The organism is Dehalobacter sp. TeCB1 (assembly GCF_001707455.1).
Lineage (GTDB): Bacteria > Bacillota > Desulfitobacteriia > Desulfitobacteriales > Syntrophobotulaceae > Dehalobacter > Dehalobacter restrictus.
The window spans coordinates 1-57,327 of record NZ_MCHF01000056.1 but is presented as its reverse complement, the minus strand read 5'-3'; the positions used below and the strand labels follow the sequence as shown (position 1 = coordinate 57,327).

Genomic DNA, 57,327 nt, shown 5'->3' with positions numbered 1-57,327 from the left:
TGTGGGTATGAAGTATACCTTTGGCATGATACAGAGCATCCCCCAGGATAATCGGAGCTGAAAGCAGGAAGGTAAACTTGGCAATACTTTCGCGGGTCATCCCTAAAAGGCGGCCGGCCGTCATCGTAATACCCGAACGGGATACGCCGGGAATAACGGCAAAAACCTGGGCCAGACCAATAAGAACGCTTCGCTTGATTCCTGTTTCCTTAATATCGATCTTATTGGGACTATATTTGTCCGCAGTATATAAAATAATTCCCATAATAATCAGCATTACGCCGATTAAAGCCGCATTCCTGAAATCCTGCATATATTTATCCAATATTACTCCGAACAAGGCTCCGGGAACTGTTGCCAGCACGATAAGCCAAAACAGCCTTCCATCCTGTGATTTAGGTTTGGTCAAGCCTGCTTTGATAAGCCTGAGCCAGTCTTTAATAAAAAATAAGATAACGGCGGCCGCAGTCCCCAGATGCAATGCCACATCGAACACAAGACCTGGGTCCTGCCAGTTAAAAAGCCAAGGGACAAGCACCAAATGCGCTGTGCTTGATATCGGCAAAAATTCCCCGATTCCCTGAACAATCCCGTAAATAATCGCTTGCAAAATACTCATTAATATTCCTCATTCTTTCTTTATGTATGTTAATCAGTATTATTATTTTAATTGCTTTGATTAATTAGCTTTTAATCTGAGGCTTTAGTTTCTGTTTCATAAAAGCAATAATCCCCGGCAATAAGGAAATGATAATGATGGCGAAAATCACAAAAGTAAAGTTTCTTTTAATGGCTGGCAGATTGCCGAAATAGTAGCCTAATAAGGTAAAGGCCCCTACCCAGGAAACACCGCCGATTATATTGTACAAAGTAAATTTAGGGAAATTCATATTTCCTATACCCGCCACAAAAGGGGCAAATGTTCTTATGATGGGAATAAACCTAGTGATGATAATGGTTTTGCCCCCGTGCTTCTCATAGAAAGCATGGGCTTCATCCAAATACTGCTTTTTAATGAATCTGATTTTTTTCTGTTCATAAATCTTAGTGCCAATACTCCTGCCTATGAAGTAGTTTGTCGTATTGCCAAGAACAGCCGCTAATGCCAATAAAGCAAAAAGCAACACGGGGTGGAAAGCTCCGATGGCCGCAAATGCGCCTGCCGCAAAGATTAATGAATCTCCGGGAAGAAACGGTGTCACAACCAGTCCTGTTTCAATAAAAATAATGACAAACAGCAGCGAGTAGGACCAAAAGCCGAAATTCTGAATAATATAGCTCATATACTTATCTATATGCAAAATGATGCCGACAGCATGGTTCAAAAAATCAATCAATTGTCTGCCTCCTGTTTTTCAATTTTATCGCCGCAGCGTACACAGTAGATATCCTGCTTGGTTACAATTGCCCCGCACTTTTCACAGGACTCATTAATTTTAGTCCCGCAGCAGCTGCAGAACGTATTGTTTTTATTCTGCGAAACGCCGCACTTGTAGCAAGTCTGGTTATTTTGTTTGTAAATAGCGTAGACAATAAAACCCACGAGATTTGTGATTAAAAGCAGCAACCCCCATAACGGCGCGTTTAATCTCCTCCTGCCGGCATCCTTGTAAACCCATAAGGCCAGAAGCAGCCAATAAACGCCGAATATCAACATTAATAGTCCGGCTGAAATCTCGAGAAAACGCTCAGCATTAGGCACCGGCTTGATATCATTGATGATATAAACCTTCATCCCGTTTGCACTGTCGGTAAAATAGTTCAGAAAATATATTTTTTTGGAATTGAAGTTGGACTCATAGAAAAAGTCGCCATTATAGTCTCTTCTGAAGTCTTTGGAATCCCGGTAAAAATCTTCTGTAAAAAGAAGGTTTTCCACCCCTGTCACTTTAAAATACGTATCTGGGATACTGACGTCCTGAAAAAAATCTTTCTTATCATTAATTTTGGTTAATGTCAGTTTTCCTTCTTTGCTCAGGTCGGAATTTTGGGCGCTGTAAATGATTTTATTATCCTTATCCAACAGGAAAACGTCTTTGATGTCATCGGAGGAATTGGCAAAAGTTCCGAGCCGCCCCTCAATAGACGGGTCAAGCCCCTGATGGTCTACCTGGTTTTCGATCTTGTAGTAATTTACGGTAAAGGCAATTTTATCTTTAAATTCATAGGCTCCGCCAGCTAGAACGGCAATAATCACAAGCAAAGAGACGATAATATACCATTTTGTCACTTTCTTGAAATTAATGCCGCCCACCAGCTTATCCAATTTTTTGAATATCATGTTGTCCTCCGTTCATATTCATAACCATGGGAATCAATAAGACAAGGGATAAACATTGGAAAATAACGATATAAACCAGCATCTTCATAAACGGCAACCCAATAAAAGCATGAAGAGCAAATATGCCTGCCGTTGCAATGCATCCCAGAAAGAACAGCCTCATAAGCAACGCGTTATTGCTTTTTTCCTTTAGCTCCAGACACTTTTTCTCTATTTCACTATCCAAGACGTTTAACAGTCTTTCTGTTTGCATACGGTCAAAATTCTCTGTCACTCAAATCACCCCTTGTCTTTAACAATTCCTTCAGCTTGACCATGCCGTTGTGGATCCTGCTCTTAACCGTTTTAGGCTCCACATTAAGCATTTCCCCAATTTCCTTAAGTGTTAAACCTTCAATGTATTTAAGCTTTATCGCCATTTTCTGCTCTTCGGTCAGTTTTTCTATTTGATCCATGATATCCGTACTGTAAATCTTATTCACGACGGAATCTTCAAAACCGGGAACACTTTTATCATTGATAAAATCGTATTCCAGCGGATCTATCGGGATCGACCTCTTTTCTTTTCTCAGATAGTCAATGTAGATGTTCTTAGACATGGTGATAATGTAAGTAGAGAACCTGGCCTTCCCTGCAATCTCAAATTTGTCAATGCTGCGAATTACCTTAATGAATATATCCTGAGTCAAATCTTCCGCCAGTTGATCATTGCCCGTAAGTTTTACCAGAAATTTAAACACGTAGGGATGGTATTTGCTGATCAGTTCCTGGAAAGCAGCCTTTTCCCCATGCTGGCATCTACGTATGAGTTCTCTATCCTCCATAAGTTACCGCCTTAAAATTACTGCACTGTATTCAGCTGATCATTCTCTATCTCCTCGCCGTTTTTTTATTACACGTGAGTAAAGAATTTAGGTTGCAGATTTATATTTCACAAAATAATGATAAAATTGCAACTTAATATCCTATCCGGCGTGTAATAAATAAACATAGGACATGGAGCCGTAAGGGTATGAAAAACGCTCTATATGACAAGTTCATAAAACTTGATAATATTCTGCTTGAAGCATGCTCCATCAAGATGAAAAACTCCATCTTGGACAAGGTCATGCCTAAAATCACCCGTACCAATAATTACGGACAGGTTTATGTAGTGACTGCTGTTATCCTCTGGAGAAACAACCTGACAAATTTATTGAATATCCTTCTGGCCTTGAGTTTAGGTTTGCTCTGGGGCGAGGGATTAATCAAGTACTTGGTAAAACGGGAACGGCCGCCGGCAGTGTCGGAGAATTATAGCTATTTAATCAAGTTTCCGCATTCCTTTTCTTTTCCTTCCGGACATACAACGTCTTCCTTTGCAGTATTAGGCGTAAGCTGGTCGCTGAACCTGCCGTATAAATACTTGATTTTGGCCTTAGCAGTCGTCATTTCTTTTTCCAGAGTCTATCTCCATGTGCATTATCCTTCCGATATCATCGGCGGCGTCATCCTCGGCTTTTTATGCGCTGTTATTGCGCTGAAAATACCTGAGTTGCATTCATTAGTTTTGAATACCCTGGCAGACTTCAACCACTCCATTAACCTTAAGCTTTTGCCAGGCAATCCATACGGATTATTGCTTACGTCCGGATCAGGGTAAGCTATCCGTAAAACTTGTCTTTCCATTACAGTCAGACCCCGTATTACCGTCAAGACAAGCAATACGGGGTTTTTGCTGCAGGGATTAAATTTGAAAATCAACGTTACGCCCCAGTGTCCCTGAATGTGATGGTTTAGCAGCATTATTAGAATTAGTTTGCCCCGTAGACTGAGCCAGTTCCGCAATTCGCTCCGCCGGGCTTTCTGCAGCTTCCTCCCCTTGGCTAACTTTTCTTAGAGCCGCTGTCTGATTTTGATAAGGAATAGCTTGCGGCTGCATAAGCGTCCCGCTTATTGATGCTATCATCATATTCACCTCCTTTTTTGTCTATCTTAGACATACGAATATTAAAATTAGATTATAAAATGCAATTATTAATCTTATATAATACAATTTAACAGGAAGTAATTATTGAGAAAGCTGGGGATAGAAACGGAAAGGAAAAAAGTTTTTTCTAACATTGTCTTAATCGGTCTTGTCAGTTTTTTTGTGGACATGAGTACCGAAATGGTGTATCCGCTCATTCCGCTTTTTTTGACAGCCACGCTTGGCGCTACGCCCGCCATTGTTGGACTCATTGAAGGGATTGCGGAAAGCATCGCTTCCCTGCTTAAGGTGTTCAGCGGCTATATCGGGGATGTTTATCACAATAAAAAGAAGCTGGCTTTTACCGGGTATTCCGCTTCCGTTATTTATAAGGTGTTCCTTCTTCTATCCGCTTCCTGGATTGGTGTTTTAGCGGCGAGAGTGGTCGACCGTACGGGCAAAGGCATCCGTACAGCGCCGCGTGACGCGCTGGTCGCCCAGTCAAGCGAACAGAAAAAGCTGGGAGGTTCTTTCGGCTTGCATAAAATGCTGGATATGGCGGGTTCGTCGCTTGGCGCGCTGCTGGCATTTATATTTTTCGCAACCGGTTTCGGCTTTCAGAAAGCTTTCCTTTTCTCTATTATCCCGGCTGTTATCGGCATTCTTATTATCCCTTCAATCCGGGAAAAAAAAGGCGCTAAACCTTCAGGCGAGAAGCTTTCCCTGAAAGGAGTTAAGCTGGATAGTAGACTAAAGCTGTATCTGGCTGTTATGTTCATGTTTTGCCTCGGCAATTCATCCAACACTTTTTTGCTGCTGAAAGCCCAGGAGCGCGGCTTTTCAGCTTCGCACGTAATTTTGCTCTATTTAATATTCAACGTTGCCACATCCATACTGGCTATTCCGTCCGGCAAAATGTCCGATAAGTTCGGCAGGAGCAGAGTCCTTGTACCTGGGTATCTTATTTACGGTTTTGTCTACCTCGGGTTTGCTTTGCTTACAGCAAGAGCGGGCATAATCGTTTTGTTTATTGCTTACGGCGCTTATACCGCGTTTATTAGCGGCGCGGAACGAGCCTTTATAGCAGAAAATGCACCGCCAGGCTACAAAGGAACCGTTCTGGGGATTTACGGCATGCTCCAAGGTATCGGCCTTCTCCTCTCATCAATTATTGCTGGGTTAATGTGGGACCGGATAAATTCCGACGCCCCGTTCTGGTTTGGCGGCATGATAGGACTTGTTGCAGCGGTTATGATCGGATTGATATTGGGCAAGAATACTATTAGCAAATGTAACGGGAGTACAACTGATGAATAAAAAAAAAGTAAGTCTAAGAGAAATTTTTCATATTAGCTTTGAAATTGGCTTGCTCCTGAAAGGCCTGGACAGCTTGTTGGAAATTATCGGCGGTATCTTTCTGATATTTCTGACTCCGGACAGGCTTAACTGGCTGATACGCCTGCTGACCCAGCACGAATTGTCTGAAGACCCGCAGGACAAGTTTTCTAATTTATTGGTGACTTTAGGCCACAGTTTTTCCATCAGCACCCAAGATTTTGGAGTGTTTTATTTGGTTTCTCATGGAATCATCAAAAGCGTTCTTATCCTTTTGTTATGGCGCAAAAAATTATGGGCCTACCCGCTTGCCGTACTCTCTTTGGTCTTGTTCATCGCCTATCAAATATACCGCTACACCTTCAGTCCATCGGTGTTTCTTATCTTGCTCACGGGACTTGATATTATCATGATTTTCTTAACCATTATGGAATATAAAAGAGTCAAAATGCAGTTAAACTCAGCCGAGCATGCGTAAATTGCTATGTTGTCCTCATTTTCGACTACATAAAAAGTATCTGCAAATCATATATTCATACTGTTAACTTCCGATTGAAGCAAGGTGAAGATCTATGGGACAACGACCTTTACCGAAACTGACACAGACTCATTTGATGATTATTGCAATCGTTTTAGTCCTAATCGCAATTTTCCGGACAAACTCTACCGGCATACTGCCGCCTTCGTTCCCCTCTCTTAAATGGAAAACCCAGGTTACGGATGCAACAAAAAACGGCAACATCTTACTGTCGCTCTATTTGCTGGATACAAGCAACGCCTCTGAACCGGTAAGCCCATAAGTAAATGACGTTTCATCCAGACCGGCAAATTACTTTGGGAAATACCTGAAGCTTTCCGGCACTGTTAAATCAGTACAAACCGAGCCGATACAAAATAGTTTGCTTAATCTGATTATTGGGACTAAGGCCTCTGAACAGATGATGTTAGGAAGTGACGGTACGACGACAGTAGATTGCCTGCTTGTCAACACAGGAACAAATTTCGGCACTGGCGGCAATATAACGATTTTTGGATATACTCCTGGCTTAAGGTATGTCCAAAATTCTCAGGGCGTCACAACTTCTGAACTTGTAATTGTCGGCCAGCCTGGCTAGCCTAAATTCAAATAGTGTCTCAGACTTAAATCGGTTTACTAAGTTCTATTACAATTCGTTTATATTTCATTTATCCATAATAAATAAAGGATAAAACATATAAAATTCCACTTACATTGACAAATGAACATAATGAAGGTTTTACAACATTTCCACTGGACATGAAAAACCGTTTTCAAGTAAAACCACTTGAAACGGTTTTTTCTAAAATAGAGGTTTACTCTTTATGTCTATTTCAACTTAATCGGTTCGCTTAAGATCTTCTTTGCTCGAGACCCGCTGATTACACCGTTGCCAACCATGCTCTGGACGACGATATTTTGCCGTTGTCGAGCAAGTACCATATTTTTATAGGGATCATAATCATTGGGGGCATTCGGAATTCCGGCAAGCATTGTTTGTTCGCCCGCGTTTAACGCTGACGGGATTTTGCCAAAGTATATTTCTGCCGCTTGATACAAACCGTAAGCCCCATGTCCGAAGTAAATAACATTGGCATAGAGCACAAAGATTTCTTGTTTGCTCATCGTATCATATAATCCAATGGCATAAATACCTTCAAGAAATTTCCAAGTTATTGATTTCACCGTACGGCTCAGAATTGTGTTGTGAACCAGCTGCTGAGTGATTGAGGAGCCGCCTTGAAGCGGCTGTTTACTGCGAATATCTACAATAACCGCCCGCAAAGTTCCATCGGGATCAATACCTTTGTTTGTAAAAAAACTGCTGTCTTCAGTTGCGATTACGGCATTTCGATATGTCTCCGGAATTTCATCATAAGTTATAAATTGACTATTATGTTTTTTTACCGAGGTTAACGCTTCACTGCGAACGGTATCAGCAACACTGTTGATATGAGTAAAATAAAATTTTAACCCAAACCAGCAAATGCCTAATACAATAAACAATAATATTAATAATTTTAGCAATCCTTTTACGAAGCGCATAATTCCTCCGTTTGGAAAAGGCTTATTAGCTGTATCTATTATTATTTGTTTTTAACACATCAATTCTAAAATAAAAAGAAAATTACCATAAAAAAAATGTAAGGTTTTAAAATTATAATCCAATATTCAAATAATTTTCTAAGTATATTCGTCCTTATCTAAACATAAATAATTTTGATTGACTTAATTCAAAGAATACCGGAAGAAGAGAGAACCTGCGTATGAGGAAAATACCGCAAATCACACTGCTTTTTTGGATAATGAAAATCTTTGCAACAACATTGGGCGAAACCGGCGGCGATCTTATTGCCCAAACTTTGAATGTAGGATACGCTGCAAGCGCACTAATTTTCATTCGTTTTTTTGCAGTTCTTGTCATATTACAACTTTTCAGCAGAAAATACCATCCATGGCTTTATTGGTCAGTCATACTTGCAACAAGTACATCAGGAACTGTTATGTCGGATTTTATGGATAGAACCTTAGGCCTTGGCTATGCAGTTGGTTCTTTTATATTGATTTCAATTTTAGTAATAATTTTTATAGTCTGGCGTTTAAGCGGGATTCCCCTTTCAGTAAATAAAATAAATACAAAAACATCTGAAATCTTGTTTTGGACTGCGATTTTATTTTCTAATACGCTTGGTACTGCGCTTGGGGATTTTATATCCGATAACTCCGGTCTTGGATTTTTTGGAGGCACGCTTCTCATCAGTGGTTTATTAGCATTAATAGTATTGGCAAAGTATCTTTCAAAAATTTCGCGGGTATTTCTATTCTGGGCCGCATTCGTTTTAACCCGCCCGTTTGGCGCAACAATGGGAGATTTTCTTTGGAAATCTCATGAGAAAGGCGGCCTTGGACTCGGTTCCGCTGGAACATCCATAGTCCTTGCAGCAGGACTAATTATTTTAGTGATTTATGCTACAATCAAAGAAAGAAATAATCATAGGAATATTCTCTATCCTGCATGGTCTAACATCAAAAAATAATAGATTATAAATAATTCCTATTTTTGCAGCCAGTTGTTGAATCTCGCTCAGAATATGGGTTGGATATAAGGATGATTATAAAGTGACTTAACTCCTTTCCCTTACCGCAATCAAAATGAAGCATTGAAGCCCTTCTTTGCCGCTCCGCAAAAGCCCCTCTAATCGAGTTTTTCCTTTGCTTTGTTTCTGGTCTTTAAATTTGAAATATTCACAAAAGCTTCCTGAACAGCGTCTTGAGCCAAATATTCATCTTTCAAAATCCTATTTATCACTTTATACGCCAAAGAAGCATATTCTTTATACAAGGTTTCCAGCTTGCTTCGGTTTTCTTTATTTATTTTATTTTTTTACCTTTTTTGCATTTTTTGCTTTTTTTTAGTAAAATAACAACAAGTGTATAAAATGTAAATTATTACAAGATATTACCCCGATTATAGTACATAATCCATATTGTTGCTTTGTCCCTTGTTTTTTCGTTTATTTGTATGAAAGGTAAAAATGAACCAGGGATTGACCGTCGAATAGAAAAGTATTTGCTTGGGATAAACCGTCCTCATAAAAATTAAATGAATTATCAATGATAAGGGCAAACCTGTCAAAAGGCAGGGACGCAAAGCCTTGGGTCTAAAGTGCATATAAGCACTATGACAGCCAGGCTACCATGGAGACTCATTGTCTAAACCTGCCCTTAAACGGCAGGTTTTCGCGTTTTGTTGCTACAGGGGAGTTCATAAATCCCATAAAAAATACCACTGCCTTCCAGTTGGTTGAAACACAATGGTTCTAGGTTATCCGGTTTTTACGCTACTTAGTATCCAGCAGAGCTTTTACGGTGGCTGTTGCGATCTTAAGATCACGCTCATCACACAGTCGAAGTAACCGGGTAAGTTGCTCTAGTTCAGTATTCATAACTTTATTTTCCGGAAAGAAAATTGTATCCGCTGATATGCCTAACTCCCTGATAAGATGGAAAAGGAGATTGTAACTCGGTTTATGATTTTCGTTTTCAATAGCCATAAGGTAGCGGGAAGTTATACCTACTCTTTCAGCTAATTGATCTCGTGTAAGGTTCTTGTTTTTTCGGGCGGCTTTAATAATGTCACCCAATTTGTCCAAATCATTATGCACCATTAGTTCACCTCACATAACAGTCTATAGTTCCTAAAAGGAAAATAAAACGCTGCTACATATCTATATATAGAGGAACTGATGGAACGCATTTGAAAATTATATAAGTTGTTTTCGGCTCAGCCAAAAAAAAAACAAGTTTGGCGGGCCCATTTTTGATGTCCTTTACAACAAATACCCCTCCAAATTTGCAGATTTGGGGGGATATTTGTGTTTAACAATAATACTATAAAAAGCAAGCAGCCGCTATTTTTAATAAGCGGGCTGGCGTAGAAGCAACTTTCTTTAACGTTTACTTTATCCCCCTAAATCTTGACTTGTTAAAAAAAGCGTATATTTTTCAACGGATAAGTGTTGCTATTATGTAGAACTCTTGGAACTAGAAAACAGGATATATAAATTCCTAAATGCTTGTTTGGATTTTCTCCGGATGAGTATTTATTGCTATATAAATAAAAATTCCATCGGTTGCCGTTCCCCACCCTCTGTTTTGGTTTTTACAAAAAAATCAAAACGGAGGTCTGAAAATGAAAAGGATCAATTTGCGGGATTATTACCCGTTCTATCAATCTGACTTTTTTGTTGAAGTTTCGGATGAAATCGCTTCATCCCTGAAGTGCTTCAAGCTGCGTGAGAATGCTTACAAATTACGCACATACAGACACAAAGCCTATTACTCTCTCGAGCGTGGTGACGGTATTGAGCAGGAAATTGTTTTCATTTCCTTGTCTCCTCAAGAGATTTATGAGAGGAGAGTGACCAATCATGAGTTGTATACTGCCATCAACAGTTTGCCGGAAAAACAGGCAAAACGTGTTTATGCTCATTTCTTTTTAGGTATAAGCAAAGCCGCCATTGCTAAAGCAGATGGCATTAGTGAAAGCGCAGTTAGGGAATCCATCGAACGCGGACTAAAAAATATCGAAAAGTTTTTAAAAAATTTTCGGTAACACCCTGCGGTTTTGCCTAAAAAATGAAGTGGTTATTAGAGGGACAAATTCTTCCCCCTTAACTGATCTTTGACAATTAAATAATTGTTTTATTCGGTACTTTCCCTGTATGTCCTGAAAAGGAAAGCCAAATAGCAGATACGCCATAACCACCAGTCCATCAACAATCGGATTTAGTGAAGTATAAATGATGTTGCGATTGAATTAGGTCAGGTACGAGCGATTAATATCCGTGCTATAAATAAATGCTGGCAGCATTAAAGGCGATGACACATACAGTGGGATAATGATACTTCCGTCCAGCCACAGCCCTGCTTAAGCAGGATCACGCAATGGGGGCGGCTTGCAGAGAACCTGGGAGAGGTGAAATTCCTATGAGGACGGTCAGCCTCCGTCCGCCAGATAAGACATAATCTTTTTAAACCAAAACAGAAGTGCAGTAAGGGGTGTGCCTGTTTATGATCTACGTGTCTACGTGTCTACGTGTCTATGTGTCCTAAACGAAAGCGCATCCCCTGCTGCCCTAATCAAAAATAGAAATAACAGTAGTTTGTTGGAAAAAGAAGGGGTTTTTGAAGATTGATTTGTAAACGAAAAGGAGGCTTGACTATGGCAAATGAAAAATTATCACAAGAAAAAGCCTACCGAATTATGCTAAAAGGATACCCCGATGTGCTCGATATGAAGCAAATGTGTAAAATTCTTAGCATTAGCCTAAAGACAGGATACGGTCTGATACAAGAAAATAAAATTGAATGCCTAAAGGTTGGCCGAGCCTATAAAATTCCCAAGCCATTTTTATTGAGTTATCTGAGAATAGGTCCAAGCAGAGAAAGCGAATAAAAATGAGATTTGCACATTTTACGAACCTTTTTCATTGTGCTACACTCATCCCGTCAACGGCAGGTGAGTGATCAATTTGAAAGGAGGAACATATGGAACTCACTAAAATGCTAGAAATGGTCAGATTGACCGAGGATGACTTGATCGGAGGATTTACAACAACTAAGAAGGGATATTATTACACTGTCCTCAACCGGAAGGATAAGAATGGAATGCGCAAGCCTCTTTGGATTTCAACAGGACTTCCTGCAATCGGGGAAAATGAAGCAGAAGCCGAAAGCCAATGTTTATCGGCTAGAATCCAATATTCACTTGACTTAAAAAATGGCGTGGCCGATAAGACTTTGGCACATGAAGAACCTGAAAACAACAGTGTTCAGGATGATTCAGATGGAGACTCTTCAGCAAATCCCTTGTTTGCAGATTTATTAAAAGAGTGGCTTGCCTTTAGACACCCGGATAACATTGTTGTGGGCGAAGATTTTAACTTTGACAAGACAATCAAGCTTAATACTTGGGCTGGCTATGCAGAAAACATAAAACAAAACTTATACCCGACATTCATGGCTTACGGATGTACTGTCCAAGAGATTACTCCTGAGTTGCTTAAGGGACATTATTCTTACCGGCTGAAACATGGCAAGAAGAAGGCGACGGTTGCTAAAGATTACACCATTATCAACCAGGCATTAAATTATGCCGTCAGCAAAAAGATGATTAGCGTGAATCCGAACAGCGCCATCACTCTGCACAAAATCGAGAAATATAATGCGGCTACACTCAATGCCGAACAAATGCAATACTATCTCGAATTTATTGTAGGTGATATAATTGAAATCCCTATATTGCTTGGTGGATTTTATGGAATGCGGCGCAGTGAATGTCTGGGCTCCAGAGAAAGCCAGTTTGATTTCAGGTATAAATTCTTTCGGGCCAGCCACACCGTAACAAAAGCAGTGATCGACAAGAAAAAAATATATATCCCGTCCGACAAGCTCAAAACGGATTCAAGCAACCGTACTTATCCTTTAATTCCTTATGTCGAGGAAAGGATAAAAGCTAAGATAGCGGAAAATAAAGAACTGAGAGCGCTTTGCGGCAGTTCTTACAGCAAGGAATGGCTTGGTTATCTTTGCGTTCATCCTATGGGGGAAATCATCGACCCGGACTATATAACCAACAGACACCGTGATTTACTCAGAAAGGCCGGATTGCCTCATGTCAGGTTCCATGACCTTCGACACTCGTGCGTAGGGCTGATGATGGCCAACGAGGTGCCTATGGAGCGGATCAGGGATTGGGTTGGTCACAGCGATATTCGGACAACGGTTAATACTTATGGTCATTTGGAGTACCAGTCCAAGAAAAAAACAGCCAAGATCATTCAGAAATCTTTACCGCTTAAAATGGCAGGAGCTGCTAATCTTTAGAATCAACAGCTCCATGATGGCGGAGAAGAAGGGATTTGAACCCTTGCGCCCGGGAAAACCAGGCCTACCGCATTTCGAGTGCGGACCCTTCAGCCACTTGGGTACTTCTCCGAATTATTAACTTTATTCTAACACCTCGGATAGAACTTGGATAGAACAGCTCAAAAATCTGTCCTGATTCGAACTCCGAGGGTTTAGAAAACCCCATGAAATCAAGGTTTCCGGTTACATGACTTCCACATTGCCCAACACATTTCGAGTGCGGCGCGTTATGACCACTTCGCTACTTCTCCATGATAAATATAATATTTTTATGCTTTATGGGGTTTTGCTTTAGGCTTTGGTACGTTTTTCCCGAAAATATTGTTTTAACAGTACTGAGCATTCTTCTTCCAAGACGCCTGCCGTGACTTCAACTTTGTGATTCCAGCAGTTTCTGTTCAGTACATTCATCACGGACTCAACAGCGCCGCCTTTGGCATCCGTCGCTCCGTAGATCAGGTGTTTGATCCTAGCTTGAAGAATCGCGCCGGCACACATCGGGCAGGGTTCCAAGGTGACATACAACGTCGCATCCGTCAGCCGCCAGTGACCCATCACTTCAGCTGCTCGCCGGATGGCAAGGATTTCGGCATGTCCGGTCGGGTCTTGTTTCTGCTCTTTTTCATTGAAGGCGACAGAGAGAATCTGCTGATTCACGACAACGAGCGCACCAACCGGAATCTCATTGCAGTCATACGCCTTTTGGGCTTGGTCAAGCGCAAGTCTCATCCAATCTTCATGTTTCATTTCTCTCAGCCTCGAATACCATCCTGCCAGGTCCGCAGAAAAATCAAAATATGCTGGACAGGAAATACAGATTCAGGATTGACATAGTACGAGTACTTCTAAACGTTTGCAACGGCAAATCTAATAAAAAAAAGGCCTTAAAACCTTTGCAATATAATGGTGGCCCCGGGAGGACTCGAACCCCCGCAAGACAGGGTTTAGGAAACCCCCGCTCTATCCACCTGAGCTACGAGGCCATATGGATTGCATGGCGGAGGGGGTGGGATTCGAACCCACGGCCCCTTTCGGAGTCACCGGTTTTCAAGACCGGCTCCTTAAACCGCTCGGACACCCCTCCAGCAGTAAGACGAAAGATAGTATAACATAAACTTTATAACTAAACAAGAAGCTGTTTGCGCCAATTTTAAATAATGAAGCAACAAATAATATAATAATCTAATTGAATTAATGCTCTCAACATAATCTAAAAAACTTTTATTCTAATCTAACCAATAAATTCCGTGCCCATGTACGGAACCAGTACTTTCGGAATCCTGATTCTGCCGTCTTCTTCCTGGTAGTTCTCCAGAATGGCCGATACGGTCCTGCCGATGGCCAGTCCGCTGCCGTTCAAGGTATGCACAAACTCCGGTTTTTCCTTAGGTCCGCGCCGAAAGCGAATATTCGCTCTTCTGGCCTGAAAATCAATAAAATTGCTGCAGGAAGATATTTCCCTGTACAGATTAAAGCTTGGCAGCCATACTTCAATGTCGTACGTTTTAGCAGAGCTGAATCCAAGATCGCCGGTGGACAAGGCAACAACGCGGTAAGAGAGTTCCAGTTCCTGCAAAATCGCTTCAGCATCCGCGGTCAGCATCTCCAACTCCTGGAAAGAGTTCTCCGGAAAGGAGAATTTTACAAGCTCGACTTTATTAAACTGATGCTGGCGGATCAGCCCGCGGGTATCCCTCCCGGACGCTCCGGCTTCGGCGCGGAAACACGCACTGTAGGCACAAAATTTAATTGGAAGCATATCTGCTTCAAGGATCTCATCTCTGTAAATATTGGTGACCGGTACTTCCGCTGTAGGAATCAGGAAATAATCAGTTTTTTCTACTTTAAAAGCGTCTTCTTCAAATTTGGGCAGCTGGCCGGTGGAAATCATAGACTGCCGGTTGACCATAAACGGCGGAAAGACCTCCGTATAGCCTTTGGCAGCATGCCTGTCCATCATAAAATTGATCAAGGCTCTTTCCAGGCGCGCTCCGAGCCCTTTGTAGAACGTAAATCGAGTCCCGGTTACTTTGCCGGCCCGGGCAAAATCTAAAATATCTAGGTTTTCCCCCAGCTCATAGTGGGCCAGTGGTTGAAATTCAAACTTCCTGGGTTCACCCCATTTGCGGACTTGGATGTTATCATTTTCATCTTTACCAACCGGAACAGATGCATCGGGAATATTCGGGATCAAATAGAGTACTTCCAGCATTTTTTGCTCGATCTCGTTTAAACTGTCATCCAGCGTTTTGATGTTCTGACCAACCTCACGCATTTGAAGGATCAGCTCCTCGGCATCCTGCCCGCTTTTCTTCCGCCGGGCAACTTCTTCAGATACCTTATTGCGTTCCGCTTTCAGATTTTCCGCCTCAAATAAGATTTGCCGTCTTTTTTCCTCTTGGCGCAAAAAATCATCCAGGTTGATATCGGCACAGCGTTTCGCTAACGCTTCTTTGACAATCTCGGGATTGCTGCGCACAAATTTTAGATCGAGCATAACGGGCCCCTCCTATTTTCGATACTGATCAACGATGTTAATGAAATATTCATGAATTCTGGTATCGTCGGTAAGCTCGGGATGAAACGCGCTGGCCAGAATATGATCATCCTGGACCAAGACAATCTTGCCGGCATATGCGGCCAGCACATCAAGCTCCGGACCTGCTTCCGTCACATACGGCGCGCGGATGAATACGGCTCGCAAATTTCCGCCTTTTAGTCCCTTAACCGGGATATCCGCTTCAAAACTCGCAATCTGCCGGCCAAAAGCATTTCGTTTGACGGAGATATCCAGAAGCCCCAAAGAATACTGGTTACTCCGGTCAATTTTTTTACTGAGCAGAATCATACCGGCACACGTCCCAAAAATGGGAAAACCTTCACCAGCCATTTCTACAATTTTATCGCCAAAACCGTCAATTTCAAGCTGCTTACCGATTGCTGTGCTTTCCCCGCCGGGAATAATCAGCCCACTGATTCCTTTTAAATCATCGACACTGCGGACTTCAACTGCTTCAACTCCAAGTTTTTCCAAAGATTTGCAGTGCTCGCGAAAAGCGCCCTGGATAGCCAGGACACCAATCTTCTTTTTCATGCTCACCAGCCCCGATCCTGCATTCTTTCCGCCGGAGCAATCGAGGAAATCTCCAGACCAGGCATTGCTTCACCGATTTCTTCGGAAAGTTTGGCCAGTATGTCCGGATCATTGTGATGAGTAGTTGCGAGAACGATTGCTCTGGCTCTCTTGGCTGGTTCAGAGGATTTAAATATGCCGGAGCCAACAAAAATACCGTCGCAACCCAGCTGCATCATGAGGGCTGCATCAGCCGGTGTTGCAATTCCGCCTGCGGCAAAATTTACAACCGGCAGTTTGCCGTGTTCGGCAACATATAGAACTAAATCGTAAGGTGCAGCCATTTCCTTGGCTGCGGTCATCAGTTCCTCTTTCGGCATGGTGGTCAGACGGCGGATATCGGCCATAACCGTCCGCATATGACGCACTGCCTCAACCACATTGCCTGTTCCGGGTTCACCTTTGGTGCGGATCATCGCAGCACCCTCGCCAATCCGACGCAGGGCTTCACCGAGATTGCGCGCACCGCAGACAAATGGCACTTTAAAATTATGCTTATCAATGTGATAAAGGTCGTCGGCAGGAGTCAGAACTTCGCTCTCATCGATGTAATCCGCGCCAAGTGCTTCCAGGATCCGGGCTTCGACAAAGTGTCCGATTCTTGCTTTAGCCATAACCGGAATGGTTACAGCCTCCATGATTTTTTTAACGATGGTAGGATCGGCCATTCTTGCCACACCGCCTGCCGCCCGGATATCAGAGGGCACTCTTTCCAGGGCCATAACTGCACAGGCCCCAGCTTCCTCCGCTATTTTTGCCTGCTCGGGTGTTGTGACATCCATAATGACGCCGCCTTTTAACATCTCCGCCAAGCCTGTTTTTACTTTCCATGAAGCTACCTCAACCATGAATGATTCCTCCTAATAGATCTGTTAATCGTCCTATTGTTCCCTGCTAACATCATTTTATTAATCGTTTATTCTTCTTCTTTGCTTACAAATTTAGCTACGGCCACGACCTTGCTTTCACCGGTTCTCATGGCAGTGACTCCCTGGGCCGATCTCCCCTGGACGGAGATGCCGCTGACTTCCTGACGGATCACAATGCCTTCATCGGTAATGACCATCAGTTCCTGATCGGCGGTGACGACCTTGACGGCGGCCAGAGGCCCAGTCTTAGAAGTGACTCTGTGCCCGATAATGCCTTTGCCACCGCGTCCCTGGATCCGGAATTCACTGAGTTCGCTTCGTTTAGCAAAGCCATTCTCGGTAACGGTCAGCAATTCCAAATCACTAGCGGTTTTATCCACGACATCCATGGCAATGACATAGTCATCTTTCCTGAGAGAGATTCCTCTTACGCCGCGGGCTGTCCGTCCCATGGCTCTGACATCTTCCTCAGAGAAACGAATCGCCAAACCCAGACGGGTTGCAATCACGACATCATCATCTTGTTTCGTGAGGCGCACGCCGATCAGTTCGTCATTTTCATCCAGCGTCAGCGCAATCAAGCCATCACTTCTTTTTGTGTCGTAATCCTGGAGCGAAGTCTTTTTGACAATCCCGTTTTTCGTTGCTGTCAGCAGGTTGAATTGGTCTTTAAACTCCTTGACAGCAATCGTCGCAGTGACTTTTTCATCCTGCGCAAGACTCAAAAGGTTCACAATCGCAGTCCCTTTAGCGGTCCGGCTTGCCTCAGGTATTTCATGCGCCCGCAGACGGTAAACCTTGCCACGTGAAGTGAAGAAAAGAATATGATGATGTGTAGAGGCAATAAACAGGCTCTCCACAAAATCATTTTCTCCGGTAGACATGCCGTTGACACCACGTCCACCTCTTCTCTGGCTGTGATAGGTGTTTAAGGGCAGTCTTTTGATATACCCTCTGTGTGTGACCGTAATTACGACGTCCTCATCCGCGATCAGATCTTCAATTTCCATCTTCGTCGCATCAAAGGTAATTTCTGAACGTCTCGGGTCCGCAAATTTATCCCTGATTTCCTTCAGTTCAGTTTTAATAATTCCACGAACCATTTTGTCCGAATTCAAAACTGCCGTCAGGTAAGCAATCTCATCCATCAGCCTTTGATACTGGGCATCCAGTTTTTCACGTTCCAAACCAGTCAGGCGCTTTAAGCGCATGTCCATAATCGCCTGGGCCTGTCTGTCGCTGAAATCAAAGCGCAGGATCAGTTTGGCTTTGGCAATGTCATCATCCTTGGAAGAACGAATGATCTCAATGACTTCATCGATATAGTCCAGCGCCTTGCGCAGTCCTTCAACAATATGTGCCTCATCTTCTGCTTTCTTCAGTTCAAACCGGCTGCGCCGGACAATAACTTCCTTTTGGTGTTTGATAAAATATTCCAGAATTTCCTGCAGGTTGAGTACTTTCGGGGTATTGTCAACCAGCGCCAGCATATTGATCCCGAAACTATCTTCCATCTGGGTATGCTTATACAACTGATTCAGAATGACCTGAGGTGTAACATCCCTGCGCAGTTCAATCACAATACGAATCCCTTTCATTGTGGTCTCATCGCGCAAATCGGTAATACCTTCGATTTTCTTTTCCTGAACAAGTTCAGCTATCTTTTCAATCAGCCGGGACTTATTGACCACATACGGAATTTCCGTAACAACGATCTGCATTTTCCCGTTTTTTTCGATTTTTTCGATATTGGCCTTCGCCCGGACCTTGATTGATCCCCTGCCAGTCGTGTACGCGCTGATGATTCCTTCCGTGCCCATGATTTGGGCACCGGTCGGAAAATCAGGTCCTTTAATAAATTTCATCAGATCTCTGATTCCAGGTCGAGGTGCTCCATCTTCGTTATCCTCACTGTCCATCAAATATACGACGCCATCGATGACTTCTCCCAGATTGTGCGGCGGTATATTCGTGGCCATCCCGACAGCAATCCCGGAAGAACCGTTAACCAATAAATTCGGAAATTTCGCCGGCAAAACGTCCGGCTCTTTTTCTCTTTCATCATAGTTCGGACTAAAGTTGACGGTATCCTTATCAATATCAGCCAGCATATACGTAGCCAGCGAAGCCATCTTCATCTCTGTATAACGCATGGCAGCCGCTGAATCGCCATCGATGGAACCAAAGTTGCCATGTCCGTCAATTAAAGGATAACGACTGGAAAAATTCTGCGCCATCCTGACAGACGCATCATAGATCGATGAATCTCCATGTGGGTGATATTTCCCCATGCAATCCCCGACCAGTCTGGCCGATTTACTATACCCTTTATTCGGCGTCATCCCTAATTCATTCATCGCATAAAGAATTCTGCGATGAACCGGTTTCAGTCCGTCGCGTACATCCGGCAAGGCTCGGCTGACAATAACGCTCATGGAATAATCTATAAATGATTTTTTTAATTCATCGGAAATTTCAATGGGCAAAACCTTGCCGCTAAAAAGTTCCATGGACATGGTTCAACGCTCCTTTAAATATCCAGATTTCGTACATCCCTGGCATGTTTTTGAATAAATTCCTTACGGGGCTCCACTTTATCGCCCATCAGCATCGTGAACAATTCATCCGCTTTCATGGCATCTTCCATTTCGACCTGGAACATGGTCCGCGATTCAGGATCCATGGTTGTCTCCCAAAGCTGTTCGGGATTCATTTCACCAAGACCTTTATAGCGTTGGATTTCTGTCTTTTCTCTGCCGACAGTTTCCATAACCTTACTCAATTCTTTATCACTATAAGCATATTGAATTTGTTTACCGTTTTTAATCTTAAAAAGCGGTGGCTGCGCAATATAAACATAATGATTTTCAATCAGCGGTTTCATAAACCTGTAGAAAAATGTCAACAAGAGAATCCGGATATGTGCGCCATCGACATCGGCATCTGTCATAATCACAACTTTATGATAGCGGGCTTTTTCAATATCAAAATCTTCAGATATGCCGGTTCCAAGCGCTGTGATCATTGCTCTTATTTCCATATTTCCCAGAATCCTGTCCAATCGGGCTTTTTCGACGTTTAAAATTTTACCGCGCAACGGCAGAATCGCTTGAAATTTCTGATTCCTGCCTTGTTTGGCTGAGCCGCCGGCGCTGTCTCCTTCGACAATGTACATTTCACAGTACCTTGGATCTTTCCAGGTGCAGTCGGCCAGTTTACCCGGCAAAGAAGTACTTTCCAATGCACTTTTTCTGCGGGTAAGATCTCTGGCCTTACGGGCGGCAAGCCTTGCCCGGGTAGCCTGCAAGCCTTTTTCAACAATCTTCTTGGCAACGGCTGGATTTTCTTCAAAAAAGGTCGTTAAACCTTCGCCAACCACGCTGTCGACAATGGATCTAACTTCACTGTTACCCAGCTTGGTCTTTGTCTGTCCTTCAAACTGAGGTTCCATGATCTTAACCGAAATAATGGCTGTAAGGCCTTCTCTGACATCCTCACCGCTTAAGTTATTCTCATTGCCTTTTAAAATATTGTTTTTACGCGCGTAGTCATTAACAACTCTGGTCAGGGCCGCTTTAAATCCCGCTTCGTGCGTCCCGCCTTCTGTGGTATTGATATTATTAGCATACGAAAATAAGGTTTCGGTATAACTTTCGTTATACTGAAGGGCGATCTCAACCTTTGTATTATCTTTCTCCGTCTCAAATACAATCGCTTTCTGATGAATCGGATCTTTATTTTTATTTAAATATTCTACAAAATCAATCAGCCCATTATTGTGATTATAGACATCTTTGGCCTCGCTCCGCTCGTCAATCAGAGTAATCATGACATTTTTATTCAGAAATGAAAGCTCCTTCAAACGATGCGCCAGAACTTCATAGTCATAAACGATATCTTCAAAGATTTCCGGATCAGGCTGGAAAGTAATCATTGTCCCGGATCTTCCTTGGTACGTACCTATTTCCTTAAGTTCCGTCAGTGTTTTGCCGCGGGAATATTCCTGGCTGTACTTTTTCCCATCTTTTTTGATCTCGACACGCAAATTAACGGAAAGCGCATTAACAACGCTCATGCCGACCCCGTGCAGGCCACCAGAAACCTTATAAGCCTCGTTATTAAATTTTCCGCCGGCATGCAATACTGTCAAGGCAACTTCCACTGCCGGCTTTTGCATCTTTGCATGCATATCAACCGGTATGCCGCGGCCATTATCTTGAACAGTAATACTCTCTCCCTGATGAATAATAACTTCTATTTCATCGCAGTAACCAGCCATAGCCTCATCGATGCTATTGTCAACGATCTCATAAACCAGATGGTGCAAACCACGGCTGCTGGTGGAACCGATGTACATACCGGGGCGTTTCCGAACAGCTTCTAATCCTTCGAGTACTTCTATCTGGCCGGCATTATAATCAGATCCGGGATTTATTTGATTTGCTAATTCCGATTCATTTTGCAAAGCTGTTCCCTCCCAAATTTATCCTTTAACCTTAATATTATACTATAAAATCTGCTTTCATTCAAATATGAAGACCTCCCAGCTTCCGGAGGTCAATAAAACAACGAATCGTCTTCCTTAAAGAAAACTTGGCTGGCGCCAATCCTTTGGCAGAAGTCCTAGAAGTCTAGATGTATCAAAAAGTGCTTACACTTGCTAATACACTAAAGAATACTTCCGCTTTGTGATCTTTTCATTAACGTTGACGAAGAAATCGGAGACAGATAATATTCCGAATCCGTCATCACAAAGGACTTTTCTTTTCCTTTTTCAGTAATATTCTGTACGTTTCCCTTTTTCATCATTTTATTCAACAAACTGCGGGAAATCTGGTTGCTTCCTGCTGTATCCAAATCAAGGATCAGAATGACTTTGTCTTTTCTCACCATAATATTATTACCGATGTGCAGAAACATCAACTATTTCCTCCTTATATTTCCATTAGATACCTGATATACCACTGCGTTCTGATTCGTAATCCTGTCATCTGCACCAGTCATGGTGATGATTGTCTGTTTTTGCAGGGTATTAATATACTCAATCAAATAGTCCCTCCGATATTCATCCAATTCGGAAAGAACATCATCCAGCAGTAAAATCGGATATTCATCTTTTTCATTCCGGATGATTTCCATTTCAGCCAGCTTTAGACTGAGCACCAGAGAACGCTGCTGACCTTGAGATGCAAATATTCTTGTATCATTTCCATTAAGATAAATAATTATTTCGTCGCGGTGGGGTCCGAACAATACAGCTTTTCTCTCAATTTCCTGTATCATTTTTTTCTCAAGTATCTCCGGAAAGCTTTGTAAAGCCTGCTCTAAATCCTTTTTTCCTAAGGCTTGATAAACGATATCGAGATGGTCCTCATCCGAAAAAATGCTTTGAAATATCTTTCTGCAGTGGGTATTCAGTTTATCTGTAAATTCAGATCGATTAATGATAATCTTGGAACCGATCTCACAAATTTGCTCATTCCATGCCTGGAGCTGAATTCTTAACAGATTAATATTCCTTTCGTTTTTCAAAAGAATATTTTTCTGGTGAACAGCCCTTAAATAAGCATTTAGCAGGGCAAAATGCGTAGGTCTAATCTGGGCAATCAGCAGATCAATAAAACGCCTTCTTTCGTTGGGTCCTTTTTTAACAATATTTAAATCATCCGGATAAAAAGAAACCCCATTGACTGTACCAACGTAATCTGAAAGACGTTTACAAGCCAATTGGTTAATCTTCATGACTTTTTTTCCGGTCTCGTAATAACCCTCCAGCATGAAGAGCCTTTCTGAAACTAGAAAAGAACCTGAGAGATAAAAATTTTTCTCCCCCCAGCGTATTAAATCATTTTCTGACTTACAGTGGGCCGATTTACCGCTAATAAGATACCCGATTCCTTCAAGGATGTTCGTTTTTCCCTGACCGTTGGAACCCATTAGCAGGTTGATTCCCGGCTGGAAGTCAATCTTTTGTTCTTGATAATTTCTGAAATTAACCAAATATAATTCTTTAATATACATGTTTAAAAACGAATCATCATGCTAATTTCTTAGCGGCAGAACTAAACATAAATATTTATCATTACTTTCGGGCCTGAAGATACAGGGACTAGATGGTCCAGAAACTTCCATAACCACGTTTTCGGTGTCTACAACTTTAAGCAGGTCGATGATATACTTGGCATTAAAAGAAATTGCAACGTCCTCTCCATTCTGTTCAACTTCGAGCTGTTCAAATACTTTACCCATTTCCGAAAAATGATTGATGTTAATATGGGAATTCTCAATATTAAAACGGACCGTATTGGTCTTCAAGTAATTGTCTTTGGATAAAAGAGAGGCTCTTTCTACTGCATCCATCAATTTTCGAGTATATATCAAAAGTTTCGTGTTGCATGTTGCTGGAATAACCTGTTTGTAGCTTGGAAACTGTCCTTCAATCAGACGGGTGACAATTTGAACCTGGCTAAATTTAAAAATAATTCTGGAATTGTTAAAACTGATTAAAATACTGTCATCATCTTCCATTAGCCTATAAATCTCATGCAGCGTCTTGGCTGGAATAATCCCGTTGAACTCTTTTTGATTTCCCTGCAAAACTTCATTGCTGAGTGCCAGTCGGTGCGTATCTGTTCCGACAAGTGTTATATTTTCTTTATTCACCTGAAGTAGCACGCCGGTAAAAACAGGTCTGGTTTCTTCGACTGAACAAGCGAATATGGTCTTACGAATCATACTTTTAAAAAGTAAAGCCGGAAGTTCAATGCTTTCATTGGAAGTAATATCGGAAATCTCAGGATACTCTTCAGGATCATATCCGTTCACCGCAAAATCAGAGGAATCGTAAAAGATATTAATATTATTGTCAGTACTTTCAATTCTAATTTCGGTATCCGGAAGCTTCCTGGCAATTTCCGAAAAAAGCCTAGCCGGTAAAACGACTTGTCCTTCTTCCTGAACATTGACTGGGACTTGGCATCGAATACCAATTTCTAGATCAGTGGCTTCAAACCAGAGATTTTGGTTTTCTGCTCTCAGTCTGACTCCTTGAAGTATAGGAAGCGTATTTTTGGAGGACACGGCTCTTTGTACAGTGTTTATTCCTAAAATCAAATCTTCCTTTTTGCATAAGACTTTCATCGGATACCTCCTATGTATTCTGACTCTATTTCAAAATTATACCATATTTATTCACTATTCATAATAAGATATTAATTTAGTAGTAACCGTAGTAGTATAGCGGTAATAATTGTGGATAAAAGGATATATAAAGCCAAATATGGTTTCTGTCTGATTGGATAAATGTATTGATATCATGTGGAAATGATGGAAAGATATCCACAATTATTAATTTACGGTGTGTTTAAGTAAATAAAATAAAGGTTCATCAGACTCTAACTTGATTTAATTTTACTGATAATGTCATTGATGCTCTTTTCAACCAGCGGATCATTTTTTTTCAGTTCGCTGATCTTTTCACAGGCATGAATGACTGTCGTATGATCCCGGCCTCCGAATTTGTCACCGATCTGTTCCAAAGAAAGATCCGTCATCTCGCGGCATAGGAACATCGCAATTTGTCTGGGAAAAGCAATGGTTCTTGTTCTTTTCTTCTGTTTGAATTCCTGAATGGACATCTTATAATGTTCAGCAACACTTTTTTGAATCATATCAAGAGAAATCAATTTTTGATTTTTCTGTGGGATCATATCCTTCAATATCTCTTCTGCCAGGGTAACGGTTATCGGTTGGTTAGTGAGCATGCAGTAAGCTGTTATTTTACTTAAGGCACCTTCCAGCTCCCGGATATTGGATTGAATCTCGGAAGCAATAAAAATAATAATTTCATCAGGTACAATAAAATTTTCCAGCTCAGCTTTTTTGCGTAAAATAGCAATTCTTGTTTCGTAGTCAGGCGGATTAATATCAGTTGTTAAACCCCATTCAAATCGCGAACGAAGTCTTTCCTCAAGTGTTGGTATTTCTCTCGGGGGACGGTCTGAAGAAATAATGATTTGTTTGTTGGCCTCATAAAGAGTGTTAAACGTATGAAAGAATTCTTCCTGGGTGCCTTCTTTGCCTGCCAGGAACTGAATATCGTCAATTAATAAGATGTCAATTTTCCGGTAAGTGTTCCGGAATTCGACCTGTCTTTCATAACGGATAGAATCAATCATTTCATTCGTGAACTGTTCGCCGGTGACATAGAGAATTTTCATCGAAGGAAAATTCTTGCTGATCACGTGACTGATCGCATGCATTAGATGCGTTTTGCCAAGCCCGCTGCCGCCGTAGACAAATAAAGGGTTATAGGATTTAGCAGGAGATTCCGCAACTGCAAGTGCTGCGGCATGGGCAAAACGATTCCCGTTGCCGATTACAAAAGTATCAAACGTATACTTTGGGTTCAGGGAATGAGACAAAACGCCAAAATTAACACCAGGGGTTTCTATTGGAGGAATATCGGAAGGATCTTGCTCTGCGATAAAGTTTAGAGTAACCGGTGCATTCAGGTAATTTTGAACAGTGGATTTAACGAGCGAGGAATACCTGCTTTCCAGCCAGTCTTTTGCAAACTCATTGGAAACACTGATGGTCAGCCGATTGTTGGAGAAATCAACCAGCTTCGTTGAAGACAGCCAAGTTTCAAAACTGGGCTTAGATAATTCATCTTTCAGTTTCTCAAGGATATTTTCCCAGAAAGCGTTTAAATATATAATATTAGGAGACATAGAGAACCCCCTTATTGATAGTGCAAAGTCATCAGTAAAAAAAAATTATTCACAAATATCAGGTTATTTGTGGATAACACCCCGGATAAAGAAGAAAAAATTATACACATCCAATCATCAAAATATGAGCGAACATGTACATTTATCATAACAACTTTTCATTTCGTTATCAACAGTTAATTCAGAGTATCCAGGAAACTTCACAAACAATCCGGAACTTCTTCATATTATATTCACCTAGTTATTAACCAGTTATTTTCTTGACATAATAAAAATAATTGGAGTATAATTTTCTGTAGTCTGTCTTTCGTTTTTGTTAGTTCTATCAGAAATGCTCTAACATCTTTTCGATAGATCTAAGTGCAGCTAAGGTTGCCGCTAATAGCTTGGCGCCAGCTGAGTTTTTATTCTTGGAATTATAAGGGGGTGTTTGCTTTGAAAAGAACATATCAGCCTAAATCCCGTCGCCATAAAAGAGTTCATGGATTCTTAGAACGGATGAAAAGTACTGGCGGTAGAAACGTTTTAAGACGTCGTCGTTTGAAAGGTCGTAAGAAGTTAGCAGTATAGGGCCGCAGGTTTGTGGCCTTTTTTGTACTGAACGCCCTTTAGCAAAGCAAGGAGGGCCATATGCTGCTGAAGTCTTACAGGTTGAAAAAAAAGACCGATTTTCAAAGTATCTTTACCAATGGAAAAAGTTATGCCTCAAGACAAGTTGTCATATACATCTTTCGAGGACATAATAAAAAATTTGGATTTATTGCTTCTAAAAAAGTTGGCAATGCAGTGAAGCGCAACCGGGCGAAGAGGCTTATGCGCGAAGCTGTTCGTTTGAATATAGACGGATTGAAGATGGACTGTGAAATGATTTTGATTGCCCGTGCGGCAATCAACAAAGCAACCTTGCAGGAAGTTGAAAAATCTGTACTATATATTTGGAGAAAAGCGGGAATTTATGATGGAAAGAATGCGTAAAATCATGGAAACTGTTTTTGTTTCCATCATCGTTTTCTATCAACGATTTGTCTCACCTCTGAAAGGACGAACCTGCAGATTTTATCCTACATGTTCGGATTATGCGATTCAATCAGTTAAAAAGTACGGGATCATCAAAGGGATTGGTAAATCGCTCATACGAATTACCAAATGCCACCCTTTTCATCCCGGCGGATATGACCCAGTTTAAGGAGGGTTCTTGTGGATATCGTTTATCAGGGAATGGCCGCGATCTTAAAGTGGCTGTTTGATCTCTCGTCCATGATCGGATTGCCATATTGGGGTATGGCAATTATCATCTTTACCATCATCATTAAGATTGTTCTTTACCCGTTGACCTGGAAACAGATGCAGTCCATGCGCAAAATGACGGATTTGCAGCCAAAAATGAAAGTGCTGCAGAAAAAGTATGCCAATGACAAGCAGAAGATGAATCAGAAGATCATGGAACTGTATAGTGAAGAAAAGGTGAATCCTTATTCGGGGTGCTTGCCGATTTTGGTACAGCTTCCTATTTTGTGGATATTTTATAGAACGTTGGCAAATTTCCCTTACGGCAATGATGCCAGTGTCTGGTTTTTAGGTTTCAATATTACTGTGGCATACGGCTTTCAATTGTCCTATCATTTAATCTTACCGATTCTCGCTGGGGTGACGTCTTTCTTAATGACAAAGGTCTCGATGGCAACAAGCCCCAACAAGAATCAGCCTGGTGCGAAAAAAGATACAGCTGAGGCTACTGCCGAACAGACTCAGAAAATGATGTTGTATGTCATGCCGTTCTTTATGGCTTATATCGTAATTACGCTTCCTTCTGGCTTAGGTTTCTATCTTATAACGATGAACATTGTGTCGATCCTGCAAACTGTCTATATCAATAAGAAGTTGTCGGCAGAGAAAAAAGAAGCCTCTGTTGACTGAGGAGGTACACGAATGAAGGTTGCAGATAAAACTGCAAAAACGGTTGAAGAGGCTATTGAATTGGGATTAGCCGAACTTGGCGTCAGCAGAGATCAGGTTACTGTTCAAGTGCTGGAAGAACCGGGAAAAAAAGGACTCCTTGGACTTTTTGGCAGTAAAATGGCTAGAGTCAGAATCAATTTTGAGGATGATCCGGGAGCACTGGCCTGTGAATTTCTGAAAGGGTTGACCAAGGCAATGTCCGTCAATGCCAACTTCGAAGTATTTAATCGTGATGAACAGGTCAAAATAAATATTACCGGTTTAGACCTTGGCATACTGATTGGCCGCAGAGGGGATACTTTGGAATCCATACAGTTTCTGACAAATTTAGCCGTCGCAAAAAAATTGTCTAATAAGACGAGAATCGTGATTGATGTTGAGGGTTATCGGAAGCGCCGGGAAGAAACGCTGATTGTTCTTGCTAAAAGACTGGCTGAAAAGGTTAAGAAAAGCGGCAATAGAATTGTTTTAGAACCGATGAGTCCTCAAGAACGGCGGATTATTCATACGGCCCTGCAAAATGAATTGAAAGTAACGACTTTTAGTGAAGGGGAAGAGCCTCACCGAAGAGTTGTCCTTGCTTTAAAACGGAATCATATAGAAAAGGCATAATTATGTAGAAGGGGGCAACCCCTTTTACTTTTCTGTCAGAAAGGTTTATTATTTTCAGATAGAACGCTAAGTTTTACTATTTCTGGAGTTGAGAAAAATGGATGATACGATTGTCGGCTTGGCTACACCGGCCGGAGAAGGGGCCATTCATGTTATCCGTTTAAGCGGAAAGCAAGCCCAAAAAATATTGGATGTTTGTTTTTGTCCCGTCCATCAAGACAAATGGCTGTCCGACACAACATTTACGCTTCATTTAGGGAACTTTTATGATGGTGCGATGCAGCTTGATCAAGTCCTGATCAGCAGGATGAAAGGGCCTCATTCTTTTACGGGTGAGGATGTTTATGAAATAAATTGTCATGGCGGATTAATACCCGCAAGAAGGATCATTGAAGCCTGTCTTCGGCAGGGAGCGCGCTTGGCAGAACCCGGTGAATTCAGCAAAAGGGCTTTTTTGAATGGGAAAATGGATCTTGTTCAGGCCGAAGCGTTAATTGACTTGATTTCCTCTAGGACAGAGCTATCTGCGGACTTGGCTTTGCTTCAGCTCGGAGGGAGATTGTCCTCCAGAATTAATGAAGTCAGACAGGATATTTTGGATATCCTGTCCTATATTGAAGCAACCATTGATTTTCCGGAAGATGAAATTGATGATTTGGCACTGAAAGAACTGTCTGAAAAAATATTAAATGCTAAAGAAAATTCTTTAGAAATTTTCAAAGGAAGTAAGACCGGTAAAATTATCAGGGAAGGTCTTTCCACGGTAATTGCTGGTAGGCCGAATGTTGGAAAATCCAGTCTGCTGAATGCACTTTTGCACGAAGAAAGAGCGATTGTCACGGATATTCCAGGAACAACCCGGGATGAGATTCATGAATATATCAAGATTGGTGAAGTACTGCTTCACCTTACCGATACTGCCGGAATCCGAGAAAGTGATGATCCAGTCGAAATGATTGGCATTGAGAGAGCCTGGAAAGCGCTTAGTATGGCAGATGTCATTCTGCTCTTGCTCGATGCCTCCGAGATTCGTTCTGGGAGGCTCACGAACGAAGAAAAAACAATTCTTGAGGAATACGCCAATAAAACTATTGTTTTGATTAATAAAATTGATCTTTTGTCTTCTTATGAATTTAAGGATACCTTTCTTTCTCCTGAAGTTTTTGCGCTGGCGTTTTCTGTAAAAAACAGGATTGGCTTTGCTGAACTAGAAAAGGAAATCCTAAGCAGGGTTTTTGAAGGAGAGATATCCGTCACAATTGATCCGTTATTATCGAATATTCGTCAAATTCAAGCTCTGGAAAATTGCATTCACTCTCTGGAAAAAGCCCTTGAAGCTGTCTATGCGAATGTCCCATTTGATCTGGTATCGATCGATGTCCGTTCAGCCCTCGAAGAAATCTCTTTGATTACGGGGCATCAGGTTCAGGAAGAGTTGCTTAATAATATTTTTTCCCGATTCTGTATTGGAAAGTAGGTTAATTGTGGATTATTTTGCTGGAAAATATGATGTAATTGTTGTCGGGGCGGGACATGCCGGATGTGAGGCTGCTCTCGCCTCTGCCCGTATGGGATGCGATACACTGCTGCTTACGATTAATTTAGATAAAGTTGCGCATATGCCGTGCAATCCGTCCGTAGGCGGTCCGGCGAAAGGCCATCTGGTGCGGGAGATTGATGCGCTAGGTGGTCAGATGGGAATTGTTGCCGATGAGACAGCACTTCAGGCCAGGCTGCTGAATACGGGCAAAGGGCCGGCGGTCCATGCACTAAGAGTTCAATCAGATAAAAAAGCTTATCACCATCGGATGTTAAGCAACCTATACAATCAGGCCAAGCTTACCTTGATACAGGCTTTGGTCGAGCGGCTCCATTTTGATGGGGATAAACTTAAAGGTGTTGTCACGCGTACAGGCGCAGTCTTTGAGGCAGGCAGTATTGTTCTGACGGGTGGAACATACCTCAGAAGCAGGATAATAATTGGGGAAGCGCTTTATGAAGGCGGACCGGCCGGAGAAATCACCTCGGGGTCCCTGTCTGAGGATCTGAAACTACGCGGCATAGAACTTGGCCGGTTTAAAACCGGAACGCCTCCTCGGATTCTGAAGAGCTCAGTAGATTTCTCTAAGTTCGTAATTCAGCCGGGTGACAGCGAGCCAAAATATTTTTCGTTTATGCCGACTAGAAGCATGTTTTGGGGAAACAACCCGGAAAATCAGCTTCCTTGCTGGCTGGGCTACACGACGGAAACAACGCATGGTATTATCCGAGATAATCTGCATCGCGCACCGCTGTATACCGGCGTGGTGGAAGGCGTTGGCCCGAGGTATTGTCCTTCTATTGAAGATAAGGTTGTGCGTTTTGCGCAGCGGCAGGCCCATCAGCTTTTTCTTGAACCAGAAGGCAAAGATAGTGAGGAATTATATGTTGCCGGGCTGTCAACCAGCCTGCCGGAAGAAATCCAGCATATGTTTTTCCGTAGCATTCCCGGTTTGGAAAATGTTCAGATTTTGCGTCCCGGATATGCGATTGAATACGATTATGTCAAACCGTATCAGCTCTCTCTGACGCTGGAAGTACGAAATCTCCCGGGGCTCTTTACAGCGGGACAGCTTAACGGAACATCCGGGTATGAGGAAGCGGCCGGGCAGGGCTTAATGGCCGGAATCAACGCAGCGCTTAAAGCTTTACGCCGAGAACCTTTTATTTTAAAGCGTTCCGACGGATATCTCGGTGTACTAATTGATGACCTGGTCAATAAAGAGATTTGTGAGCCGTACAGGCTTTTGACCTCAAGGGCGGAATACCGTTTGCTGCTGCGTCAGGACAACGCTGATCTGCGTTTGACTGAGAAGGGTAGAAAACTGGGACTAGTTGCAGATGACAGGTGGAAGATTTTTGAGCAGAAGCTGAACAATCTGGAGAGAATCTTTCAGCAATGGAAGACGATTACTTTTTCTCCCGCCAGTGCAGATATTCAGGAATTGCTGATCGAGGCGGGGTCTACTCCGCTCCGAAGCGGAATTAAAGCGGAGGAACTTGTGAAGAGGCCGGAAATTATACCAGATTTGCTGCCACGTTTTATGCCGGAGATGGGGACGTATGACGCTGAAGTATTAGAAGAAGCCTCAATCCAAATTAAATACGAAGGGTACATTCAGAAACAACAGGAAGAAGTAAACCGATTTATCAAACTTGAAGAAAAAGTTCTGCCTGTTAATCTGGATTATTTGAAAATCAAAGGTCTATCCAATGAAGCCAGACAGCGGCTTAACGGCGTGCAGCCGATCAACGTCGGACAGGCATCGAGAATCAGCGGAGTGAGTCCTGCGGATATTTCGGTTTTATTGATTTATCTGGAACAAAGGCGGAGGAACATTTCTGATGAATGATCAATTTCTGGAAATGGATCTTAAGGAACCGCTTAGCGTCTTGCACGATAAGGTCCGGGATGTCTTGAGTCTGGAACTCTCCGCCGAACATCTTGAAAAGTTTGAACAATATACAGTACTGTTACTTCAGAGGAACGAACAAATGAACTTAACAGCCATTACCGATCCGGCAGAAATGGTGATTAAGCATTATCTGGATTCTCTGGTGTTTGTCAAGTGGATAATGCATTATTATCCCAATGGACAAATTGTTATTGCGGATCTTGGTACCGGTGCTGGATTTCCAGGTATTCCCATTAAAATACTTTTGCCGCAAATTAAAGTCGTCCTTGTCGATGCGCTAGCCAAAAGAATTCATTTTTTGCAGGAGGTCTGCGATAGCCTTGGCTTGAAGGTCGAAACCTGCCATGCACGAGCTGAAGATATTGGCCGCAGCAAGGCGTACCGGCAGCGATTTGATATTACGGTGGCCAGAGCAGTCGCGGAGTTGCCGGTACTACTGGAATATGCAACTCCTTTGCTGAAAGTTGGCGGAAGATTTATTGCAGCGAAGGGAATCGATCCTGAAAATGAAATAACTTTGGCTAAGAACGCCTTGCGGATCCTAAACTGTGAAGTTGAGCATGTCGAAAAATATTCATTGGCGGAAGGCGCGGATAACCGTTCTCTGATTATTGTTAAAAAAATATTGAACACACCTGCTCAATATCCGCGTCAAGCTGGGAAACCGAAAAAAACCCCTCTCTAGTAATCATCTGCTGAAATGATCAAGAATGATTAAATAAGTGGTTTTTAAATATTTTATAGTATAATTTTGTAGTATAATAATATAAATAAATTTTTTTACAGGCCAAGTTCCATGTCAACCCTAAATTTTATATAACTGTCGGCATATTTCATGTAATACTGTGTTTTCTTGTAGCTTCGTGCAGTCCATGGCATTGCTGCATTAGTTCACCCGTGGACGTTAATTGCCATATGACTGGTATACCTTAATTTTTCGCCTTGTCTTACAAAAATCTGCTCGTCATTATATTATTATCTTAGGTTGACTAGGTACTAATTGATCAAGTCTGTGAGGAAGGAGATACAAGATTGGCCAGAATCATTGCTATAGCAAATCAAAAAGGAGGAGTCGCCAAAACAACGACTGCTGTGAATCTCTCCTCCAGTCTGGTTGAGAAAGGGAAAAAAGTTCTCCTCGTTGATCTTGATCCACAGGGAAATGCCACCAGCGGTTGTGGTATTATGAAACATCGGTTGTCCCGCTGTATTTATGATGTAATTATCAATGAAGAAAACATTCAAAGTGTGATCGCCGATACAGAGCTGAAAAACTTAAAGGTTGCGCCTGCCCGTATTGAACTGGCCGGTGCTGAGATTGAGCTAGTCTCCCAGCTGTACCGTGAAGGAAAGCTTGCAACTGCTTTGCAAGGAATAAAGGATGAATTTGATTTTATCATTATTGATTGTCCCCCTTCCCTGGGACTTCTTACGTTGAATGCACTTTGTGCGGCAACAGATGTTTTGATTCCTATTCAATGTGAGTATTATGCGTTGGAAGGTTTAAGCTTGCTAGTCAATACGCTTGATAAGGTCAAACGTTCCATTAATAGAGACCTTCAAGTTATCGGCGTACTTTTGACCATGTTTGATGCGAGGACAAATTTATCGATTCAGGTCGTCGATGAGGTTAAGAAATATTTTAGAGATAAAGTCTTCAGAACCATTATTCCCCGGAATGTTCGGCTTAGTGAAGCCCCGAGCCATGGTCAGCCGATCATTCTATATGATAGCAAGTCGCGTGGAGCTGAAGTATATCGAGATTTAGCCGAGGAGGTCTTGGAACGTGTCTAAAAAAGGTTTAGGCCGAGGGCTTGGCGCTTTAATTACGGAAAGAGAAACGGAAAGCAGTGAAATTAAAGAAATAATGCTGGCGGATATTGTACCAAATCCTGGCCAGCCGAGACGGGAGTTTGACCGTGAAAAACTTCAAGAGCTTGCGGATTCTATTCAAGAACATGGATTACTGCAGCCTATCCTTGTAAAGCCTGAAGGAAGCAGATACATCATCATTGCGGGAGAGAGGCGTTTTCGAGCTACACAGCTTGCAGGGATCGACAGAATTAACTGTATTGTGAGAGACTGCACTGAGCAGGAAATGACGGAAAAGGCTTTAATCGAAAATATCCAGCGCGCGGACTTATCTCCTGTAGAAGAAGGCCTTGCATATGCACGCTTAATTCAAGATTATGGACTAACTCAGGAACAGGTTGCCAGACGCGTCGGTAAGGGTAGGCCTACTGTAGCCAACTTACTTCGAATTATTCAGCTGCCCGCTGAAGTCTTGGAACTGATTAATAAAGAAGCAATTTCTTTGGGACATGCCAAGGTGATACTTTCTTTAGAAAATAAAGAGCAGCAGATTTCTCTCGCGAAACGGGCTGTTGAGGGATTATTATCTGTAAGGGAAACGGAAACGATTGTTCAGAATAGTGAAAAGAAAGTGCAGCCTGCCAAAAATGCTGTGAAGACACCGAAAAACAAGAGCTATAGTTCTTTAAATGATATTGAAGAAAAACTGCGGCACAGTTTTCAGACCAAGGTAGCTGTATCAGGAAGTGAAGAAAAAGGAAAAATTGAGATTAATTATTATTCCCGGGATGAACTTAACCGGCTTTTAGAACGTTGGGAGATTGAAGTTTAATATGTTCCACGTGGAACATGTTATTACATTCTTTAGGGGGGATCATTTTTGTTTTCTATTTTAGAACCCGAGTTGATTATCGTCTTGGCAGTATCGGTTGTAGCCTTGATCGTTACCGTGATTGCGATTGTTATGACCAATGCTCTACGTGTCCGTATGAGTAAATTTGAAAAATCCTATATCAGCCTGCAGACGTTCTTATCCGGAACACAGCTGGAAGAACTGCTGAGCGCCAATTTAAAAGAAGTTGCTGAATTAAGCCGTATTGCTGCAGAGCATGGGCAAAGGCTTAAGCTTGCCGAAGATAAAGCCCGCAACGGAATTGACCGCGCGGAACTGGTCCGATTTAATTCTTTCGAAAATATGGGTGCCGACCTGAGCTTCGCCCTTGCTTTACTGAATCAGGAAAAGACCGGCGTCGTCCTTACAGGAATTCATAGTGTTGAAGAGTGCAGAATCTATGCCAAAGGGATCGAAAAAGGGCAGGCCAATGTTAAACTTAGCCCTGAGGAGAAGTTCGCTATTGAAAAAGCCTCGAAGAATGAGCTAACTATTTAAATTCAAGATTGATTCAACAAGAAGTAAGTCCGCTGGAACAAATTACATAGTACCTCAGACATTTGCCATACGATACTCAATCTGGTGTTTTGCAGCACCATGTATTGCATAAAACCGTTGATATTGACAATGCCGGTAAGGTGGATTTCTCCTACCTCCGGCAGTTCTTTTTTTACGGCGGTTCCTGGTTTTAAAGGGCCTTCTGCCAAGCTGATGTAGCCAACGGAGTCAAGTTGACCCAGGCAGGCATCCAGGGCAATAATATAGGGATTGCAATACTTGGCAAACAAGTTTTTCAGGGTGGATTCAAGGTTTTCTGCATGAACAGGCTTTTCGAGCGTTCCGACAACCGTCAATCCTGAAAGACCTTTTTCATCTAGTTTTGTGCCGGTTAAAGGCCCCAGAGAATCGCCGGTAGAACGATCCGTCCCTATACATAATAGAACCACCGGTCTACCGGCTGCAGCTTTCAGATATTTTTTCAACCTTAACTGAAGCTGGTAAAGACCGGGACGGTCTGTGTAATGGGCACGCAGATGCTCTTTTTCTCGAATTCCTGGCAATGGGTTCAATGCGGATACCTCCGGAGGTTAAATGAAATAGAGTCGCTGCAATTTCCATCCATGGCATTGCGATCGTATGATTGTTTATGTGAGTAAATATGCAAAATAATAATTTTTAGAGTACTTTGCTATTATTTCCACAATCAGTAATATTTATGCGTAACAAATCAAAATCAGAATATGAAAAAATCCAAACCCATATTATAATTAGAGTCAGGAATATCCGCAATAAATATAAGGTATAAGTACCATGTCAACGCTATCATCAAAATATGGGGTTGACCTGTACTTTAGGTATTAGCTATGGAAAGATATCTAATTATTGGAACAGCAGGCCATGTGGATCATGGGAAAACCCACCTTATTCAAGCCTTGACAGGTATAAGCACAGACCGGCTCAAGGAAGAGAAGGAAAGAGGAATTTCGATCGAGCTTGGGTTTGCTTATCTGACACTCCCGGACGGTCGCAAAGCAGGAATCATTGATGTACCGGGTCATGAAAAATTTGTCCGTCAAATGTTAGCCGGCGCGAGTGGAATGGATATTGTTCTACTGATTATTGCTGCCGATGAAGGCGTGATGCCTCAAACCCAGGAACATCTGGATATATTAAACATGTTAAATGTAGAAAAAGGAATTGTTGTACTGTCAAAAATTGACCTGGTTGATCAGGAATGGCTTTCTATGATTGAAAAGGATACCAGAGAAAAACTCCAAGACAGTTTTCTGCGGGATGCTCCGTATTGCAAAGTATCTTCTGTCACTGGCCAGGGAATCCCGGAATTGCTGCAGACAATTATGACTGTGCTCCAAACAACCGAGGGGAAACGTTTGGATCTTCCGTCAAGAATGCCGATTGACAGAGTTTTTACGATTCGGGGGTTTGGAACAGTGGTCACAGGGACTTTGAACACAGGGACGATTCAGAAAGGACAGGAAGTATGCCTGGAACCGGGGGGAAAAACCATGAAAATTAGAAATATTCAAGTTCATGGTGAACAGGTCTCCGAAGCTTATGCCGGACAGCGGGTTGCGATAAACATAGCCGGACTGGCTGTAAGTGATATTCCCAAGGGGGCAAGCCTTGTTGATCCCGGATATTATAACGCAGGACAAATTTTAGACGTAGAACTATCCAACCTCGCGTCAGAGCAAAGAACGATCAAACAAAGGCAGAGGATACATTTTCATTTAGGAACGGCCGAAACACTGGGACGGGTTCATCTTCTGGCCCAGGAAGAATTGGCTCCCGGGGAGAAAGGGTTTGCCCAAGTCATTCTGGAGGAACCGGTTGTCGCAGCAAAAGGGGACCGGTTTGTAATCAGGTACTATTCACCTGTCGCGACGATCGGCGGAGGAGTTGTACTGAGCCTGGCAAATGCCAAACAAAAACGTTTTCGAGAAAAGGTCATAACCGAATTTCGGTCTAAAGCAGAAGGCGGCTTAACTGATCAAATAAAAAAAGAGCTTACTATCCCTTTATCTTCCGATGAAGTCAGGAAAAAGTATGCTCTTGGGCAGGACGAAGTTCAGCTGGCTTTGGATCGTCTCAAAAATGATCAGACTGTTGTGATCTTAGCGGAGGATGGATTATCATTATTCTGGCTTAAAAGTACAGCAGAAGAATGGGCTCTTAAAGTAAATGCGGAAGCAATGAAATATCAAAAGACATATCCGCTGCGCGGAGGAATAGGCAGAGAGGAATTAAAAAGAATCCTGAAAACGGCTGTCTCCCATAAACGCTGGCAGTTGATTTTGGAATGGGGAGCAGATCATCAGTATTTCAGGCTAAGCAGCAGTCTGGTCCAGGCAGTATCTGAAATCGGGCTGCCTGAGGATATCAGGCAAAAGCTTGACGCTTTGCAAAAAATCTGGGAAAAGGCAGGGCTAAATCCTCCGGGGCAGGAAACTGCGGTTGCAGAATGCGGGGTACCCGCTGCAAAATTTCCGGAATATGCCGAATATCTTAAAACAAATAACGTCTGGAAACAGGTAGGAGAATTCTATATTGCAGCAAGTGCAATAGAAAAAGCTAAAATAATATTGGAAAAGCACCTGCAAGAAAATGGACAGATTACGGTTTCTGAAGCACGGGACTGCTGGCAGACTAGCCGTAAATTTGCGGTGCCTTTACTGGAATATTTTGATTCAATTCATGTTACAGAAAGAAACGGAGACATCAGGGTAAAACCAGGATCTGCCCAAAATCCAGGCTAAGTTTTCTTTATTCCCTTTAGAGAATATTGATTTGGCTGCTCATGATCAACTTCGACCCGATATCCGGCAACTCTCAAAAACCGTTCAACGTTAATTTTGGATGTCTCATTATCGACAATGACCATGATTTCTGAAGGATCATCCGCTAAAGCTCTTTTGGTAAAAATTACAGGTTCCGGACAGGAATATCCTCTGGCATCAACAAGTTTCAACACATCTAGCCTCCTTTTATATTCTATCCTATTGTACCATAAGCAGAGATCTCAACAATATCATATAATTTTAAAATAAGAAATACAGAATATAAATATGTTAAATATATGACACAATATTTACACAAAGATTGTAATTATATTCTATATAATATTTACATTAAAATATACATGTGAATATGCATAAAAATACAAATGTAATTATGCATGTAAATGGTTATGTAAATAATATAAGATTCTTCTTTGTGTTTATATGCTTATTAGATTGGACACGACGCTCAGGATCCGCAGCAGGTGCATTATATTTATATATACAGTCTTTTTGTTGTATTACTGATAGATTTTAAAGTCAGTACTATTTAATAGAACTATAAAGTACAGTATATTTACATGCAAATATTAATGAATAAAGACACTGATATTTTATTAGTATTTAAGTGTAAATATTATAATGAATTTGGATGAACAAGAAAAATAATTTTAAGAGCGTCAAAGAATTGCCAAAGAATAAGACAAAGGTTCACATTCGAAGCATTAAGTGTTAAAATGATTCAGCAGACTCTAAAAGGTCTTGGGGATATATAGCGGCTGGTGTCGTTCCCGGACTTCAAATCCGTGTGTCGGGACGCAGAACGTTCCGAGGTGTGTTCGATTCGCACATATCCCCGCCATTCTGTAAAGGAGAGCGTAGCGTGAATACATTTGATTATGTAATGCTGGCGCTGCTGGTTCTGGGAGGCCTAATCGGGTTTCGGAAGGGCCTTATTACCGGTTTATCAAGATTTATCGGAAAGATCGCTGCGATAGGCATTGCGGTGTTTTTTTACAAACCATTTCTGAACCTATTGGAACCCGTTTTAGGGCTTGAAGCAAAACTGGAGCCCAAAATCGGAAATTTTTTGACCAAAATTGCTGAAAGCAAAGCATCCGGGACAGATCCCTACGGTGCCGCTGACAGCATCAGGCAATCCATGATTGGTCAGGCCACACCTGTTTTGACAGATTATGTCCTGAAGATTGGTGCTGTCCTGCTCTTGTTTATTTTAGCAGCATGTATCATTAATCTTATCATCGCTTTGGTCATTACCCCTATAGCAAAAAACTTAAGTTTTATCAACCGAGGGGGAGGACTGCTTTTTGGTTTACTGAGTACCTTTGTCGTGATTTCTCTGGTCCTGGGGTTGTTTTCACCGTTGTTAAGCACCGGTGACTCCGGATTGCTTAAGACGGGTAGCTCCTTGCTTTATCCCTGGTTTATGCAAGGATACGATCTGATTTTATCAGGGATTTCTGTTTTTGCGGGGGATATTCTGAATAATCCTCTGGATTCTATACCTTTGCTGAATGGGCTGGTTTGAAAGAGAGGCTGAATGACTATGGATCTTAATGTAGGAGATATTGTCAGGCTCAAAAAGGCCCATCCCTGTGGCAATACAGAATTTAAGATCATGAGAACAGGTATGGATTTTCGGATTGAATGTCTGAAGTGCGGGCATCAGACCTGGATAACCAGGGCAAAGCTGGAAAGGAATATTAAAAAAATCCTGACGGCAGAAAACAGTCAGGGGATCTCGGACTGATTTAACTAGAATTTGAGGGGGAAAAACATGTCTCTGCATGTAGGAATAGTTGGGCTGCCCAATGTCGGCAAGTCAACACTATTTAATGCGATAACGAAAGCCGGAGCAGAATCGGCCAATTACCCGTTCTGTACTATTGATCCGAATGTCGGAATTGTACAGGTACCGGATTTTCGGTTAAAAGCACTGGCTAAAATTGTGAACCCGCAGCAAATCGTTCCGGCAGTTGTCGAATTTGTCGATATTGCCGGTCTGGTAAGGGGTGCAAGTAAAGGTGAAGGACTAGGCAACCAATTTCTTTCCCATATCCGGGAAGTGGATGCCATTGTTCATGTTGTACGTTGTTTTGAAGATGATAACGTTGTTCACGTCGAAGGTAAAATTGACCCGGAACGGGATATTGAAACGATCCGGATGGAATTGATCCTGGCAGATATGGAAACCGTATACCGCCGTCAGGCCAAGCTGGTCGGAATGATCAAATCCGGGGATAAGAAGGCCAAATTCGAAGCTGAGGTATTAGAAAAGCTCGTGAAAAAATTTGACCAGGGGATACCGGCTAATTTGGTTGGTTTCTCTGAAGAAGAAAAAGAATTGCTGAACAGTGTCAGTCTGTTGACCCTAAAACCGGTGATTTATGCCGCGAATGTTTCTGAAGCGGAAGCTTCTAACGGGGAAAATAACGCCAATGTCCAAAAAGTACAGGAAATAGCCAGACTCGAAAATGCTGAAGTCATTCCTGTTTGCGCCAAGATTGAAGCAGAAATAGCAGAACTTGAAGAAGATGAGAAAGAAATCTTTATGGAGGAACTTGGGCTCACGGAATCTGGACTTGATCGGCTGATCAGGAGCGCATTCAAGCTGCTTGGACTGATAACTTTCTTTACGGCAGGTCCTAAAGAGGTAAAGGCTTGGACGATCTGCCGGGAAACCAAAGCGCCTCAGGCGGCAGGTACGATTCATTCCGACTTTGAGCGGGGTTTTATCCGGGCAGAGGTCGTCAAATATGAACATTTTATGGAAAATAACGGTCTGAATGGAGCCAAGGACAAGGGCTTGGTTCGGTTAGAGGGCAAAGAATATGTCGTTCAGGACGGCGATATTATGCATTTCAGATTTAATGTCTAGATGAAAGGTTCTCAGAACTAGCAAAATCATCATTATTTGCAAATGACATAAGGAAGTGTTATAATATCGTGTTGTAGCATAATAACCCTGCTCCACACTCGAGGTGGGGCCATTTAGTCCGAGGGGAGGTGCATTTATGCAAGCGTACGAAGTGATGTACATTATAAGACCGGATCTCGATGATGAGGCTTCAAAAGCAAATGTTCAAAGATTTGAAGAGATCGTCAATGCCAATGGTGGTACAGACCTCAAGGTTGATATTTGGGGTAAAAGACGCCTGGCTTACGAGGTTAAGAAGTTCAATGAAGGTGTTTATGTCCTGATGAACTTCAACGGTGAAGCACGTACGGTTGATGAACTGGAAAGGCTGATGAAAATTTCTGATGCTGTGATCCGGTTTATGACAACCAAGAAGGAATAACGATGCGGAGGGTTTAAGATGTTGAATCGTGTAGTACTTATCGGGCGATTAACGAAAGACCCTGAGCTACGCTATACACCAAACGGTGTAGCTGTTGCATCTTTTACGCTAGCCGTCGACAGGAATTACAAGAACAGCCAGGGCGAGAAGGAAACGGATTTTATTCCATGCGTTGTTTTTCGCCAGTTAGCTGAACTCTGCGCGAACTATTTGGCGAAAGGAAGACTGGCTGCAGTAGATGGCAGGATTCAGGTCCGCTCTTATGACGGTCAGGATGGGCAAAAAAGATGGGTGACAGAGGTCTTGGGAGAGAACGTCAGATTTTTGAGTCCCAAAGACAATAATGCCGGAGCATCTTCAGCTCAAAATGATTTTGGTTCTTTTGCTCATGAAGTTAGTCTAGATGATGATATACCATTTTAGTATGAAGGGAGGAGCGTTCATTGGCAAACGCTGCCGTAAAAAAGGAACGGGGACGCCGTCCGCGTAAAAGAGTATGCAGTTTTTGTGTTGATAAAGTTGAGAGCATCGACTACAAAGATACACAAAAATTACGTAAATATATTACTGAGAGAGGCAAAATTCTGCCCCGTAGAATCTCAGGCAATTGCGCTAAACACCAGAGGCAAGTCACGATTGCCGTTAAACGGGCTCGCAGCATCGCGTTGCTGCCCTACATGATTGACTAGTAAAAAGGGAGCAACGCTCCCTTTTTTTATTTCATTTCCTTAAATTTAGGCAACAGGGCAAGTTTTCTTTGTTCTGGGAAAAGTAGAAGAAGGAGTTTCAGCTTGATTTCGCGAAATCTTACATTACTTTTTTGCAGGAGGTATTGTTGTGGAGTCTGTTGCTGCGATCAATATTGATATCGTAAAATCCTCGAAAGCCATAGAGGAATTAAAAGTGGAGCTTCTCAAAGCTCAGTGGCTGGTCCAGCAGGGGACTTTAAGTGCTTCCCAGGAACAGCTTCTCGATAGTATGGCCGGCCTGGTCGGTTTAAGCTATTTGCTTACCCGCAGGCTTGGCTTTGACTATTCCCGTTTGGACAGGGTTTTGTTTAATAAAATGTCCCGGTGGCAGCGGGAAGATTTCCTTAGTCTCGAAACTGAATGGGGTGACCTGAGTCTTTTGCTTGGTTATCTTGTTCCCGAGGAAGACTGAACAGGAGAAAATTAAATGGTTATAAGTGATAAGGATGCACTTCGGTATGTATCCGGATTGATCGTATTGTTTCTTCCCTTACTTGCGTCTTTATTTGACTTCTGGAGCTGGATCGTCGAGGTATTATTGATTTTTTTCGTTTTATTTCAGACCAGAAGTACCGGCTGTCGAAAAACGGCTATTTTTTTAGGAATTGGTTATATTTTAGCTTTTATTCCAGTTGGAATCAGTGGAATCTCCCTGATTGGATTTGCTCCCTGGGCAGGGATTTTGTTGGTTGTCATAAAAGAAAAAGGGTTTTCTACCAGTCAGAGTATATTCTGGAGTTTGCTGCTGGCTGCGCTCATTGGGGCATTACCGGTCATTCCTTCAGTCAACCAGGCCCTTCAGCCCGAGAATCTGGAAAAGAATATTGTTACAGTTCTTCAGTTCTATGAGCAGCAAGGCCTGTTCAGTGCTTTTCAGGAGCAGGGGATTTCAATTGAGCAATTTGAAAGCACTCTCCGCACCATGGTTCCGGTCTACTATCAGTTAATGCCTGCTTTTGCCGGGATATTTGCGATGCTTGAGGTTGGACTGGTCTACCTGTTTTTCAGGATATTTTCTTTCGGGAACAAACTTAAGCCTTTTTCTTTATGGAGGATGCCCTGGTATGCGGTGTGGCTGGCAATTATCGGGATTGCTGCCTATTTGGGCGGAGACTACTTTGCCAACAGTATTCTGAGAATAACCGGAATGAATGTGATGGCCGTTGCAGCTTCGATAACCAGTATTATTGGGCTGTCCTGCCTGGCTTATTTGATCAAAAGCTTGAAGTTTTCCCATCTGCTGATCTGGATTATTGTAATTATGGTGGCTTTCGTTTCACCGTTCTTTTTCATATGTCTAATATTTACGGGGCTTTTTGATTTAGTATTTAATTTCCGAAAGATCCCCGAAAAAATGGAGGAACAAAAACCGTGAAGGTAATATTAAAAGAAGATGTCAAGGCACTCGGTAAAAAGGGTAAAGTATGCGAAGTCTCAGATGGCTATGCCCGTAATTTTCTGATCCCGCGCGGACTCGCAGTTGAGGCAACTCAGGGAAATGTTCAGGACCTGGTGCATAAACAAAAACAGGAAGAACTGCGCAAACAGAAAGAAAAACAAGCGGCGCTGGATCTTTCCCAAAGAATCGAGAACATGGATATCATTGTCAAAGTGAAAGTCGGTGAAAAAGGCCGTTTATTCGGTTCGGTAACGAATAAAGAGATCGCCGAGGTATTGGAAAAGGAATATCAACTCAAACTAGATAAAAGAAAAATTGAAGTCAAGGAACCTATCAAAGGATTGGGAGAATATCAGGTTACGGTAAAGCTTCATTTTGAAGTAACAGCAAATCTGAAGATAAAGATAGAAGCTCAGTAAGACCGAAGAGTAAAGCACAAGGATGTGACCAGCGTGAAAGGCTTATTTAAGAAATTTTTACAACAGGAGGGGCAGGAAAATCACGAGAAATATACTGCGGAAATTGCGGATGGACAGTTAAAACTGGAGATAGACGCGCTGTATGTCGTGCTTTCCAACCTATACGGAACAGATAAATTAATTTTAAAGGCGAGCAAGCTGGAGGCTCTTACCCTGATGCGTTCCGACAAGCTCGAGGAACGGGTATTGGGCTTGCAAAAGCTTGTCAACGATGATCCCACGGACAAACCGGCGCCGGACCTGCAAGATATTCCGGCAATTCTGACGGAGGTTGAAGAGCAGATTGCCGAGACGGTTGCGAAGCGTTCCGTAGAAGACCGTTTAAATCAGGCGGTTGCCGAGAAAATGCAGGAGCGACACGAAGAATATATCAAAGAGATCAAGACCCAGGTTCTGAAAGAGACAGGAGGTCCTGAGAATGCGCAAACACTCCGAAAGCTTGCGCAGCTGGAAAAGATGAAAGCAACAAAGCCGGTATCCTCCGCAATTGAAATCCTGAGACCGCAGACGACGGAAGAAATTGTCGGACAGGAAAGCGCCTTGCAGGCCCTGCTGGCAAAGCTCGCGACGCCTTTCCCCCAGCACATTCTGATTTATGGTCCGCCGGGAGTCGGCAAAACATCAGCAGCCAGGGTTGCACTGGAAACCGTCAAAAATTTTCCGGATTCTCCTTTCAGTAAGGATGCGCCGTTTATTGAAGTTGACGGTACGACGCTGCGCTGGGATCCGCGAGATGTCACCAATCCTTTGCTTGGTTCAGTTCACGATCCGATTTATCAGGGTGCGAAAAGAGATTTGGCTGAGACCGGTATCCCCGAGCCCAAACTGGGCTTGGTCAACGATGCTCATACTGGCGTTTTGTTTATCGATGAAATTGGAGAGATGGATCCAACGTTGCTGAATAAGCTGCTGAAGGTCCTGGAAGATAAGCGGGTTCATTTTGAGTCTTCCTATTATGATCCGCATGATCCTCAGATTCCTTTATATATCAAGAAGATTTTTGATGAAGGAGTTCCCGCGGATTTTGTACTGATTGGAGCCACTACGAGAGAGCCGCAGGATCTGAACCCGGCCTTGCGCTCCCGCTGTGCCGAAGTCTATTTTGAGCCTTTGGAACCGGCCCATATCACCCATATTATCAGACAGGCAGCCCTGAAACTAAATGTGCAGTTGGAAGAGAATGTACCGGAAATTATCAGTGAATATATGATTGAGGGACGAAAAGCGAACAGCATCCTTTTGGATGCGTATGGTCTGGCCAGGTTTAGGAATCCCGGTAAGAAGGAAGTCTTGATTTCGGAAGACGATGTCAGAGAAGTGCTCAGGTCAGCCAGACTGACTCCTTTTGTTCAAAAACGGGTAACCGCCGGCAAGGATACCGGCAGAATACTCGGACTGGGGGTATCGGGATTTCTTGGCTCAGTTCTGGAGATTGAGGTGAAAGTATTCAACGGGGAGACCGGCAAAGGAAGTATCCGCTTTAATGAGACGGCAGGTTCAATGGCCAGGGACGCAGTGTTTAATGCCGCAGCTGTAATTCGGAGCCTGACAGGAGAAGACTTGAAGAACTATGACCTCCATGTCAATGTGGTTGGTGGTGGCAGAATAGACGGGCCCTCAGCCGGACTTGCCACGACCATGGCGATTTACAGCGCCTTGAAGCAACAGCCTCTGAGAGGAGATGTAGCCGTGACCGGTGAAATCTCAATCCAGGGAAAAGTCAAACCGGTTGGTGGCATTTACGAAAAAATATTTGGGGCCAAACAGGCCGGTGTAAAAACAGTGATCATTCCGACGGAGAATCGCGGAGAAGTTCCTGCAGGATTAAAAGGAATTGAAGTCCTTGCTGTTGAAAATATAGAGGAAGCTATAAAAATTGCACAAGCCTAGCAAACGAGGAGAAATGAGCATGGAACTTTTGAAAGTTCCTCCCCATAATCTTGAGGCTGAACAGGCTGTTCTGGGCGCGCTGATGCTTGATCCCCAGAAGGGCAGTACTGTATTCGAGATTCTACGTCCGGAGGATTTCTACCGCGATAATCATAAAAATATTTACCTGGTCATCAGGGATATCTTTGAAAAAGGGGACCCTGTTGATTTGGTTACAGTGGCTGAGAACTTAAGGCAGGCAGGCAGGCTGGAGAGCATCGGGGGAATTGGAACAATCTCTCAGATCGCCGGATCTGTGCCTTCAGCGGCCAACGTGGAACATTATGCCCGGATTGTGGCGGAAAAAGCCCTGCTCCGTCAGCTGATCCGCATTGCCGGCTATATTGAAGAAAAAGGGTACGAAGCGGGAGAAGAAGCCCTTAGTTTATTGGAGGAAGCCGAAAGACTGATCGTAGAAATCTCTCAAAGACAGTCCAAGGAAGGTTTCGTTACGATCCGAAGCATTCTCCTGAAGACATTTGACAAGATCGAATACCTCTATTCCAATAAAGGAAACCTGACAGGGGTTCCGACCCATTTTCGGGAGTTGGACCGGATCACTTCCGGCTGGCAGGCTTCCGACCTGGTTATTATTGCCGCCAGACCATCGATGGGCAAAACGGCACTTGTCCTGAATATGGCACAGAATGCTGCGGTAAAATCCAAGGTTCCTGTAGCGTTATTCAGCCTGGAAATGTCCAAAGAGCAGCTTGTCCAGCGTATTCTTTGTTCGGAAGCGATGGTAGATCAGCAGCGGGTCAGGACCGGCGAACTATTGGACTCAGACTGGCCAAAGCTTACCCAGGCTGTAGGTCCGCTGTCCGAGGCACCAATCTTTATTGATGATACCGTTGGGATATCCCTGGCAGAGCTTCGGTCCAAAGCTAGAAGATTAAAAATGGAACAAGGACTTGGACTGATTATTATTGATTATCTGCAGTTAATGACCGTCGGCAAGAAGGTAGAAAGCCGCCAGCAGGAAGTCGCCCAGATTTCCAGAGGCTTAAAAGGCGTTGCACGTGAACTATCCGTGCCGGTTATTGCCCTGTCTCAGCTTAACCGCGGTGTTGAGCAGCGTCAGGACAAGCGGCCACTGATGTCCGACCTTCTGGAATCCGGATCGATCGAGGCTGATGCCGATCTTATTTCTTTTATTTACAGGGATGAATACTATCACCCTGATTCGGAGAAAAAAGGTATTGCTGAGATTATTATTGCCAAGCACCGCAATGGTCCTGTAGGTACAGTTGAGCTTGGGTATTTGAAGGAATTTACGAAATTTGTTAACCTCGATAAGAATTATGGTTAATACACGATAAGATTATCGTTTATATTTGGTTGTATCAAATATTCGAACATTTAGCCTAGGAATACAGCAAATGTTCGGATTTTATTGACAAACAGGGGCGATCGTTGTTAAGATGAAGTTTGGATTGAAGTCGTGATGGAATGGGGGATTTGCATTGGCGGCAGTCATACTGATCGGCACCCAGTGGGGTGACGAAGGAAAAGGTAAAATAACAGACTTTCTGGCCGAAAAAGCCGACATGGTAGTCAGATATCAAGGAGGAAACAACGCCGGACATACGGTTGTAATTAATAAGGAGACTTATAAACTCCATCTGATCCCTTCCGGGATTTTTTATCCTGAAAAGGTCTGCGTAATTGGCAATGGCCTGGTTATTGACCCGAAGGTATTGATTGAAGAACTTGAGTATCTCAAGGACAAGGGCGTAAGCACAGACAACCTTAGAGTCAGCGGTAATGCCCACGTGATCATGCCCTACCATCGCATTCTCGATGTGCTTGAGGAAGAGTATAAGGGAGACCAAAAAATTGGAACAACCAAACGCGGTATCGGTCCCGCTTACAAGGATAAAGCTTCCCGTACTGGAATCAGGGTGTTGGATTTCCTGGATAAGGACGAGCTGGCAGCGAAGCTGCAATATAACCTTAAAGAAAAAAATTTGTTGATTACAAAGGTGTATGGACAGGAAGCGCTCAGCTATGAAGCTGTGCTTCAGGAATGCCTGGAATATGCGGAGAGGATCCGGCCTTATGTCGGCGATTCTTCTCTGGAAATTAACCATTTCTTAAGTGACGGGAAAAAGGTCCTGTTTGAAGGCGCTCAGGGAACGCTTTTGGATTTGGATCATGGAACGTATCCGTATGTCACTTCTTCCAACCCTGTGGCAGGGGGAGCCTGCATTGGTGCAGGAGTAGGACCAACCCGGATCAACAAGGTTGTCGGTGTTGTTAAAGCCTATACGACCAGGGTCGGCGAAGGACCGTTCCCAACGGAATTGACCTGCCAGACAGGGGAACTTATCCGGGAAAAAGGCGGAGAGTATGGGACAACAACCGGACGGCCGCGGCGCTGCGGCTGGTTAGACGCTGTCATTACCCGTTATGCGGTGCGGATCAGCGGCATTTCTGATTTTGCATTTACCAAACTGGATGTCCTGACAGGAATGGACACGTTAAAGATATGTACAGCTTATCGCTACAAAGGTGAAGTTCTTCATGATTTCCCGCAAAGTTTGAAAGTCCTCTCCGAATGTGAAGCGATCTATGAAGAAATGCCGGGCTGGCAGGAAGATCTGACGGAGATCAGCGAATATAGCCAGCTGCCGGAGCAGGCCAAGAATTATATCCATCGCTTGGAAGAACTGACAGGTGTTCCGGTTACCATGCTCGCTGTTGGGCCTGGCCGCAATCAAACGATTACGCGGGGTAATATCTTTTAAGGATTTTGATAATGAATCTGAATGTACTTTAATTTTTTCGGATTAATTCCTGGTTCCGAGATGTCAAGGATATTAAAGTTTTACTTGACAGTCCGGGGACTGAAATGATAGAATCATGAATTGTGGCCTGGGCCATTAGCTCAGTCGGTAGAGCACCTGACTTTTAATCAGGGTGTCCCGCGTTCGAGTCGCGGATGGCTCACCATTTATGTTGAAAATGCTTGTATCCGTAAAGGGTACAGGCTTTTTGCATTTTTTGGACGCAGACACCATGACTCGGGGAAGAGACGCTGACGAATAAAGACCATGTTTTTTCGCTTGCGAATTTGAAAGGATCTTGGTTACAACGTTCTTTAAATAAGCAAATATATGCAGCCCATAAGTATCTAGGGTTGGTCTGGGTGTCACAATTCCGCTTTCGGCAGATAGCGCCCTCCATGACGCTAACAGCCGCGCTCCGCATCCATGCTCCGCTTGACGCTGGAACTTGTGGCACCCAGACCTAATATGGGGTAATCAGGCTTGAATGAAATTATTTGAGCAATGAATTTAAGAATGTTGTACTAGATAATGATATAAGGGAGTATTCGATGCATCTGCTTAAGGAATAAATAGGGCTTGCAAGCTCTAACTAAATTTGGTATTTAGAAGTTTAACAAATCAGAACAAGCTATAAAATAGGTGATTGCGGCAAGAGCCAAGGCGATTTTGATAGGTTTATACCCAAGTCTTCACCATTTGAAGCCCGTCTACGTATGCTGTAATTAAAGCTACCAAAAAGGCGGGAATCAAAATGAATGAACCAATCACTGAACGCACGCCGCTTGTCATCACGGCTGAGATTAATAGGATAAAACAACAGACTTGTAAAATCATGCTTACCAGTGCCATCGAGGTTGGCAAGCGACTGAAGGAGGCCAAGGCACTGCTCCCGCATGGAGAATGGGGAAAATGGCTGGTCGAATCGGTGAGCTATTCCCAGCGTACAGCCAACAGGCTGATGCAGCTCTTTGAAGAATATGGTATAAACTGTTCGCTTCCACCGGTGACAGCGGCAGGTTAAATTCGTCAGCGCTGACGAATTTAACCTGCTACCAGGCTCTTCTCCTTTTGGGGATTTCGGAAGATGAGCGGGAGAAAAGAAAGAGCAGGCTCAAGTCACGCCTATACCAAATAATCCTGGGGAAATCAAAATAGAATATGTAACCGTCAAACCAACACCTTTATCCGGGAGTCGCTTTGGCCTGCTTCACCACTGGATATGCATTTCCGGAGCGTAAGAAAAAAACAATAAAAACCTAAAAAAGTTCTTTACTATTTGTCATATTATCTGTATAATACAGAAACATGAGCGAAAAAATTGGGTGAAACCATTATAGATGGTTCACGAACGTATCGCCTATGGCCCGTTGGTCAAGCGGCCTAAGACACCGCCCTTTCACGGCGGTAACACGGGTTCGAATCCCGTACGGGTCACCATATTTCAAAATTAAGCTGAGTTTTGATAGATTGATAATCGATCACGCCTCGGTAGCTCAGTCGGTAGAGCAGAGGACTGAAAATCCTCGTGTCGGCGGTTCGATTCCGTCCTGAGGCACCATACGTCCTGTAAAGCGAGTTATAACGGTTTTTTACTGTTAAGGGCTCGTTTTTGTTTTTGCCGCAACCCTACACACATCCTTTCGAATCCCCATAGATTATAACAACGAACATAGATGGGGGGATTTAGGTGCGCGTACTTAAGATCGGAGTCAGAGGAAATGATGTGATGGAAGTTCAAGCTTTGCTCAAAAAGCTGGGCTATGATCCGGGGACGGTAGACGGAGTATTCGGAACAAATACAGAGCGAGCGGTGAAGCAGTTTCAGGCGGCCAGTGGTCTCCAAGTAGATGGAATCATTGGTCCAATCACTTATCAAAAGCTCTTGCCGTTACTGAACGGCTACATAATGGTTACGGTTGCTGCGGGAGATACGTTATATCAGATTGCCAACCGTTATAAAATCAATACTCAGCGGCTTCTGGCAGCAAATCCCGGGGTCAGTTCTGACAATATAAGATTAGGACAACAGTTGACTGTGCCCTATGCTTTTGATGTTGTCGATACAGACCTCAATTATACCTACGAAATCATGCAGCGGGATATTGCCGGGTTACAGAAACGCTATCCTTTCCTGGAAACCGGGGTTGCCGGGAAAAGTGTTCTCGGGCGGAATCTTTACTATCTGAGGCTGGGTAATGGACCGAATCAGGTATTCTACAATGCGTCGCATCATTCACTGGAGTGGATCACAACGGTTATGCTAATGAAGTTCTGTGAAAATTATCTGAAAAACTATGTGGACGGAACTTCGGTCAGGGGATACAATATAAGAGAGATATGGAGCCAAAGCTCAATTTATTTAATTCCTATGGTGAATCCAGATGGTATTGATCTGGTTTTAAACGGACTTGAAATAAATCACCCTTTCTACACATCTCTTCTGAAATGGAATGAAGGCCGGATGAATTTTGGCCAGGTCTGGCAGGCCAATATTCGTGGCGTAGATCTGAACCACAATTATGATGCATCCTGGCAGTTGTCGAAACAAGCGGAAGCCAGTCATGGGATAACCGGGCCCGGCCCGACCAGATTTTCAGGGACAGGTCCGGAATCCGAGCCTGAATCCAAAGCAGTTGCAGACTTTACGAGAAATCATAATTATAGACTTGTCCTGGCCTACCACAGCCAAGGCAGGGTGATCTACTGGAATTACAGAGGTCTGGCTTCGGCCAGGGACCGGCTAATTGCACTCAGTTTAGCAGAAAAAAGTGGCTATGCGCTGGAAGAAGCGACCGGAATAACATCGTATGCAGGCTATAAGGACTGGTTTATCGAAAAATACCGAAGACCGGGCTATACGGTTGAGGTTGGGCTTGGCCGAAATCCTTTGCCGATTTCTCAATTCGCGCAGATCTATCGGGAGAATGAGGGAATGCTGTTACTGGCGGCGCTTGTTACTGCAGGCTAAGAAAAAGGATGGTGAAGTGCTGAAACTGGTGGTGAAGGATGGAGACATGATGGTGTAGGATAGAAAAATGATGGCCTCTTGACGAATGAGAGGATAATAAATATAATAATAGTTACCTGAAAAAATACCTTATGCGGAAGTGGCTCAGCGGTAGAGCATTGGCTTCCCAAGCCGAGGGTCGCGGGTTCGAATCCCGTCTTCCGCTCCAATTTAAGAATATAAGGCCAGTTTTAAGCTGGTTTTTTTATCGAAAAAGCTAATTAATGGTATTTTAACGGGACGCGATGTATAATAAAAATCACATGAGGCTTTAGTGAGGCGTTAAGCCGAAAGGAGCTGAAAGGAAAAGAATGTTATCTGACTCTGATAGCCGAATGTTTCGCAAGAAGGGCAAGTTCAAGAAAATTGTGGCAATATTGACCATTGTGATCATGACAGCAGTATTAGGCGGATGTAATTCATTGGATGATGCGGTAGCGAAAGCGAAGCCGCTTATTCCCAAAGGATATGACTTGGTAAAAGTTGAACAAGTCAGTGATAATTCAGGGATTGTATTTTACACGTTTGAAGAAGAATTAAGCACAGGAATATTCACAAAAAACAGTTTTGGCTGGAAATGGACAGGAAGTGCGGTTGGTAAGCTTGTCACTTATCCCGACGGCCTACAGTGGCGATATGCGGATCTTGGAGAAGATGGCACCCAATATTCGGTCTATTACGGCAAGATAACGAATAAGGATATTGTACGTGTAACTGTTACGACGATCGGCGGGGAAAAGGTCCAGGGGAAAATTGTTAACACCGATCAGCTGAGATTATGGTATGCGTTTGTCAGTAAACCGCAGGTCCCATCGGTAAGCGCAGATATCACCGGATACTCCGCTGAAGGAAAGGTCATCTACTTGTTCAGTCAGCCTAAACAATAATAAGGAGGATACGCATGGCTAAACATATTCAGACAGTCATTAAGGGGAACTTAGCCTCAACAGCCAAAACCGGAGGATGCGGAAAATGCCAGACATCTTGCCAATCGGCTTGTAAGACATCTTGCACAGTTGGCAATCAGGTTTGTGAAAAATAACAGGAACATCATAGAAGACAGACAGACGGTTATTTATAAAGGGGTTCTGTAAAAAAGCTTGGCGTCAGCCAAGTTTTCTTTTTTCATAAAGGTATTTCAATGGTATAATTGTTCTGAAAACTATTACGATGGGCAGAGGATACAGAAACATGAAATTGACGAACTACAATATAGCAAAAAATGTACATGTGTATACGCAAGGGAAACTTCAGATTGCCTACGATGTCAATTCGGGGTCGCTTCATGTGATTGATGACAAGACATATGCTTTTATTCAGGAATTGATAACATATCAGCAAAAGAACAGTTTGGAAGATTCAGAAGAGATGCTGGACAGTTGCGGGTATAATCTTTCTTCTGAAGAAAAGCAGGAAATCCTGGTAGAATTGAAAGTGCTTCAGGATCAAAAGCTGTTGTTTTCCTGCGAGCCCGAAGAAACAATACTGCCGTTTTCTGACCGGCCGGTGATCAAGGCGATGTGCCTGCACGTTGCGCATGACTGCAACCTGCGCTGCAAATATTGTTTCGCGGGAACAGGACCTTTCGGCGGTAACCGCGAATTGATGAACGTTAAGACAGGCAAGAAAGCGTTGAAATTTTTATTGGACCACAGCGGAGACCGGGGACATTGCGAGGTTGATTTCTTTGGCGGCGAACCGCTGATGAATTTGCCGGTTATCAGGGAATTGATTGTTTACGGCCGGGAGATAGCCGCTCAGGCCGGTAAAAAGATCAAGTTTACACTGACGACGAATGCGGTTCTGATGGATGAAGAGACAGCCAGATTTTTGGAAGACGAAGGAATCAGTGTTGTACTGAGTCTGGACGGACGCAAGGAAGTAAACGATAGAATGCGGCCTTTCCTGAACGGAGCCGGAAGTTATGACCGGATTATGCCGCAGATCCTTAAATTTACGGAAATGCGGCCGGAGACGTCGCGTTATGCTGTCGGCAATTATTTTTATGTCCGGGGAACCTATACACGTTTCAATAAAGACTTCTACAAGGATGTCCTGCATATGGCGGACAGCGGCATCCGAAGGATCTCTGTGGAGCCGGTGGTAGCTTCTCCGCAGGAAGTGTATGCTTTCAGAGAGGAAGATCTGGCAGAAATCAAAGAAAGCTACGATATTTTAGGAGAAAAAGTGCTGGAATATCGCGAGGCAGGGAAAGAATTTGTCTTTTTTCACTTCAATGCAGGCCTTGATGAAGGACCTTGCCTGATTAAGAGGCTGTCGGGCTGCGGGGCCGGACATGAGTATGTAGCCGTCTCACCGGAGGGGGATATTTACCCCTGTCACCAGTTTGTCGGACAGGAAAAATATAAAATGGGATCTGTGAATGATCTGAACTGTGAACTGAAGGAAGAAATTGTTCAGTCCTTCCGCCAGGCGCAGGTCTATACGAAGGAAGAATGCCGCGTCTGCTGGGCACGCTTCTCATGCAGCGGCGGATGCCATGCAGCCAATGAAGCTTTCAGCGGGGAACTGACAAAAGTGTATCCGATGGGATGCGAGCTGCAGAAAAAAAGGCTTGAAGTCGCGTACTATCTTAAAATCATGGAAGCCAAGCAAAGGGTTCTTATTTAACAAGAGAACCCTGGCACAAAGGAAGAGTTTCTTTGACTCTTTTGTTTCTAAGGAAAGATTAATTAAACCTTCCTATTATTGATAATAGGAAGGTCGCAGGTTAGGAGAAAAAATGCAAAAAAAAGTTCAAAAGATCACCGTAGGGTTTATCATAGGGATAATCTGCATTTCCCTTATTGGATCAACATTTTATGCAATTTCCCTTCCAGGGTCTGATAATACGGAAGATACCCAGGGCCAAGAAGCGTTGGAGCAGGAATACAATCAGCGGAAGCAAGCCGTTGTGGAACTCAGCGCAGCACTCGAAAAGAGCCCGGAAGACGTCGAAGCGCAGCTGGCTCTGGCCGACGCTTATTATAGTAAAGCGAGTACAACAATTGAGCTTAACGATGAAGAATACCAGGAAGATCTGCAGAATGCGATAACGTATTACCAAAAAGTCCTGGCACAGAAAGACGACAATGATGTAAGGTTAAAACTTGCAATATCCGCATTCCTTTCACGTGATTCTAATCTTGCGGATGAAACATACAAGGAATTAATTGAAAAGGAACCGCAAAATGTGGATGTGCTATATTGGTATGGGATGTTCCAGTTTTACAGCAAAGAAGATTACAAGAAGGCCGAGCAGTACTGGCAGACGGCGTTAAAATACAATACGGATGAAAAGATGAAGACTAAGCTCGAGGAAATGATTGCAAGAGCTCAGGACATTGAACCTTAGACAAACGAACCTGAGACAAGTAACGGCAGACATGTTAACAACAGGATGAGTAAGCGCCTGAATCACAGATTGGGAAGGTGAACAGATGTATTTTGCAACACTGGCCAGCGGCAGTTCCGGTAATGCCATATGTGTAGGGGAAGAGAACAGGAGTCTGCTTGTGGATTGCGGCATTGCGGCAAAGAGGGTGCTTACGAACCTCGAGATGATTGATATCGCCGCTCCTCAGCTGGAAGGGATCATCATTACCCATGAACATTCCGACCATGTCAAGGGGGCCGGCGTGCTGGCCCGCAAGCTGAAGATTCCCGTCTATGCGACAGCCGGAATTTGGCAGGAAATTGAAATGGTGCTTGGGGATATTAATTCTGAACAGAAAAGAATTATTGACCGGGACATCTATCTTGCGGGTATGGATGTGAAACTCTTCCCGACTTCCCACGACAGCAGGGAAAGCTACGGTCTTAAAATAACAGGTAAAACGCATACGCTTGGCATAGCGACTGACAGCGGCATTGTTACAGAAGAGATGCATCGGAATCTTCGGGGCTGTGATGCCTACGTCGTCGAGGCAAACCACGATTTGGAAACATTATGGCACGGAAGGTATCCGTACTATTTGAAGAAAAGAGTCAGCGGAAATGCTGGACATTTGAGCAATGTCCAGCTTGCTGAGGCCTTGACGGAATGGCTCGATGAAAACACGCAAAAAGTCGTGCTTGCTCACTTAAGCGAAGAAAATAATACGCCGCAAATGGCGCTCAGTACAGTCGTGGAGATGCTTCGGGATTCGCAGGCTAAGAAAAAATGCGCGAATCTAAAAATCAGGGTCGCACCGAGACATTATCCGCACCAACTTATTACACTGGGATAGTATGTCAAGAGAGCATAACTGACAGACTAAATTTAAGGTAGACATGATACATACTGGATAGGAGGGATGTCAGATGGATGATTATGATGACCGGGACAATTTCGGACGAAGGAGTGGGAAACCCCGTATTGTTTCAACAGTTTTGCTTGCTGTCATCAGCGCAGTTCTGGGTGGCTTGATTGCTGTCATTCTTGTTCCGGCGGTATATCCTCAAGGCAATTATTTGGAAAGCGGTAATAAGGTTGTCGTTCAACAGGGAGAAAATCCCCCGATTACATCCTCAGGTGCTACCGGTGGGGAGTCACCGGTGATTAATATTGCCAGCACAGTAGGGCCTGCTGTCGTAGGTGTGGCCAACTTTCAGTATAGCGGGAATATTTTTGCCGGCAGCAGTGATGGACTCAGTGAAGCAGGAAGCGGTTCCGGCTTTATCATCAATGCTGCCCATGGCTATATTGTTACCAACTATCATGTCATTGGAGATGCTGAAAAAATTATGATTTCGCTTGCCGATGGTCGGGATGTTCCTGGAACGCTTGTCGGCGGTGATCCGCGGACCGATCTTGCCGTGCTCAAAATTGACGGTACGAAGGAACTTGCGGCTGTCCAGCTCGGAGATTCCGCAGCCTTAAAAGTCGGAGAATCCGTCGTTGCGATCGGGAATCCGGGAGGCCAGGATTTTGCCCGTACAGTCACAGCCGGTGTGGTATCAGCGACAGACAGGTTTCTTCAGCTGCAGGGGGAAGCCAGCTTTAATCTGATTCAGACGGATGCGGCGATTAACCCAGGCAACAGTGGCGGACCGCTCGTCAATTACAGCGGCCAGGTTGTCGGAATAAATTCAGCCAAAAATGATACCCAGGGCTTTGAAGGTATGGGGTTTGCGATCCCAATTTCCGATGCATTGCCTGTAATTCAGCAGCTCATTGAAAAAGGGTTTGCGAGCCACCCGGCTTTGCAGATCAATATCGACGACCGTTACACGGAGGAATACGCTTCATTCAAAGACTGGCCGGCAGGCTGCTATATCACCAGTGTCGAAAACGGCGAGGCGGCAGCTAAAGCCGGTATCCAGGCCGGAGATATCATTACGGCCATTAACGGAACAGCCATAACCAATTCTCTGGAGCTGACACACGAACTCTTTAAATACAAGCCGGGAGATAAAGTATCTGTCAGCTATTTCCGGGGCGGCAGCACGTATAAAACGGATGCGGTACTCGGAGAAATCAGATCAGAATAGAACAACCAGAAACTAGAAAGATCGAACGAATCGGCTATAGGAAGACCTTCGCACTATGTCAGCTAAAGACTGCCGCCAAAAGCTTGGCGGCAGCCACATTTTCTATAGGGATAGGCACTTTTCCCGGCATTCTCATACAATAATAAGGACGAGATGCTAAGCAGGACGAGACACAGGGCCGGACAGAAAAAGTTGCTATTTTGTTACACAGATGAAACCTGATATAATCTCATCTTTGACACTTTAAAGGTAAGCGTAAACTCTAGCGGCGTAAAAAAGAGGCCGCCGTAACCAGCAGGCTCGCGTCATATAAAAATCATTCGTCGCATTTGCTCTTAGCATACGGTACTCGGCAATGCTCAGGAGCATTTGCCGGGAGTAATGGAATCACCCAGTCTGGATGTGTTTG

The 57,327-nt window shown here is 43.3% G+C and carries 61 protein-coding genes, 8 tRNA genes, 1 pseudogene and 1 riboswitch (1 of these 71 only partly in view); of the genes and pseudogenes, 46 read left to right on the top strand and 24 right to left on the bottom strand.

Features of this window, described 5'->3' with window-relative positions; translation table 11 throughout:
* The 5 genes from A7D23_RS11935 to A7D23_RS11915 all read right to left on the bottom strand — a co-directional run.
* Positions 1-619 carry the 5' portion of an undecaprenyl-diphosphate phosphatase gene (locus tag A7D23_RS11935; RefSeq protein WP_068883878.1) on the bottom strand. Its footprint begins 164 nt before the window's first position, so 619 of the gene's 783 nt are visible here — the first part of the coding sequence; it begins with the start codon at positions 617-619; its stop codon lies beyond the left edge, outside the window.
* 64 nt (positions 620-683) lie between these two features.
* Positions 684-1,334, bottom strand: coding sequence for a DedA family protein (locus tag A7D23_RS11930; protein WP_083221928.1), 651 nt, complete (start codon positions 1,332-1,334; stop codon positions 684-686).
* Positions 1,334-2,281 carry a zinc ribbon domain-containing protein gene (locus A7D23_RS11925; protein WP_068883876.1) on the bottom strand — a complete coding sequence of 316 codons (948 nt, stop codon included), beginning with the start codon at positions 2,279-2,281 and terminating at the stop codon, positions 1,334-1,336. The genes A7D23_RS11930 and A7D23_RS11925 overlap by 1 nt, the downstream gene beginning before the upstream one ends.
* Positions 2,259-2,555 carry a hypothetical protein gene (locus A7D23_RS11920; RefSeq protein ID WP_068883874.1) on the bottom strand — a complete coding sequence of 99 codons (297 nt, stop codon included), beginning with the start codon at positions 2,553-2,555 and terminating at the stop codon, positions 2,259-2,261. Before A7D23_RS11920 ends, A7D23_RS11925 begins: the two co-directional genes overlap by 23 nt.
* On the bottom strand, positions 2,539-3,105 hold the full coding sequence (locus tag A7D23_RS11915) for an RNA polymerase sigma factor (protein ID WP_068883872.1): 567 nt from the start codon (positions 3,103-3,105) through the stop codon (positions 2,539-2,541). The genes A7D23_RS11920 and A7D23_RS11915 overlap by 17 nt, the downstream gene beginning before the upstream one ends.
* 188 nt (positions 3,106-3,293) lie before the next feature.
* Here A7D23_RS11915 and A7D23_RS11910 point away from each other — a divergent pair, with 188 nt between their 5' ends.
* Entirely contained in the window at positions 3,294-3,923 is a 630-nt protein-coding gene (locus A7D23_RS11910) for a phosphatase PAP2 family protein (protein WP_068883870.1), read from the top strand.
* Between the two features lie 84 nt (positions 3,924-4,007).
* Here the strand turns inward: A7D23_RS11910 and A7D23_RS11905 are convergent, their stop codons facing one another.
* Positions 4,008-4,229 (bottom strand): hypothetical protein, encoded by a 222-nt coding sequence (locus tag A7D23_RS11905; protein WP_068883868.1) that lies wholly within the window; start codon positions 4,227-4,229, stop codon positions 4,008-4,010.
* A gap of 105 nt (positions 4,230-4,334) precedes the next feature.
* On the opposite strand from A7D23_RS11905, the gene A7D23_RS11900 reads away from it, so the two are divergent.
* The 4 genes from A7D23_RS11900 (at position 4,335) to A7D23_RS16115 (ending at position 6,679) form a co-directional block, all read left to right on the top strand.
* Positions 4,335-5,546: an MFS transporter gene (locus A7D23_RS11900; RefSeq protein ID WP_242871523.1), complete on the top strand. Its 1,212-nt coding sequence runs from the start codon at positions 4,335-4,337 to the stop codon at positions 5,544-5,546.
* Positions 5,539-6,042 carry a DUF2127 domain-containing protein gene (locus A7D23_RS11895; RefSeq protein WP_068883866.1) on the top strand — a complete coding sequence of 168 codons (504 nt, stop codon included), beginning with the start codon at positions 5,539-5,541 and terminating at the stop codon, positions 6,040-6,042. The genes A7D23_RS11900 and A7D23_RS11895 overlap by 8 nt, the downstream gene beginning before the upstream one ends.
* 94 nt (positions 6,043-6,136) lie before the next feature.
* Positions 6,137-6,364, top strand: a complete 228-nt coding sequence (locus tag A7D23_RS11890) for a hypothetical protein (RefSeq protein ID WP_068883864.1) — start codon at positions 6,137-6,139, stop codon at positions 6,362-6,364.
* Positions 6,365-6,502: 138 nt separating this feature from the next.
* Complete coding sequence (locus tag A7D23_RS16115) at positions 6,503-6,679, top strand: hypothetical protein (protein WP_176714415.1); 177 nt, start codon at positions 6,503-6,505, stop codon at positions 6,677-6,679.
* A 230-nt stretch (positions 6,680-6,909) separates the two neighbouring features.
* Here A7D23_RS16115 and A7D23_RS11880 read toward each other — a convergent pair whose 3' ends face one another.
* A complete protein-coding gene (locus A7D23_RS11880) occupies positions 6,910-7,626 on the bottom strand; it encodes a biosynthetic peptidoglycan transglycosylase (RefSeq protein ID WP_068883859.1) in 717 nt (238 codons plus the stop codon).
* 221 nt (positions 7,627-7,847) lie between these two features.
* On the opposite strand from A7D23_RS11880, the gene A7D23_RS11875 reads away from it, so the two are divergent.
* Positions 7,848-8,618: a hypothetical protein gene (locus A7D23_RS11875; protein WP_068883857.1), complete on the top strand. Its 771-nt coding sequence runs from the start codon at positions 7,848-7,850 to the stop codon at positions 8,616-8,618.
* 158 nt (positions 8,619-8,776) lie between these two features.
* Here the strand turns inward: A7D23_RS11875 and A7D23_RS16430 are convergent, their stop codons facing one another.
* Both A7D23_RS16430 and A7D23_RS11870 read right to left on the bottom strand, forming a co-directional pair.
* Positions 8,777-8,923: a sigma factor gene (locus A7D23_RS16430; RefSeq protein WP_282432021.1), complete on the bottom strand. Its 147-nt coding sequence runs from the start codon at positions 8,921-8,923 to the stop codon at positions 8,777-8,779.
* A 270-nt stretch (positions 8,924-9,193) separates the two neighbouring features.
* Positions 9,194-9,282, top strand: a riboswitch (cyclic di-GMP riboswitch).
* Positions 9,283-9,422: 140 nt separating this feature from the next.
* Positions 9,423-9,749, bottom strand: a complete 327-nt coding sequence (locus tag A7D23_RS11870; protein WP_068883854.1) for a helix-turn-helix transcriptional regulator — start codon at positions 9,747-9,749, stop codon at positions 9,423-9,425.
* Positions 9,750-10,273: 524 nt separating this feature from the next.
* Between A7D23_RS11870 and A7D23_RS11865 the strand changes: the two genes are divergently transcribed.
* The 3 genes from A7D23_RS11865 to A7D23_RS11855 all read left to right on the top strand — a co-directional run bounded on the left by A7D23_RS11865 (position 10,274) and on the right by A7D23_RS11855 (position 12,969).
* Positions 10,274-10,696, top strand: coding sequence for a sigma factor-like helix-turn-helix DNA-binding protein (locus tag A7D23_RS11865; RefSeq protein ID WP_068883852.1), 423 nt, complete (start codon positions 10,274-10,276; stop codon positions 10,694-10,696).
* Positions 10,697-11,305: 609 nt separating this feature from the next.
* Positions 11,306-11,539, top strand: a complete 234-nt coding sequence (locus tag A7D23_RS11860) for a helix-turn-helix domain-containing protein (RefSeq protein ID WP_068883850.1) — start codon at positions 11,306-11,308, stop codon at positions 11,537-11,539.
* A 92-nt stretch (positions 11,540-11,631) separates the two neighbouring features.
* A complete protein-coding gene (locus A7D23_RS11855; RefSeq protein ID WP_242871522.1) occupies positions 11,632-12,969 on the top strand; it encodes a site-specific integrase in 1,338 nt (445 codons plus the stop codon).
* Positions 12,970-12,986: 17 nt separating this feature from the next.
* Here the strand turns inward: A7D23_RS11855 and A7D23_RS11850 are convergent.
* The 13 genes from A7D23_RS11850 to dnaA all read right to left on the bottom strand — a co-directional run bounded on the left by A7D23_RS11850 (position 12,987) and on the right by dnaA (position 25,745).
* Positions 12,987-13,080: transfer RNA gene (locus A7D23_RS11850), tRNA-Ser, on the bottom strand.
* Between the two features lie 222 nt (positions 13,081-13,302).
* Positions 13,303-13,758 carry a tRNA adenosine(34) deaminase TadA gene (gene tadA / locus A7D23_RS11845; RefSeq protein WP_019224890.1) on the bottom strand — a complete coding sequence of 152 codons (456 nt, stop codon included), beginning with the start codon at positions 13,756-13,758 and terminating at the stop codon, positions 13,303-13,305.
* A 157-nt stretch (positions 13,759-13,915) separates the two neighbouring features.
* Positions 13,916-13,994, bottom strand: a tRNA-Arg gene (locus A7D23_RS11840).
* 12 nt (positions 13,995-14,006) lie between these two features.
* Positions 14,007-14,095 (bottom strand) — tRNA-Ser (locus A7D23_RS11835).
* A gap of 147 nt (positions 14,096-14,242) precedes the next feature.
* Positions 14,243-15,508 carry a serine--tRNA ligase gene (gene serS / locus A7D23_RS11830; protein ID WP_019224891.1) on the bottom strand — a complete coding sequence of 422 codons (1,266 nt, stop codon included), beginning with the start codon at positions 15,506-15,508 and terminating at the stop codon, positions 14,243-14,245.
* A gap of 12 nt (positions 15,509-15,520) precedes the next feature.
* Complete coding sequence (pdxT, locus tag A7D23_RS11825) at positions 15,521-16,111, bottom strand: pyridoxal 5'-phosphate synthase glutaminase subunit PdxT (RefSeq protein WP_019224892.1); 591 nt, start codon at positions 16,109-16,111, stop codon at positions 15,521-15,523.
* The gene (gene pdxS, locus A7D23_RS11820) at positions 16,108-16,992 is read right to left on the bottom strand and encodes a pyridoxal 5'-phosphate synthase lyase subunit PdxS (protein WP_019224893.1); all 885 of its coding nucleotides are present in this window, start codon (positions 16,990-16,992) and stop codon (positions 16,108-16,110) included. The genes pdxT and pdxS overlap by 4 nt, the downstream gene beginning before the upstream one ends.
* A 68-nt stretch (positions 16,993-17,060) precedes the next feature.
* Positions 17,061-19,529: a DNA gyrase subunit A gene (gene gyrA, locus A7D23_RS11815; protein ID WP_019224894.1), complete on the bottom strand. Its 2,469-nt coding sequence runs from the start codon at positions 19,527-19,529 to the stop codon at positions 17,061-17,063.
* Between the two features lie 14 nt (positions 19,530-19,543).
* Positions 19,544-21,478: a DNA topoisomerase (ATP-hydrolyzing) subunit B gene (gyrB, locus tag A7D23_RS11810; RefSeq protein WP_019224895.1), complete on the bottom strand. Its 1,935-nt coding sequence runs from the start codon at positions 21,476-21,478 to the stop codon at positions 19,544-19,546.
* A gap of 203 nt (positions 21,479-21,681) precedes the next feature.
* Positions 21,682-21,933 (bottom strand): DUF370 domain-containing protein, encoded by a 252-nt coding sequence (locus A7D23_RS11805; protein ID WP_019224896.1) that lies wholly within the window; start codon positions 21,931-21,933, stop codon positions 21,682-21,684.
* 3 nt (positions 21,934-21,936) lie between these two features.
* Positions 21,937-23,034, bottom strand: a complete 1,098-nt coding sequence (gene recF, locus A7D23_RS11800; protein ID WP_019224897.1) for a DNA replication/repair protein RecF — start codon at positions 23,032-23,034, stop codon at positions 21,937-21,939.
* Positions 23,035-23,055: 21 nt separating this feature from the next.
* Complete coding sequence (gene dnaN, locus A7D23_RS11795; RefSeq protein WP_019224898.1) at positions 23,056-24,153, bottom strand: DNA polymerase III subunit beta; 1,098 nt, start codon at positions 24,151-24,153, stop codon at positions 23,056-23,058.
* A gap of 254 nt (positions 24,154-24,407) precedes the next feature.
* Positions 24,408-25,745: a chromosomal replication initiator protein DnaA gene (dnaA, locus tag A7D23_RS11790; RefSeq protein ID WP_019224899.1), complete on the bottom strand. Its 1,338-nt coding sequence runs from the start codon at positions 25,743-25,745 to the stop codon at positions 24,408-24,410.
* A gap of 435 nt (positions 25,746-26,180) precedes the next feature.
* Here dnaA and rpmH point away from each other — a divergent pair, with 435 nt between their 5' ends.
* From rpmH to A7D23_RS11740, 11 genes are all read left to right on the top strand, one after another.
* A complete protein-coding gene (gene rpmH / locus A7D23_RS15670) occupies positions 26,181-26,315 on the top strand; it encodes a 50S ribosomal protein L34 (protein ID WP_081580541.1) in 135 nt (44 codons plus the stop codon).
* Positions 26,316-26,375: 60 nt separating this feature from the next.
* On the top strand, positions 26,376-26,720 hold the full coding sequence (gene rnpA, locus A7D23_RS11785; RefSeq protein ID WP_019224900.1) for a ribonuclease P protein component: 345 nt from the start codon (positions 26,376-26,378) through the stop codon (positions 26,718-26,720).
* Position 26,721: 1 nt separating this feature from the next.
* Positions 26,722-26,931 (top strand): membrane protein insertion efficiency factor YidD, encoded by a 210-nt coding sequence (gene yidD, locus A7D23_RS11780; protein ID WP_207635598.1) that lies wholly within the window; start codon positions 26,722-26,724, stop codon positions 26,929-26,931.
* Between the two features lie 11 nt (positions 26,932-26,942).
* A complete protein-coding gene (locus A7D23_RS11775; protein WP_019224902.1) occupies positions 26,943-27,662 on the top strand; it encodes a YidC/Oxa1 family membrane protein insertase in 720 nt (239 codons plus the stop codon).
* A 12-nt stretch (positions 27,663-27,674) separates the two neighbouring features.
* Positions 27,675-28,316: an RNA-binding cell elongation regulator Jag/EloR gene (jag, locus tag A7D23_RS11770; RefSeq protein WP_019224903.1), complete on the top strand. Its 642-nt coding sequence runs from the start codon at positions 27,675-27,677 to the stop codon at positions 28,314-28,316.
* Between the two features lie 97 nt (positions 28,317-28,413).
* Positions 28,414-29,793: a tRNA uridine-5-carboxymethylaminomethyl(34) synthesis GTPase MnmE gene (gene mnmE, locus A7D23_RS11765; RefSeq protein WP_019224904.1), complete on the top strand. Its 1,380-nt coding sequence runs from the start codon at positions 28,414-28,416 to the stop codon at positions 29,791-29,793.
* Positions 29,794-29,800: 7 nt separating this feature from the next.
* The gene (gene mnmG, locus A7D23_RS11760; protein WP_025206235.1) at positions 29,801-31,708 is read left to right on the top strand and encodes a tRNA uridine-5-carboxymethylaminomethyl(34) synthesis enzyme MnmG; all 1,908 of its coding nucleotides are present in this window, start codon (positions 29,801-29,803) and stop codon (positions 31,706-31,708) included.
* A 13-nt stretch (positions 31,709-31,721) separates the two neighbouring features.
* Entirely contained in the window at positions 31,722-32,456 is a 735-nt protein-coding gene (gene rsmG, locus A7D23_RS11755) for a 16S rRNA (guanine(527)-N(7))-methyltransferase RsmG (RefSeq protein WP_176714427.1), read from the top strand.
* Between the two features lie 347 nt (positions 32,457-32,803).
* A complete protein-coding gene (locus tag A7D23_RS11750; protein WP_015045007.1) occupies positions 32,804-33,565 on the top strand; it encodes a ParA family protein in 762 nt (253 codons plus the stop codon).
* Entirely contained in the window at positions 33,558-34,415 is an 858-nt protein-coding gene (locus tag A7D23_RS11745; protein ID WP_019224907.1) for a ParB/RepB/Spo0J family partition protein, read from the top strand. The genes A7D23_RS11750 and A7D23_RS11745 overlap by 8 nt, the downstream gene beginning before the upstream one ends.
* Before the next feature lie 48 nt (positions 34,416-34,463).
* Positions 34,464-34,973: a DUF4446 family protein gene (locus A7D23_RS11740; RefSeq protein ID WP_019224908.1), complete on the top strand. Its 510-nt coding sequence runs from the start codon at positions 34,464-34,466 to the stop codon at positions 34,971-34,973.
* Positions 34,974-34,975: 2 nt separating this feature from the next.
* On the opposite strand, the gene yyaC is transcribed toward A7D23_RS11740, so the two are convergent.
* Positions 34,976-35,545, bottom strand: a complete 570-nt coding sequence (yyaC, locus tag A7D23_RS11735) for a spore protease YyaC (protein WP_019224909.1) — start codon at positions 35,543-35,545, stop codon at positions 34,976-34,978.
* A gap of 294 nt (positions 35,546-35,839) precedes the next feature.
* Between yyaC and selB the strand changes: the two genes are divergently transcribed.
* Positions 35,840-37,753, top strand: coding sequence for a selenocysteine-specific translation elongation factor (gene selB / locus A7D23_RS11730; protein ID WP_019224910.1), 1,914 nt, complete (start codon positions 35,840-35,842; stop codon positions 37,751-37,753).
* Here the strand turns inward: selB and A7D23_RS11725 are convergent.
* A complete protein-coding gene (locus A7D23_RS11725) occupies positions 37,750-37,965 on the bottom strand; it encodes a sulfurtransferase TusA family protein (protein ID WP_015045002.1) in 216 nt (71 codons plus the stop codon). The genes selB and A7D23_RS11725 overlap by 4 nt on opposite strands.
* 573 nt (positions 37,966-38,538) lie before the next feature.
* Between A7D23_RS11725 and A7D23_RS16110 the strand changes: the two genes are divergently transcribed.
* The 25 genes and pseudogenes from A7D23_RS16110 to A7D23_RS11605 all read left to right on the top strand — a co-directional run bounded on the left by A7D23_RS16110 (position 38,539) and on the right by A7D23_RS11605 (position 56,918).
* A tRNA-Sec gene (locus tag A7D23_RS16110) sits at positions 38,539-38,636 on the top strand.
* A 21-nt stretch (positions 38,637-38,657) separates the two neighbouring features.
* Positions 38,658-39,323, top strand: coding sequence for a CvpA family protein (locus A7D23_RS11720; RefSeq protein WP_019224911.1), 666 nt, complete (start codon positions 38,658-38,660; stop codon positions 39,321-39,323).
* Between the two features lie 18 nt (positions 39,324-39,341).
* On the top strand, positions 39,342-39,545 hold the full coding sequence (locus A7D23_RS11715; RefSeq protein ID WP_015045000.1) for a DUF951 domain-containing protein: 204 nt from the start codon (positions 39,342-39,344) through the stop codon (positions 39,543-39,545).
* Between the two features lie 27 nt (positions 39,546-39,572).
* Positions 39,573-40,673, top strand: a complete 1,101-nt coding sequence (gene ychF, locus A7D23_RS11710; protein WP_019224912.1) for a redox-regulated ATPase YchF — start codon at positions 39,573-39,575, stop codon at positions 40,671-40,673.
* 136 nt (positions 40,674-40,809) lie between these two features.
* On the top strand, positions 40,810-41,094 hold the full coding sequence (gene rpsF / locus A7D23_RS11705; protein WP_015044998.1) for a 30S ribosomal protein S6: 285 nt from the start codon (positions 40,810-40,812) through the stop codon (positions 41,092-41,094).
* Between the two features lie 18 nt (positions 41,095-41,112).
* Positions 41,113-41,517, top strand: coding sequence for a single-stranded DNA-binding protein (gene ssb, locus A7D23_RS11700; protein WP_019224913.1), 405 nt, complete (start codon positions 41,113-41,115; stop codon positions 41,515-41,517).
* Positions 41,518-41,537: 20 nt separating this feature from the next.
* A complete protein-coding gene (rpsR, locus tag A7D23_RS11695; RefSeq protein WP_015044996.1) occupies positions 41,538-41,783 on the top strand; it encodes a 30S ribosomal protein S18 in 246 nt (81 codons plus the stop codon).
* 148 nt (positions 41,784-41,931) lie between these two features.
* Entirely contained in the window at positions 41,932-42,255 is a 324-nt protein-coding gene (locus A7D23_RS11690; protein ID WP_015044995.1) for a MazG-like family protein, read from the top strand.
* 15 nt (positions 42,256-42,270) lie between these two features.
* Entirely contained in the window at positions 42,271-43,218 is a 948-nt protein-coding gene (locus A7D23_RS11685) for a DUF2232 domain-containing protein (protein ID WP_019224914.1), read from the top strand.
* Positions 43,215-43,661, top strand: coding sequence for a 50S ribosomal protein L9 (rplI, locus tag A7D23_RS11680; protein ID WP_019224915.1), 447 nt, complete (start codon positions 43,215-43,217; stop codon positions 43,659-43,661). The genes A7D23_RS11685 and rplI overlap by 4 nt, the downstream gene beginning before the upstream one ends.
* 33 nt (positions 43,662-43,694) lie before the next feature.
* The gene (gene lonC / locus A7D23_RS11675) at positions 43,695-45,611 is read left to right on the top strand and encodes a Lon family ATP-dependent protease (RefSeq protein ID WP_019224916.1); all 1,917 of its coding nucleotides are present in this window, start codon (positions 43,695-43,697) and stop codon (positions 45,609-45,611) included.
* A 19-nt stretch (positions 45,612-45,630) separates the two neighbouring features.
* Positions 45,631-46,959: a replicative DNA helicase gene (gene dnaB, locus A7D23_RS11670; protein WP_015044991.1), complete on the top strand. Its 1,329-nt coding sequence runs from the start codon at positions 45,631-45,633 to the stop codon at positions 46,957-46,959.
* A 154-nt stretch (positions 46,960-47,113) separates the two neighbouring features.
* Positions 47,114-48,397, top strand: a complete 1,284-nt coding sequence (locus tag A7D23_RS11665) for an adenylosuccinate synthase (protein ID WP_019224918.1) — start codon at positions 47,114-47,116, stop codon at positions 48,395-48,397.
* A 129-nt stretch (positions 48,398-48,526) separates the two neighbouring features.
* Positions 48,527-48,602, top strand: a tRNA-Lys gene (locus A7D23_RS11660).
* A 588-nt stretch (positions 48,603-49,190) separates the two neighbouring features.
* Positions 49,191-49,626 (top strand): annotated as a pseudogene (locus A7D23_RS11655) (DUF3102 domain-containing protein); the annotation flags it as partial.
* 174 nt (positions 49,627-49,800) lie between these two features.
* Positions 49,801-49,876 (top strand) — tRNA-Glu (locus A7D23_RS11650).
* Positions 49,877-49,921: 45 nt separating this feature from the next.
* A tRNA-Phe gene (locus A7D23_RS11645) sits at positions 49,922-49,997 on the top strand.
* A gap of 129 nt (positions 49,998-50,126) precedes the next feature.
* Positions 50,127-51,407, top strand: coding sequence for a M14 family metallopeptidase (locus A7D23_RS11640; protein ID WP_019224919.1), 1,281 nt, complete (start codon positions 50,127-50,129; stop codon positions 51,405-51,407).
* Between the two features lie 133 nt (positions 51,408-51,540).
* A tRNA-Gly gene (locus A7D23_RS11635) sits at positions 51,541-51,615 on the top strand.
* A 142-nt stretch (positions 51,616-51,757) separates the two neighbouring features.
* Positions 51,758-52,333, top strand: a complete 576-nt coding sequence (locus A7D23_RS11630; protein WP_019224920.1) for a hypothetical protein — start codon at positions 51,758-51,760, stop codon at positions 52,331-52,333.
* Positions 52,334-52,347: 14 nt separating this feature from the next.
* A complete protein-coding gene (gene scfA / locus A7D23_RS11625) occupies positions 52,348-52,488 on the top strand; it encodes a six-cysteine ranthipeptide SCIFF (RefSeq protein ID WP_019224921.1) in 141 nt (46 codons plus the stop codon).
* Positions 52,489-52,637: 149 nt separating this feature from the next.
* Positions 52,638-54,077, top strand: coding sequence for a thioether cross-link-forming SCIFF peptide maturase (scfB, locus tag A7D23_RS11620; protein ID WP_019224922.1), 1,440 nt, complete (start codon positions 52,638-52,640; stop codon positions 54,075-54,077).
* Between the two features lie 112 nt (positions 54,078-54,189).
* Positions 54,190-54,801 (top strand): tetratricopeptide repeat protein, encoded by a 612-nt coding sequence (locus A7D23_RS11615; protein WP_019224923.1) that lies wholly within the window; start codon positions 54,190-54,192, stop codon positions 54,799-54,801.
* An 85-nt stretch (positions 54,802-54,886) separates the two neighbouring features.
* Positions 54,887-55,675: an MBL fold metallo-hydrolase gene (locus tag A7D23_RS11610; protein WP_019224924.1), complete on the top strand. Its 789-nt coding sequence runs from the start codon at positions 54,887-54,889 to the stop codon at positions 55,673-55,675.
* A 73-nt stretch (positions 55,676-55,748) separates the two neighbouring features.
* Positions 55,749-56,918, top strand: coding sequence for a trypsin-like peptidase domain-containing protein (locus A7D23_RS11605; RefSeq protein ID WP_019224925.1), 1,170 nt, complete (start codon positions 55,749-55,751; stop codon positions 56,916-56,918).
* Positions 56,919-57,327: the final 409 nt, after the last annotated feature.

What these genes read in the sequence shown, in the direction of transcription:
- A7D23_RS16115 (WP_176714415.1), top strand. Translation starts at nt 6,503, where the DNA reads ATGATGTTAGGAAGTGACGGTACGACGACAGTAGATTGCCTGCTTGTC.
- A7D23_RS11865 (WP_068883852.1), top strand. Translation starts at nt 10,274, where the DNA reads ATGAAAAGGATCAATTTGCGGGATTATTACCCGTTCTATCAATCTGAC.
- scfB (WP_019224922.1), top strand. Translation starts at nt 52,638, where the DNA reads ATGAAATTGACGAACTACAATATAGCAAAAAATGTACATGTGTATACG.
- mnmE (WP_019224904.1), top strand. Translation starts at nt 28,414, where the DNA reads ATGGATGATACGATTGTCGGCTTGGCTACACCGGCCGGAGAAGGGGCC.
- recF (WP_019224897.1), bottom strand. Translation starts at nt 23,034, where the DNA reads ATGTATATTAAAGAATTATATTTGGTTAATTTCAGAAATTATCAAGAA.
- rpsF (WP_015044998.1), top strand. Translation starts at nt 40,810, where the DNA reads ATGCAAGCGTACGAAGTGATGTACATTATAAGACCGGATCTCGATGAT.
- A7D23_RS11630 (WP_019224920.1), top strand. Translation starts at nt 51,758, where the DNA reads ATGTTATCTGACTCTGATAGCCGAATGTTTCGCAAGAAGGGCAAGTTC.
- A7D23_RS11895 (WP_068883866.1), top strand. Translation starts at nt 5,539, where the DNA reads ATGAATAAAAAAAAAGTAAGTCTAAGAGAAATTTTTCATATTAGCTTT.
- jag (WP_019224903.1), top strand. Translation starts at nt 27,675, where the DNA reads ATGAAGGTTGCAGATAAAACTGCAAAAACGGTTGAAGAGGCTATTGAA.
- ssb (WP_019224913.1), top strand. Translation starts at nt 41,113, where the DNA reads ATGTTGAATCGTGTAGTACTTATCGGGCGATTAACGAAAGACCCTGAG.
- scfA (WP_019224921.1), top strand. Translation starts at nt 52,348, where the DNA reads ATGGCTAAACATATTCAGACAGTCATTAAGGGGAACTTAGCCTCAACA.
- A7D23_RS11605 (WP_019224925.1), top strand. Translation starts at nt 55,749, where the DNA reads ATGGATGATTATGATGACCGGGACAATTTCGGACGAAGGAGTGGGAAA.
- A7D23_RS11715 (WP_015045000.1), top strand. Translation starts at nt 39,342, where the DNA reads ATGGATCTTAATGTAGGAGATATTGTCAGGCTCAAAAAGGCCCATCCC.
- A7D23_RS11685 (WP_019224914.1), top strand. Translation starts at nt 42,271, where the DNA reads ATGGTTATAAGTGATAAGGATGCACTTCGGTATGTATCCGGATTGATC.
- A7D23_RS11910 (WP_068883870.1), top strand. Translation starts at nt 3,294, where the DNA reads ATGAAAAACGCTCTATATGACAAGTTCATAAAACTTGATAATATTCTG.
- A7D23_RS11925 (WP_068883876.1), bottom strand. Translation starts at nt 2,281, where the DNA reads ATGATATTCAAAAAATTGGATAAGCTGGTGGGCGGCATTAATTTCAAG.
- A7D23_RS11880 (WP_068883859.1), bottom strand. Translation starts at nt 7,626, where the DNA reads ATGCGCTTCGTAAAAGGATTGCTAAAATTATTAATATTATTGTTTATT.
- A7D23_RS11870 (WP_068883854.1), bottom strand. Translation starts at nt 9,749, where the DNA reads ATGGTGCATAATGATTTGGACAAATTGGGTGACATTATTAAAGCCGCC.
- A7D23_RS11610 (WP_019224924.1), top strand. Translation starts at nt 54,887, where the DNA reads ATGTATTTTGCAACACTGGCCAGCGGCAGTTCCGGTAATGCCATATGT.
- A7D23_RS11915 (WP_068883872.1), bottom strand. Translation starts at nt 3,105, where the DNA reads ATGGAGGATAGAGAACTCATACGTAGATGCCAGCATGGGGAAAAGGCT.
- dnaN (WP_019224898.1), bottom strand. Translation starts at nt 24,153, where the DNA reads ATGAAAGTCTTATGCAAAAAGGAAGATTTGATTTTAGGAATAAACACT.
- A7D23_RS11890 (WP_068883864.1), top strand. Translation starts at nt 6,137, where the DNA reads ATGGGACAACGACCTTTACCGAAACTGACACAGACTCATTTGATGATT.
- ychF (WP_019224912.1), top strand. Translation starts at nt 39,573, where the DNA reads ATGTCTCTGCATGTAGGAATAGTTGGGCTGCCCAATGTCGGCAAGTCA.
- A7D23_RS11860 (WP_068883850.1), top strand. Translation starts at nt 11,306, where the DNA reads ATGGCAAATGAAAAATTATCACAAGAAAAAGCCTACCGAATTATGCTA.
- tadA (WP_019224890.1), bottom strand. Translation starts at nt 13,758, where the DNA reads ATGAAACATGAAGATTGGATGAGACTTGCGCTTGACCAAGCCCAAAAG.
- A7D23_RS11905 (WP_068883868.1), bottom strand. Translation starts at nt 4,229, where the DNA reads ATGATAGCATCAATAAGCGGGACGCTTATGCAGCCGCAAGCTATTCCT.
- serS (WP_019224891.1), bottom strand. Translation starts at nt 15,508, where the DNA reads ATGCTCGATCTAAAATTTGTGCGCAGCAATCCCGAGATTGTCAAAGAA.
- rnpA (WP_019224900.1), top strand. Translation starts at nt 26,376, where the DNA reads ATGCTGCTGAAGTCTTACAGGTTGAAAAAAAAGACCGATTTTCAAAGT.
- A7D23_RS11855 (WP_242871522.1), top strand. Translation starts at nt 11,632, where the DNA reads ATGGAACTCACTAAAATGCTAGAAATGGTCAGATTGACCGAGGATGAC.
- rsmG (WP_176714427.1), top strand. Translation starts at nt 31,722, where the DNA reads ATGGATCTTAAGGAACCGCTTAGCGTCTTGCACGATAAGGTCCGGGAT.
- dnaA (WP_019224899.1), bottom strand. Translation starts at nt 25,745, where the DNA reads ATGTCTCCTAATATTATATATTTAAACGCTTTCTGGGAAAATATCCTT.
- A7D23_RS11805 (WP_019224896.1), bottom strand. Translation starts at nt 21,933, where the DNA reads ATGTTTCTGCACATCGGTAATAATATTATGGTGAGAAAAGACAAAGTC.
- A7D23_RS11875 (WP_068883857.1), top strand. Translation starts at nt 7,848, where the DNA reads ATGAGGAAAATACCGCAAATCACACTGCTTTTTTGGATAATGAAAATC.
- A7D23_RS11615 (WP_019224923.1), top strand. Translation starts at nt 54,190, where the DNA reads ATGCAAAAAAAAGTTCAAAAGATCACCGTAGGGTTTATCATAGGGATA.
- pdxS (WP_019224893.1), bottom strand. Translation starts at nt 16,992, where the DNA reads ATGGTTGAGGTAGCTTCATGGAAAGTAAAAACAGGCTTGGCGGAGATG.
- dnaB (WP_015044991.1), top strand. Translation starts at nt 45,631, where the DNA reads ATGGAACTTTTGAAAGTTCCTCCCCATAATCTTGAGGCTGAACAGGCT.
- gyrA (WP_019224894.1), bottom strand. Translation starts at nt 19,529, where the DNA reads ATGTCCATGGAACTTTTTAGCGGCAAGGTTTTGCCCATTGAAATTTCC.
- selB (WP_019224910.1), top strand. Translation starts at nt 35,840, where the DNA reads ATGGAAAGATATCTAATTATTGGAACAGCAGGCCATGTGGATCATGGG.